Source organism: Streptomyces sp. NPDC005263, from assembly GCF_042872365.1.
Taxonomy (GTDB): Bacteria; Actinomycetota; Actinomycetes; order Streptomycetales; family Streptomycetaceae; genus Streptomyces.
This window is the reverse complement of record NZ_JBIAKJ010000006.1, coordinates 115,343-171,023: the sequence shown is the minus strand read 5'-3', so window position 1 is coordinate 171,023 and position 55,681 is coordinate 115,343. Positions and strand designations below refer to the sequence as shown.

Here is a 55,681-nt window from a genome sequence, read left to right as displayed (position 1 = left end):
CTTCTTGGGCCATTGGAGGTACAGCTCAAGGGCGCACCTCTCAGACTCGGAGGACCGCGGCAGCGCACCGTGCTGACGGTGCTTCTCCTGGCCGCCGGTCGTGTGGTCTCGGTCGACAGCCTCATCGACGCCGTGTGGCCGACGGGCGCTCCGACCACCGCGCGCAACCAGATCGCCATCTGTGTGGCCGCGTTGCGCAAGGTTTTCAAGGAAGCAGCCGACGTCAACGACCTGATCGTGACCTCGCACCCCGGATACATGGTCAACCCTCACGAACACCGCATCGACGTCGTGGACTTCGAGGAGCAGGTGAGCCGCGCCCGCGAGATCGCCCGCAGCGGCCAGACCGTCGAGGCCTGTGACGTCTTCGAGGAGGCCCTCTCCCTCTGGCGTGGCCGGGCCCTGGACGGCGTGATCGGTAACCGGGTCGAGCAGGAAGCCACCAGGCTTGAGGAGCTGCGGCTGGACGTGGTCGAGGAATACGCCGGACTGCGGCTGCAACTCGGCCGCCACCACGCCCTGCTTCCCGAACTGTCCGGCCTGGTCACGGAACATCCACTGCGTGAACAGGCCAGGGCCCATCTGATTCTGGCCCAGTACCGGTCGGGACGGCGGGCCGAGGCCCTGGCCGTCTTCCGGGAAGGCCGGCGCCTGCTCGTGGAGGAACTGGGCATCGAGCCCGGGCCGGTCCTGCAGGGGCTGCACGACCTCGTGCTCCAGGACTCGCCCGAACTCACCCAGCCGCCCGCCGACCCGACGCCCGCTCCCGCCTCCAACGTGCCGGCCCAACTGCCCGTCGAGTCAGCCTCGTTCACCGGCCGCGGCAAGGAACTGAGCGCGCTGGACCGGATGCTGGACGAGCGGCTCGGTCAGTCGCCCCTGACCATGGCGGCCATCAGCGGCATCGGCGGCGTCGGCAAGACCGCGCTCGCCGTCCACTGGGCGAACCAGATCGCCGCCCGCTTCCCCGACGGGCAGCTCTTCACGGATCTGCGCGGCTACGACGAGAAGGACGAGCCGGTCTCCCCCGCCACCACGCTCGACCGCTTCCTGCGCGCTCTCGGGGTGCCCGCGCCGCAGATCCCCGCCGACCCCGGCGAACGCGCCGCGCTCTACCGCAGTGTGCTGGGCGGCAAGCGGGTGCTGATAGTCCTCGACAACGCCCGCTCGCTCAGGCAGATCCGGCCGCTGCTGCCCGGCAACGGCCGCTGCTGTGTGCTGATCACCGGACGCGACCTCATGGACGACCTGCTCGGCGACTACGCCGTCCTGCAGATCGGGCTCAACGCGATGGCCGCGGGGGAGGCGACCGCCCTGCTCGCCGGGATCGCCGGGGAGAACCGGATCAGCGCCAACCCGGCCGCCACCGCGCGGCTGGGTGTGCTCTGCGACCGGCTGCCACTGGCCCTGCGGATCGCCGGCGCCCGGCTGGCCGCCAAACCGCATTGGTCGGTACGGAGTCTGGTCGCCCGGCTCGAGGACCAACGGCGGCGGCTGGACGAGCTGAGCCCGGGCGAGGGCGGCGTGCGCGCCGGCTTCCAGCTGAGCTACCGGGATCTGCCGCCCGCCGCCCAGTTGCTGTACCGGCGGCTCGGGCTGCTGACCGTGCCCGACTTCGCCGCCTGGGTCGGTGCGGCCCTGCTCGACACGGACACGGTGGAGGCCGAGAACCTCATCGAGCAGTTCGTGGACGCCCAGCTCCTCGAGGTCGTGTCCACCCCCGGATCCGCCATCCGGTACCGCTTCCAGGATCTGCTGCGGCTGTTCGCCTGGGAGCGCGCGCAGGCGGAGGAGAGCGCGGAGGAGCGCGGAGCGGCTTTGGAACGGGCGTACGGCGGCTGGCTGACGCTGGCGGACGCGGCGCGCCAACGGGCATACGGCGGCAACCACTCGGTGGTGTACGGACCGGTGCAGCGGTTCGCGCTGCCGCCTGAGCTGGTGGACGAGCTGCTGGACGACCCGATGGCGTGGTTCGAGTCGGAGCGGACCGCGCTCGCCGATGTCATCGGCCAGGCGTCCGGAACCGATCGTTCGGCGTACGCCTGGGGCCTGACCGTCAACAGCACCACCCTCTTCGAGGCGCACAACTACCTGGAGGACTGGCGGACCTGCGCCCAGAACGCGTTGGCCGCGGCGGAGCGCACCGGGGACCGGCTCGGCGAGGCGACGATGCTGCGCTCGCTGGGAACGCTGGCGATCTACCAGCGCCAGTACGAGGAGGCGAAGGCATGGCTGCTGCGCTCACTGACGCTGTTCGACGCGTGCGGAGAGGTGCACGGCCGGGCTGTGACGCTGCGCAACCTGGCCCTGTGTGCCCGCTTCTCCGGCGATCTGGACGAGGCCGCGCTCGGCGCCCAGGAATCTCTGGAGGGTTTCCGTCAGACCGGTGACATCGCGGGCGAGTCCCATGTCCTGGGGCTGCTGGCACAACTCGCGTTGGAGCGAGGAAACGTGCCTGTGGGCATCGCCCTGTGCTCGGAGGCGATAGCCAAGAGCCGGGAGGCCGGGTCCGTACGGGGCGAGACCCAGAACACCTACCGGCTCGCGGAGGCCTTGCTGCGGCAGGGCGATCCCGCCGGGGCACAGGAAGCCTGCTACAAGGTGCTGACCCTCACCCGCGAGGAGGGCGACCGGCTCGGCGAGGCGCACGCCCTGCGCGGGATCGGCGAGGCCCGGTGGCGGCAGGGCCGCTCGGAGGACGCGCAGACCGTGCTGCAACAAGCTCTGGAGGTGGCGAAGGAGGTCGAGGACCGCTTCCTCCAGGCGAGGATCGAGGCGGACGTCGGCTGCGCCCTGGCCGTCCACGGCACCCCCGACGCGGCACACCGGCTGCTCGCCGCACGTGAGGTGTTCGACGCGCTGGGCGCGCACATCTGGCGGGACCGGATGGACCGCGCGGTGGCCGTGGTGGGCGCGCCGGGTGCCCGGCCGATCGCGGCCGAGGAGCTGGCGCTGATACTCGAGGGCTGACCCGGCACGCGCGCGGTGCCCGAGTCCGCCGTGAACGGCGGCCTCGGGCACCGGAAGTCTGCGGGGAGGATCAGGTCCACGGGACCTCTCCGTCCGTGATACCGCCGATGGCCCCGAGGGCCAGGTCGAGCAGACCGGGCACGGTACGGGTCCACGGGACCTCGCTCTCGGTCGTGTCCCGCACGGCGACGGTGGTGTGCTCGCTTGCCGCTGCCTGGCCGGCCGTTCCCAGCGTCAGGCCGAGGCCCGCGACCATGGTGACGAGAACGGCTGCAAGACCAGTACGGGTGCTGCGCATCGATTTATCCTCCGGTGTTTTGAATCCGTGCGGCGCCGCTGCGGTGCGACAGGAAGAACGCTAAGGACGGGCCTTATTGCGGCGATGTTGCTTCGATTTCGGCCCCGCCCCGCCGTCCGTCGAACGCGGCCCACCGGCCCGGCACCGGCTGTCTCCAGGACGGCCCGCACCACCGCGTACACGCGCGGGGCAGCACGTACAGCTGCGCCTATAGCTGCGTCATAGAAGCGGCACCGAGCCTGGGGAATCGAGCTGACACCCCGCCCGGAAGAGGGACCTCACATGACCGGCGCCGCCGCACGCGTCCAGAAAGTCGTCGTCCTCGGTGGCGAGACGGCCGGCTGGATGACCGCCGCCTACCTCGGCAAGGCCCTGCAGGGCACGGTGGACGTCACGGTCCTGGAGGCCCCGGCGCCGCCACGGGTCAGCGTGGGCGAGGCCACCGTCCCGAACCTGCAGCGCGCCTTCTTCGACTTCCTCGGCGTCAACGAGGACGAGTGGATGCGCGCGTGCGACGCGAGCTTCACGATGGGGACGCGGTTCGTCAACTGGCGTACGGACGGCGCGGGCGCGGCGGGCGCCCGCGAACTCCCGGCCGGCGGCGCCGACCACTTCTACCACCCCTTCGGCCTGCTGCCCGACTACGACCGGACGCCGCTGTCGCAGTACTGGTTCAAGCGGCATCATGACGGCGCCACGACGGAGCCCTTCGACTACGCCTGCTTCCGCGAGCCGCCCCTCATGGACGCCATGAAGTCCCCGCGCTGGCTCGACGGCCGCCCCGCCACTCGCTACGCCTGGCACTTCGACGCCCACCTCTTCGCGGACTTCCTGCGCCGCTTCGCGACCGAGAAGCTGGCGGTGCGGCGCGTCGAGGACGAGATGACCGGCGTCGCCAGGGACAGCCGCGGCCATGTGTCAGCCCTGCACACCACGTCGGGCCGGGTGCTGGACGCCGACCTCTTCGTGGACTGCTCCGGCTTTGGCGGTCTGCTGATAAACCAGGCCCTGGGAGAGCCGTTCATCGACATGAGCGACCGCCTGCTGTGCGACAGTGCGATCGCCACGGCCGTGCCGCACGACGACGCGGCCCACGGCGTCGAGCCGTACACCTCGGCCATCGCGATGCCCTCGGGCTGGGCCTGGAAGATCCCGATGCTCGGCCGCTTCGGCACCGGCTACGCCTACTCCAGCAGGTTCGCCACCCCACAGGAGGCCACCGGTGAGCTCTGTGAGCTGTGGGACCTCGACCCCTCGACGACGGAGTTCGAGCACGTCCGGTACCGGATCGGCCGCAACGAGCGCGCCTGGGTGAAGAACGTCGTCAGCATCGGCCCGTCCGCCGGCTTCCTGGAGCCCCTGGAGTCGACCGGCATCCACTTCATCACCGCCGCGCTCCACCTGCTCGCCAAGCACTTCCCGGACCGCGCCTTCAACCCGGCGCTCACCGACCGCTTCAACCACGAGGTCGCGGTGATGTTCGACGACACCCGCGACTTCATCCAGGCGCACTTCCACGGCGCGCCGCGCGACGACACCCCCTTCTGGCAGGCCCACAAGGAGCTGACGCTCCCGGAAACCCTCACGGAGAAGGTCGCCGCCTACCGGGCGGGCCTGCCGGTCCGCTCCCCCCACTCCGACGAGTCCACGTACTACGGCGAACTCGATGCGGACGCACGGCACTTCAGCACCAACGGCGGCTACTACTGCGTCCTCACCGGCCTGGGCCTGCTTCCGGACGCGCCGCTGCCGGCTCTGGCCCACAGACCCGAGTCGGTGGCCGGGGCTCAACCGCTCTTCGAGACCGTCAAGCGCCAGCAGCGCAATCTCCTGGAGACGCTCCCCAGCGCATACGACTACCTGCACCGGCTGCACGGCCTCTGAGCCGGCGTCCAGTGTCGTCTCCGCATACGTCGACGGCTACGCGGGATCCAGTACGGGCCGCGCGGGAAGCCCGCCGTTCTTCTCGCAGCGCAGTTCCTTGGCCATGGCCAGCGAGAAGGAGTGGGCCACGGTCGCGTAGGCGTCCTTCAACGCCTTGGTGTCGTCCTCGGGTTCCTTCGGCATGCCCCAGCGCTCCACGCCGATTACGACGTGGGCCGAACGCGACGAGTCGGACAACCTGGCGCTTGGTGAACACCTCATCACCCCCGAGCAGGACGCGCGTGCTGGATGTGCGGCCCTCACCTGGCCACCACAGCTCGATCGCGGTGATGTGGATCCCTCCCTCGACCAAGGCCTGCACGACAACGTGGTCGAGGGTCCAGGACGCCTTCGCCGAGTTCCGGCTCGGGCGCCGCACCACACGGGGCTCGCCCCAGTCGGGCAACGCGGCGAGCGCGTCGTCAAGCGTCGTGCCCAGGAGGATCGGCGCGACTCCGCGCGGCGGGTCGAGCACCAGATCCATTGCCAACCCTCACTCCTTCACATTGGTGCGCCAGTTTGGTGATGACTGTCGTCAATTTTGCGAAAGTGCACCGAGTGAATCCGCGGCCTTTCGCATGACGGTTGCACGGGATTCGAGCATCCAGGAATCGATGTGCGCGAATCCCGTGGAAGGCGCCGGGCGCTCTCCCTCCACTCCGGCCAACCCGGCAATGTGGGATGCGATCATCGACAGGACCTCCACATTCTCAAAATAGGAAGTATGCACCAGCGGCTGGACATTTGCCAGCTTTGCGCCATTCCCCGTGTCGCGCGAAAATCCATCCAGCGTCTCTTGTACCGCCACCTCACGCAAGAGTGAACCCGCACGTCCCAAGGAATTGCTGGCTTTCTGCTCCAACCGGTTCGAGAGGTACTCCGGCAGGCCGGACGGAGGATCCGCGACGGGTATCGGCCACGGTGATGCGTAGGCGAGAGAAAGGCCTGGTATGTCATTCCCCTGCACGGAATTCAGAAGAGTTCGATTTAGCACCTCGGACAATCGGGGCGCGATTAGTTTATTGAATGCGGAATAGATAACCTTCTTGACTGTATGGAAATCCAGTCTCGGCTTGTACGGCAGGCGAGGTATGAAGCCAATGACGAGATTCGACGGCCGGAGCTTCATCCGTGGCACGCGAAAAGGAGGGACGCGATTACCGAAGGTTTGGGGGTCTCGGTTTTTGACAGGCAGGCAAAGCCACCGATAGTCATAGTCGGGGCCGGTAATAGTATTTCGCAGCAGAAGTACAGCCTCGTCTGTTTCTGCCCACAGCCCCAGCCATCTGTCGTGGAACCGGGAAAAGCATCTGAGGCCCGCATCTTCTCGCAGTAAAACGGTGCTGGACAACTCCACCTGTGCATCCATGACTCCGGTAATGATCCTCAAGGTGAAGACAATGACTGCTATCGCCACGAGCAGGGCGCCATCTGGTCTATAAAGCTCATCGATGAACAGGCCAAGGACAACGTAAACAGGAATAATGTAAGTGGAGATTCCGAACAGTGCGGAGATGTTGTCGACCCAGTTCCAATAGCGCCTGCTGGAAGGCTTGACCGACAGGGTAAATTTCGCGCTTGACCACCCGCGAGAAAAAAATCTACTACTCGGCAGGAAGCGAAGAAAAGGGGTCCCCACCGTCGTCCAACTGGCAAGGCTTACTAGTTCAGCGAGTCCCCTTACATCCCTTCTTACGGATTCTCTTTGTTTCCAATATGCGCGACCAGGGGGCTCATAGACTGTCACCATCCCGTCCGATGGAACAACCTCATTCGACTCCAAGAGATTCCACAGGTCGCGAGAAATCTCATGCTCTGTTGGCTGGTCCACTATGACTTGGGCTGAAACCAGCGATTCCCAGATTATGGACCCGCCGTGACTGTGACCGACCAGATGATATCTTCTGCCGTCTTTTTCGAGCCTCATGAGCAGAGCGAGGAGTCTCACACTGGCGGCCAGGCGTTCTGACTGAGCGTTAGAGCCGCTCCAGTGGAAAAGGCGCACGTCGGCTTCTGGCAGGCTGACCGAGGGAGGCAGGTTCTCTTCCAGCCAGATCCAAGTACGACTCCCTCGCTGCCACCAGCGCTCACCAACGTCTTGTGCTGATTTATCACCGGCGAAAGTTCCGTGCACCAAAATGACTAGCTCGGTGGAGGCGGCGGACGAATTCCCAACCTCTTCGTGCGTCAGGTCCATGCACACAGTGTGGCCTGTACGCCCCAGGCAGGATGCGTGTTTTGAAGAATATGGACGATGCCCCGTAAACCTTGAACAGGCATGCGCCAAACTTGGTGTGCGCGCCGTGGTGACGGCAGCGGCGAGCCGCAAGGGCTGGGCAGTTCCCGGGGCTGAGCGAGCGTCAGTCGACAGCGGAGCGCCATGTCAGTGCGGCAGGTCCAGTTCGGCGCGTACGCCGTATTACCGACCGGCACCCGGTCCAGGACCTCCCACCGGTCGGCCAACGCGTCGACGAGGACGAGCCCCGCCCTCCGACGGCGGAGGTGTCCGGGACGGCGATCTCCCCGGCCCGGGGCGGGCGGCACTCGCCACGGGTGTCGGAGACTTCGATACGTAGGACGGGCGCGGGTCGGGGTGTGGGCTGGTCGTCGATGTCCGCGCGGGCGCCTGGTCCGGGGCTCAGGCGTGACGCCTCTTCCCCTCCGCGCAGCGTGAGCTGGAGCTCGAAGTCGCGCCCCGGTACGCGGCCGTGCGTGACGGCGTTCGCGGCCAATCGGCGACGATCAGGGCGGCGTTGTCGGAGACCGCCGATCCGTACGGGAAGCCCCAGCCGTGCAGCCGGTACAAGCGAGGTGCCGGGCGAGACGGGCGCCCAGCGGTGTGGAGCTGAACCGCTGGGTGAACATACGTACGGCAACTGGGGCTCGGTGGGGGACGGTTGACGGCATCCTGCCCGGCCCTGGAGCCGGCCGCCATCCGGGTCGGCTCCCTGGGCATCAGGGAACTGAACGACCGTCTCAACCACCGCTTCAAGGTGCTCAACAGCGGCTACCGGGACTCCCCTTCGCGGCACCGGACGCTTCAGGCCACGCTCGACTGGAGATGGAGCCTGCTCGGCCCCCGGGAACAGACGGTGCTGCGGCGATCATCGGCCTTCAGTGAGGGGTGCGGCCTGGAGGCCGCCGAGGACGTGTGCTCCGGCGGCGGTATGCCCCGTGCCGACGTCCTCGACGCGCCGCGCCTGCTCGTGCAATCCTTCGCCGTGCGGACCGAGGGCCCGAGCGGGCCCCGTTACCAGCTGCTGGAATCCGTCGCGGCCTGCGCGCGTGTGGCGGAGTGCCCCGGCGTACACCCTCAGCAGTACATCAGCCGTCCCTGACGCCGCCTGACGGAACCCACGGGACGCCAGAAGCCCTTTGCCGCAGGCTCCCGCACCGCCCAGCACTCCACATGACACGTCATCGGAAGGGCGTCACGAGAGGCGAACACACCAAGCATCAGTCGTCGGCGGTGTCCTGGAGCACCTCGCAGGTGTTCTGGAATTCCTCCATCAAGCGGGTGGCCTCGACGACCAGGACACCGTACGGGCGGGAGACGTCCGCGAGGGGCAGCCCGTACTCCTCCGCGGCGTCCAGAACCTTCTGCAGCGCCTTCTGCGCGAGAGTGGCCAGTTCACACAGCTCCTCGGCCTGGTCGGCGAGGGTGTCGCTGTCGATTTCCGCGATGACATGAGCGATGTCGCGCAGGTGCAGGGCGAAGTCGGCATATGCCTCAAGGACGGGGGTGTAGGTGTAGGTGCTCTCCGTCTCGCGCCATCTGCCGAGGCTGCGGGTGAGGGACCCCAACTGGTAGACGGCACGCTCCATGGCGTCCAGGGTCCGACGGTAGCGGCCGAAGGCCAGATGGCCGCGGTTGGCGGGCAGCAAGCGCCGGGGGTTGAACGGCAGGCTGTTCTCCGCCGCGTTCATCCCGGCACGCGCCTGCCCGACCGCGCGCTGCCCGCGCTCCCCCGCCGCACGCCAGTGCTCAGCACGCTCGACATCGATTTCGCCGCTGCCCAGGCCGTCCGCCATGTCGTCCAGCAGCGATTCCATCGCAGCGGCCAGGGTGCGCAGGCCCTGCTCGGCACTGTGATGGCGCAGCGGCGGTGCGATGCACAGGTTCACCATCAGGCCGAGGCCGCAGCCGACGAGCACGAGAAGAATGATCTGCCCGAGTTGGAGGGCCCTGTCGGCATTCGTGGTGGCTGCCGCGTAGGTGGAGAAGGCGAAGAACGCAGCCGTCGCGACCTGGGAACCCTGCTCTCCCAGAGCCGGCCACTGCGCCAGCGTCAACGCGATGAGAGCGACGACGACGAAGGCGAACAGGTCGGGGCCGGCTGTGAAGCCGATCGCCGCCTGGACGGCCACTCCGATGATGACCGCGGCGACGTAACGCAGGCTCTGCCACACGGACTTGTAGATCGTCACGTTCATGACCAGCACCGAGGAGAAGGGGGCGAACGCCGGCGACTGCGCGTTCAGCAGATCGTGCGCGATCCACCACGCCAGCGTCGCCGCCAGCGCGCTCTTTCCGACCAGCAGGGCTGTGCTGCGCTCATGCCCGGGCGAACTCCACGCGCGCTCCGCCCATACCCAACCGCTCCGCACCCGCCATACCCAACCGCTCCGCACCCGATCCACCACGCGCTCTTGCTGCCCTCTCTGTCGCCGGTCCCGCGAGTCAAGGACTGGAACAGGACGCATACCCCAACAGGTTCTGTCAAACAGGGGTGAACCTCACGCCGTCCTCACGGCATTGTGAAGGGGGTGGGCCCGGCCGTCCCAGGCCGGGCCCACCCCCCTCGGACACACGCGCCACTGCGCCTGGTGCGGCGCCGCTCCCTGTCGTCCTCAGTCGACGGTGCGGGTCACCACCGGTACCACCGACCCTTACGTCCGCCGCTCGCGGCGGGCCGGACCACAAATCCCAGCAGCCACACCACCAGCACGATGACGGCGATCCACCAGAGAGCCTTCAGCGCGAAGCCCGCACCGAAGAGGATCAGAGCCAGAAGAAGAACGAGAAGCAGGGGAACCATTGTCATCAACCTCCTGGCCGACGGATGCTCTTAACTCGCACTCACAAACACATAAAAGTCGCGTTTCTTTCACGGCTTGGGGGGCATGGCGCCGCACTGTGGAATGCCCCCTCCCACGTCGGCCATGCAGCCTGGGAGGGACCGGACGAAGAAACGTGATGTCGATGACACGGGAGCGTGAGCGGACCATGACCGCCAACGGTCCTCCGCGCCATCGGACCCGGGCGGTGCCGCACCGCATGGCACGGTGGTGGTTCGAGGATGGAGGGTGAGAGCATCCCCGTCATGGACGATGCAGACGGTCACACGGTTCGATGGTGGGCGGCGTTGCGCCGGACGCCGGTGACTGTCTGGGACGACGACATCACGGACTGGGCCGCCGCGCTGACCTACTACGCGGTCCTGGCCCTGTTCCCGTTACTGCTGGTGCTCCTCTCGATCCTGGGTCTGACCATGCCCACGGCCAAGCCGGATGTCATCGACCGCATGACGCAGGCCGCCCCGGCCGCGTCCCGCGCTCTGCTGCTCAGCACCCTGCGGCAGATGTCCGCACAGGCGTCAGCGGCATGGACGCTGATCTTCGTCGGAGGGGCTGGAGCCCTGTGGTCGGGATGCAGCTATCTGAGCGTCTTCCGCCGGGCGTTGTACGCCATGCACCAGACCAGCGCGAACCGGCCGGTCTGGCGTACCGCTCCCCGCATCGTCGCCACGGCCCTGGCCCTGATCTCCCTGCTCCTCACGTCGACGCTCTCGTTGGTGCTCACCGGCAGTCTGGCCGGACGTCTGGGCCAGGCTCTCAATCTGGGTACCGGACCGCGGGTCACCTGGGACACGCTGCGATGGCCGGTCGTGGCCGCGGTCGCCGTGGCCCTGGTGCTCGTCCTGTACAGGTCAGGGCCGCCATCCTCCCGCCCTGTCAGGAGGATGGCGCCCGGCGGCGCGTTGGCGGTGGTGCTCCTGATGACCGTCTCACTCGGATTCGCCGTCTACACCTCCCATGTCAGCACGTATGACCGTCTGTACGGTTCGCTGGCGGGCGTCGTGGTCCTCCTGGTCTGGCTGTGGCTGTCCAACCTGTCCCTCCTGGTCGGCGCTCAGTTCAACGCAGAGCTGGCGAAACCTGTGCACGGCGAATGTGTCGGTCTTCCCGCACCTGCGGGCGGCCGCCCGTAGTCGTCGGCCGGTTCGCTGGCGCTCACGCCGTTGAACCGCAGGAAGACACGCATGGCGAGCCAGGCGGTGCGCTCGTTGCGGTCGATCAGCACGTGATTGCGGGCGACGGAGTGCAGCAGTGCCGCAGCCTTCTCATGCAGCGCGGGATACAACTCGTCTCCGAACACGTTCGTCCGGGGGCGCTCGATCGCCGACACCAGAAGGCCCATGTCACGCACGCTGTGCTCGGTACCGTTGACCGTGCGGGCGATTGCCAGGATCTCGTCGATCTGGATGTGGCGCACGTCCGTCACTTCAGGTGGCCCAGGATCTCCGCATCGCTGTCCATGAGCTCGGCCAGAACGTCATCGACCTTCAGCTCGGCCCGGTTCTGGGCGTCACGGATGGCCTCAATGGCAAGTTCCTGTTTGCTGCGGCCCTCCCGACGAGCCCGCTCGGTGAGCTTCGCGTCAAGGTCGTCGGGGAGTCGGAGTGTCATCGCCACGCCGTCTTGATACCGGACTGGTATCAAGACCGCAGGGTGACAGCAGCCCCTCGGCTTCAGACCACGTCGGCGAGAGCGTGAGGCCGAGATGGCAACTCGCACCGCTGCTGGGGAGGCGAAGCGGGACGCACGTACCGGAGTCCCTGCCCGAGCCGACAGAACCGGTCCGCGCGGCCCGGGCCCGCCTACCGGTGGCTCGCCGGCTCCGACGGCCGGTGGATCGGGCCGGTGATCTGGGTCAGTGGCCGACCCGTGCCGTGGTGGGCCTGGGCGATGATCTCCGCGGTGATGGAGACGGCCGTCTCCTCGGGTGTGGAGGCTCCGAGATCGAGGCCGATGGGGGAACGCAGCCGGGCCAACTGCTTCTCCGTGACGCCCTGCTCGCGCAGGCGGCGCATGCGCGCGTCGTGGGTGCGCCGGGAGCCCATGGCCCCGACGTAGGCGACGGGCAGGTCGAGTGCCAGGCGCAGCAGGGGGATGTCGAACTTGGCGTCGTGGGTGAGGACGCATAGGGCGGTGCGTTCGTCCACCTCGGTGCGTTCCAGGTAGCGGTGGGGCCAGTCGACCACCACGTCGTCGGCGTGCGGGAAGCGGGCGGGAGTGGCGAAGACGGGGCGGGCGTCGCAGACGGTGACGTGGTAGCCCAGGAAGCGGCCGGCCTGGCTGAGGGCCGCGGCGAAGTCGACGGCACCGAAGACCAGCAGGCGCGGCGGGGACGCATGGACATGAACGAGGACGGACAGCCGTTCGGGGCATTCGTCTGCCTGCCCGCCGATGTCGATGCGGACGGTGCGGCCCGCCCGCAGCAGGGCCCTGGCCCGGTCGGCCACGGCCCGGTCCGCCGGGCCGCCGTCCACGCGCCCGTGGGCGACACGGCCGCCGCCGAGCACGCTCAGCGTGGAGCCGAGGAGGCGCTCCGGGCCGTCCACGACCTGTGCCACGGCGGCCGGTCGCCCTTGAGCGATCGCGGCGAGGGCCGTGAACAGGTGCGGCTGGGCTGCGGGATCGACGCGCTGGACGAGGACGTCGAGTTCGCCGCCGCAGGTCAGACCGACGGCGAAGGCGTCGTCGTCGGAGTAGCCGAACCAGGCCCGCCGCGGGGTGCCCCGGTCACGGAGCACCTGCCGGCACACCTCGTAGACCGCTCCCTCGACGCAGCCTCCGGAGATGCTGCCGACGGCGTTGCCGTCCTCGTCCACCGCGACCGACGTACCGACCGGCAGAGGGGCGCTGCCGTGCACGCCGACGACGGTGGCCAGGGCGAAGGGGCGTGCCTCGCGGCACCAGCGGTGCAGCGTGTCCGCGATGTTCAGCATGGCGGTTCTCCATGTCTCCATGGCAGGGCCAGGGTCGGAAGGTGAGCGGGCCGCCGCCACGACGCGGGGAAACGTCACGCGGCGGCGGCCCCGGGAGGTCCGGCAGCCGGACGGGGGGCAGGCTGCCGGACGAGCGGTGTGCGCACCGTCGGCCCGATGGCATGGATCAGAGCAACGCCTCCGCGGTGATGGGCAGTTCGCGGACGCGGCGGCCGGTGGCGTTGAAGACCGCGTTGGCGATGGCGGGCGCCACCCCGATCATCACGAGCTCGCCGAGACCCTTGACTCCGAGCGGGTCGGCCTCACGGTCCTCGCCGTCCAGGTAGATCGCCTCGAGGTCGGGGATGTCGGCGTTGACGGGGACGAGGTAGTCGGCGAGGTTGGCGTTGACGATGCGTCCGTCGCGGTGGTCGGTGGCGGTGTGCTCCAGCAGGGCTGTGCCGATGCCGCCGACCATGCCGCCGAGGGCCTGGCTGTCGGCGAGCTTGGGGCTGATGATGCGGCCCGCGTCGTACACGCCGAGTACGCGCCGGACCCGCACCAGGCCCAGGGTCGCGTCGACGGCCACTTCGGCGAAGGTCGCGTTGTAGCCGTAGAAGGAGTGCCGCTCCGGGCCCGACGGCGGGGCGAAGGAGCCGTCCGCTTCCAGGTGGGTGCGGTCGTTGCGGGCCATCAGCCGCCGGTACGTCTCCCCGCGCGCGGGATCGTTCTTCATGTGCAGTCGGCCGTTGCGTACCACGACGTCCTCGGCCGGCACGCGGTACAGCGGCGACTCGCGGTCCCCTACGGCCAGTTCGATCGCCTGACGGCGGACCTTGTCGCAGGCGTCGAGGGTGGCGGAGCCGACGCTGGCCATGGTCATCGACCCGCCGTGCGGTGGGGTCGGCGGGTAAAGAGAGTCCCCCAGCCGGAAGGTCACCGTGCGCACGGTCAACCCGAGTGCGTCGGCGGCGACCTGAGTCTGCGAGGTGTACGTGCCCGGGCCCATGTCGGTGGCGGCCGCCTCGACCAGCGCGGTGCCGTCGGCGTCCAGACGAGCCCGGGCCCGGGCGGGCATGCGGGCGGTGTCGTAGACGCCGGCGGCCATGCCCCTTCCGATCAGCCAGTCCCCCTCACGCGTCGCGCGGGGCCTGGGGTCGCGGCGATTCCAGCCGAACTCGCGTGCGCCGACCGCATAGCACTCGCGCAGCCGGCGGGTGGAGAACGGCAGCCCGGACGACTCGTCCTCGTTCGGCTCGTTGCGCCGGCGCAGTTCGATCGGGTCGACGCCGAGCTTGTGGGCGAGTTCGTCCATGGCCGACTCGATGACGAAGGAGGCGGTCTGGAAGCCGGGGCCTCGCATGTACAGCGGCGTGGGCAGGTCCAGCGGCACCGTCCGGTACCTCTGGGTCACGTTGGGCATGCTGTAGAGCATCTGCCCGGCCGCCAGGACGGACTCGGTGAACGTCTCGTACGACGAGGTCTCGGCGTCCAGCTCGTGCACCGCGGCGGCCAGCCGGCCGCGCCGGTCACTGCCGAGGCGCAGGTGGTACGCGTACGAGGGCCGGAAACCGGTCCCGAGGTACATCTGCTTGCGGCTCAGGACCAGCTTGACGGGACGCTTCGCCTCACGGGCGGCCAGCGCGGCGACGACCACGTGCGGCCAGCAGCGCAGCGCGGTGCCGAAACCGCCGCCGACGAACGGTGAGATGACCCGCACCGCGTCCGTCTCCAGGCCGAACACCGCGGCGAGTTCGGTCTGTGTGCCCACCACCCACTGGGTCTTGTCCCACACGGTGAGCTGGTCGCCGTTCCAGCGGGCGATGGTGGCGTGCGGCTCCATCGGGTTGTGGTGGTTGCGCGCCGTGCGATACGTCAGGTCCAGTCGTACGGCCGCCGCGCGCAGGGCGGCTTCGGCGTCGCCGCGCGCGTAACGGGTCGGCTCGTCCGGCTCGGCCTCGGTGAGGTCGGTCGAGGACCGTTCGGCGTCGTAGCCGACCTTGACCAGGCTCGCACCGTGCTGTGCGGCCTCCAGGGTGGTGGCGACCACGACGGCGACCGGCTGGCCGTGGAAGCGGACGCGGTCGTCCTGGAAGACGCGGAGTCGCCGGCCGGGCGGGTTGTTCGACCCGGAGTTGTCGCGGTACGGCAGCTTCGGCGCGTTGCGGTGGTGGATCACCTTCAGTACGCCCGGAAGGGCTTGGGCGGCGGCGCTGTCGATCGACGTGATGCGACCGCGGCCGATGCTCGCGTCGACGATGACGGCGTGAACGGAGCCCTCGACCTCGTGCTCGGCGGCGTACAGCGCCTGTCCGGTGACCTTGAGCCGGCCGTCCACCCGGGACAGTGGCGCACCCACGGCTGCCTGCGGCTGGGGGCTCACTTGGTACCTCCTACGACGCGCAGCTGGCGTTCGACCGTGCGCTTGAGCAGCTCGACCTTGAAGCGGTTGTGCTGAAGAGGACGGGCGCCGTCCGCCGCCTTCGCGGCAGCGGCCGACCAGAGAGCCCCCGAGGGGCGTTCACCGACAAGGTGCTGTTCGACGGCGGGCAGCTTCCAGGGCACCGTGCCCACGCCCCCGGCGGCGACTCTGGCCTCGCGGATCACCCCACCGCGTACGTGCAGCGCGACGGCCGCCGACGTCAGGGCGAACTCGTAGGACTGCCGGTCACGCACCTTCAGATAGCCGGACCTGAGCGGGCGCGGGAGGGCGGGTATCTCCACTGCGGTGATCAACTCACCGGTACGCAGCGCCTGTTCGCGATGTGGGGTGCTACCCGGCCGCAACAGGAAGTCCACGAAGGGGACTTGGCGTGTTCCGTCCGGGCCCAGCAGGTGCACCCGTGCCTCCAGGGCGGCGAAGGCCACGGCGGCGTCGGAGGGGTGCGTGGCCACGCAGGCGTCGGAGGTCCCGAGGATGGCGTGGGTGCGGTTGACGCCGTGCAGGGCGGCGCAACCGGAGCCGGGCTCGCGCTTGTTGCAGTCGGCTGTCACGTCCCGGAAGTACGTGCACCGGGTGCGCTGCATGATGTTGCCGCCGATGGTCGCCATGTTCCGCAGCTGGGCCGACGCGCTCAGCTCCAGCGCCTCGGAGACGACGGGGTACAGCGTGCGCACCTTGGCGTGGGCGGCGGCCTCGGACATGGTCACCAGGGCGCCGACGCGCAGGCCCCCGCGCTCGGTGACGGTGATCTCGCCCAGTGGCAGGCCGGTGATGTCGACCAGGGTCCCGGGGCGTTCGACGGTCTCCCGCATGAGGTCGACCAGGGTGGTGCCCCCGGCGATGTAACGCCCGCCACCGCGACCGGCGTTGAGGGCTTCACGGGTGTCGGAGACACGGGTGTAGGAGAAGGGATGCATGGCGGCCGATCCTCACTTCCGGCCCGCGGTCTGCTCCACCGCGCGCACGATCTTGACGTAGCAGCCGCAGCGGCAGATGTTTCCGCTCATCCACTCCCGGATCTCCTCCGGCGAACCGGCGTGACCCTCTTGGACGCAACCCACCCCGGAGACGATCTGCCCCGGTGTGCAGTAGCCGCACTGGAAGGCGTCCTCGTCGATGAACGCCTGCTGCAACGGGTGGAGTTGATCGCCCTCGGCCAGGCCCTCGATCGTGGTGACCTCGGCTCCCTCCAGACGCACCGCGAGCGTCAGGCAGGCGTTGACCCGGTGGCCGTCGACCAGCACCGTGCACGCACCGCAGGCCCCGGCGTTGCAGCCCTTCTTCGAGCCCGTCAGCCCGAGATGCTCGCGCAGCAGGTCCAGCAGCGAGGTGCGGTTGTCGACCGTCACGCTTCGGCGGGTGCCGTTGACTGTCAGGGAGACAGGGCTGGACGGCGGCCTCTCGGCGGCTGCCGTCTCTTCCGCGCCGATGAGGGAGGTCCCTGCGACGACGCTCCCCGCGACGACCGCGCCGCCGACCGCGGTACTCGTGGCGATGAAGGTGCGCCGAGTGGGCGCCGGGGAGGACTCGCCTGCTCCGGTGGGGGGTGGAGCGGTGGGCTCGGGGAGTTCAGTTGACATACGTACGCCTTCGTATCGCTGACGGATCGGCCGTACACATCAGCGGGACGCGAGAGTGGATCGTCGTCACCGCGGGGAAGCCGGCACCGCGCGCTCTGGCAGCGGCTACCGGTCACCTGGGGAGTCTTGCACCACCGGCAACGCTCGTGGCAGGGAGACTTTCCTCCCCCCTTGAAGCTCCGTCAGAAGTGACTGACCGGCGTCATCGAGGGCACGTGCGCGCGCTGCGAGGCAGGCGGCAGTCCCCGGGACGCCGTGACGTCCTGAGCGAGCCCCGGATGCGCGTGGGAGGGGCCGGGGCTACTGGGCGCGGGTGCGGCGGCCGTTGTACTGCTGGTCGGTGACCGGCTCCGCCCACGTGGTCTCGGGGGTGCCGTCGCCCGTGCCCTCCCACAGGGCGATGTGCTCCATGAACCGGTCGGGGACGGCGCCGTGCCAGTGTTCCTCGTCCGGCGGACACGCGACGGTGTCGCCGGGGTGGGCCTCGAAGACGGTGCCGTCCCGGGTGCCGATCAGCGCGATGCCGGAAACGACGTGCAGGGTCTGGCCCACGGCGTGGGAGTGCCAGTTGGTGCGGGCGCCCGGCGAGAAGCGGACCAGGTTGGCGCGCATCCTGGACGGGGCCTGGCCGGCCACGATGACGTCAAACCACACGTCGCCGGTGAACCAGTCCGCCGGGGCCTTGCTGCTGGGCTGCGGCTCGATGAATTCCATGGTGTCTCCACTCTCCTTGCTGCGTGGGCTGTCGTCAGCGGGCGACGTAGCCGCCGTCGACGGGGAGGGCGACGCCGATGACGAAGCCGGCTCCGGGGCTGCACAGCCACAGGACGGCCTGGGCGATTTCCTCGGCGGTGCCGAGCCGGTTGACGGGCTGGTTGGCTTCGGCCTCGGCGCGGTCGAGTTCCCCCTTGGCGATCATGTCGCTGACCATGGGGGTGTCGATGGTGCCGGGGCAGACGGCGTTGACGCGGATGCCGCGCGGGGCGTATTCGAGGGCGGCACTCGTGGTCAGGCCGATGACTCCGTGCTTGGAGGCGTGGTACGAGGCGCGGCCTGGGAGGCCGACGAGGCCGCCGAGGGAGGAGCAGTTGACGATGGCGCCGCTGCCCTGTGCACGCATGTGCCGCAGCTCGTGCTTCATGCAGGCCCAGACGCCGCGCAGGTTGATGGCGTTGACGCGGTCGAACCTCTCGGCGGGTTCGTCGGCGGCGTCGCTGGGCGGGATCTGGATGCCGGCGTTGTTGTAGGCCATGTCGAGGCGGCCGAAGGTCTCGACCGTGCGGTCGACGGCGGCGGCGACCTGGTCCTCGTCACTGACGTCGCAGGTGAGGGCGAGGGCTTGGTGGCCGGCGTCGGTGAGTTCCTTCGCGGCAGCGTTCAGGGCCGCTTCGTCGATGTCGGTGAGGGCGACGGCGGCTCCGGACTGGGCGAACGCGCGGGCGGTCGCCAGCCCCATACCGGCGCCGGCCCCGGTGACGAGGGCGACCTGGCCGGTGAAGTCGTAGCTGGGATTCACGGGGTGTTGCCCTTTCAGGTGAGGAGATGGGGCGGCACGACTGATGTCAGGGGTGCCGGGATGAACTGCGGTGGCACGACGCCTTGCCGCGACGCCGTCGGACGGTCCGGCCGCCGTCGACGACCACGCTTGCTGGTACGTCGTCGGCCGTACGCGGATCCAGGCTTGAGTCAGCGCTGCGACGACACCTGCGCGGGTTCGTCGCGTCGCCGCTGCGCGGGAGCGCCGCTCCGGGCCACGATCCGGCCCTGGTGGGACGGGCCGTGGACGGCGAGGGCGATCAGGGGCAGCAGCGTGAGGGCGGCGATGACGGTGCCGACCAGGGGCGGGCCGGTCAGGCCGAGGGAGGACTCCAGGGCCGTACCCGCGATCGCCGAGCCGGCGGCGATGCCCGTGTTGAAGGCGGAGGTGGTCAGCGCCGAGGTGAGCGTGGGGGCGTCGCCCGCGAAGCGCATGGCGAGGGCGGTGACCACCGGGTTGACCGTGAAGCCGGTCAGGCCCATGAGGAAGACCAGGAGGGTCGCTGTCACCGGGTTGCCGGAGAGCGGGATCATCAAGAGCAGGACCAGAGCCGTGGCCGCGGCGGCCGTGATGGTGGTGACCGTAGGACGCCGGTCACCCAGGCGGCCTCCCGTGGTGGTACCACCCAGGGCGCCCACTCCGAACGCGATGAGAACGAGCGGTACGGCGCCCGCGGGGATGCCCGCGCGGTCGGTCAGCAGCGGCGTGACATAGGTGTACGTCGCCAGCACACCGCCCATGATCAGCATCGCGGCGGCGAGCGCCAGCCACAGCCGGCCCTGACGCAGAGCCCGGACCTCGGCCCGGATGGACACCTCGGCCCGCTGCCGGGCCGGGATGAAGCGGCCGATGAACACGGCGGCGAGCCCGGAGAGGACGGCCAGGGCCCAGAAAGGTCCGCGCCAGCCGGTGAGCTGGCCGGCGAAGGAGCCGACCGGCACGCCGACGACGTTGGCCAGGGTCAGCCCGCCGATCATGACGCCCGTCGCGCGGGTGGCGTTGTGCGGGCCCGCGGCGGTGGTGGCGACGACGAATCCGACGGACCAGAACGCTCCGGTGGCCAGCGCGGTGACGACCCGGGCGGCCAGGACGATCGTGAAGGACGTGCTGAGGGCGGCGACCAGATGTCCGAGGCAGAACACGGACAGGGCCAGGATCAGCGTCCGGCGCTGCGGAAGGCGCAGGGTCGCCATGGCCATGGTCGGCGCTCCGACGATCATGCCGATGGCGAAGGCGGTGATCAGCAGACCGGCGTGGGAGACGCTGACGCCGAGGTCACCGGCCAGCTCCGGCAGCAGCCCGGCGACGACGAACTCGGTGGTCCCCATCAGGAACGTGCCGGCGGCGAGCACCCAGACGACGAGGGGGAGCTTGCCGGGGGTGGTCCCGGACGCGGAAGGCATACCTGTGGTCACTCCTTGAGTGGAAATCGGTGGATCATGGTGACTGCGGAAGCCGTCACGGCGGACAGTGCACGGCGCGGCCACGTCTTCGAAGGTCCCATGCAGCGAACCGGACGAAAAGGGGAGAATCTCCTCCCCCCTTCCTGCACGAGCGAACGGTGGGGCGGGTCAGGGCGCTGCTTCCATGGTGATCTCGTCGGCGGTGGCGAGCCGCTCGGCGCCGCCGTCGGATGTGCCCGAGGATGACCAGGCCGGTCGCGTACGGGGCGTCGCGGTAATAGGTGGCGAGCTGGTTCCAGGGTGCGTAGTACGCCAGGTCACCGACCTCGGGATCGGCGCCTTCCGGGGCGCCGGAGGTGGACAGCTCCCGGGGCAGATCGGCGATCTTCTCGGCCTGGTTGAGGTCGCGCAGGGAGAGGGTCAGGGGGAGCTGTGCGGCGAGGTCGCGGGCGGTGGGGCTGTCGTTCAGGGTGGCGGCGACGGGGTGGCCGTCGAGGGTGAGCCGGATGTTCATCGCGGTGGTCCTGCCGGTCGGTGCGGTGGCTGCCGGGGCCGTCGAAGCCTGCGGGGTCGCGGACTCGGAGGCGGAGGAGGGCGGGGAATCGTCGGTGCAGGCGGTCATGACCAGGAGCAGGACGGCGGCCGGGCCCACGCGGGCGAGAGCCCGGAGAGGGGCGGGGTTCACAAGGTCGTCCAGTGGCTAGTCGGGCAGGGGCTCGGCGTAGTGGCGGAAGCCGTCCCGCCTGACGTGCATGTCGTACAGGCGCTCGGCCAGCACGTCGGGGCTGCTGTGCTCGGCGTCGGGCCGGATGGCTCCGGGGATGATCAGCTGGGCGGCGTGGATGTTCTCCGGGGCGAGCGCGTCGTGGAGCATGCGGGCGTAGGCGCTCTCGGCGGCGAAGGCGATCGAGGTGCCGGCGACCTTCGGGTTGGGACGTACGGCGCTGGAGCCGTTGACGAACAGCAGGGTGCCGCGGCCGAGTTCGCGCATGCCGGGCAGGACGGCGTTCACCGCGGTGACGGGGCCCTTGACGGAGAAGGCGAGCGGGGCGTCGAGGTCGTCGGCGCCGGTGTCGAGGACCGGCTTCATGAAGGGGGCCTGGGGCACGGGGCTGTACTGGAGGATCTCGATGGGCGCCAGGTCGGCCGCGGCTGCGTACAGGGCCGCGGTCAGGGACTCGATGTCGAGGACGTCGGCCGGGTAGCCGCGCGCCTGGATGCCGTCACGGGCGAGGTCGGCCGTCAGGCCGTCCAGCTTCTCCGCGTCGCGGGCGATGAGGGCGACGGTGTGGCCGGCGGCTCCGAAGCGGCGGGCGGTGGCCAGCCCGAGACCGGGGCCGGCGCCGACGAGGGCGAAGGTCGTCATGGGCAGTCCTTGCGTGAGCGGGGGTGGTTGCCGGTCCTGTGGCCGCACCTCCTCGGTGTGGCCCCGGGTGTGGACGCGTCCGCGCTCAGGGCTTGAGCAGGGCTTTGACGGCGCGGCGCTCGTCCATCGCCCGGTAACCCTCGGCGACCTGGTCCAGGGACAGAGTGAGGTCGAAGACCTTGCCCGGGTTGATGCGGCCGGTCAGCACGCGGTCGATCAGGTCGGGCAGGTAGCGGCGCACGGGGGCGGGACCGCCGCGCAGACCGACGTGGGAGAAGAACAGCTCCTGGCCGTCGACGGCCACCTCGTGCGGGACGCCGACGAAGCCGACGTTGCCGCCGGGGCGGGTGGAGTGCAGGGCCTGCCGCATCGAATCCGCGGTGCCGACGCACTCCAGCACGCTGTCGGCGCCGATGCCGCCGGTGAGGTCCTTGACGCGGGCGATGCCTTCGTCGCCGCGTTCGGCCACGATGTCGGTGGCGCCGAACTCCAGGGCGAGCTTCTGGCGGGACGCGTGACGGGACATGGCGATGATCCGCTCCGCACCCAGTTCCTTCGCGGCGATGACACCGCACAGGCCGACCGCTCCGTCGCCGACCACTACCGCCGTCGAGCCGGGTTTCACCTCGGCGGCGAGGGCGGCGTACCAGCCGGTGCCCATCACGTCGGACACGGCGAGCAGGCTGGGCACCATCTCGGCGTCCGGGTGCTCGTCCGTGGCGACCAGGGTGCCGTGGGCGTTGGGGACGCGCACGTAGTCGGCCTGGCAGGTGCTCATGAACTCGCGGTTCAGACAGGAGGACTGCCAGCCGTTCACGCAGTTCACGCAGGTGTTGTCCGAGGTGGCGAAGGAACCGACCACGAACTGGCCCGGCGCGACGTTGGTGACCTCGCTGCCGACCTCCTCGACGATGCCGACGTACTCGTGCCCCATGGGGTGCGGGTCGCCGACTGGCTCGAGGCCGCGATACGGCCACAGGTCCGAGCCGCACACACAGGTGGCGACCGTACGGATCACCGCGTCGGTCGACTCCATGACCTTCGGGTCGTCGAGGTTCTCGAAGCGCACGTCGCCGGGGGCGTGGATGACTGCTCCGCGCATGGGGATGCTTCCTTCGGTGCGGGGATCGGTGAGCCGCAGCCGTCGTGAGGAACGACTGCTCACGGTCGAGCCTCACACGCGAGGGCGGGCGCAAAAAGGGGAGAGAAACATCCCAGGAGGGAAACTTCCGGGGAGGAAATTCTCCCCCCTTACGCAGGTGCGATCGATGTCATCCTGGGAAGCATGACCGCCAAGGTTCCCCTCAATGAGCTGGGAGAATTCCTCAAGAAGCGCCGTTCCGAGCTGAGCCCGCGCACGGTCGGACTGCCCGAGACCGACAGGCCCCGCCGGGTGCAGGGGCTGCGCCGCGAGGAGGTCGCCCAGCTCGCCAGCATCAGTACCGACTACTACACCCGCCTCGAACAGGGCCGTATGCAGGCGTCGGCGCCCGTGCTGGACGTCCTCGCCCGGGTCCTCCACCTGGACGACGACGAGCGCGGCTACCTTTTCCAGCTCGCGGGCAAGACCACCACCCGCACCCGGCGCCGCGGCCGGCAGAAGGTCCAGCCACAGTTGCAGCGGGTCCTGGACGACCTCACCGCCACTCCGGCCATCGTGCAGGGCCGGCGCGGGGACATTCTGGCCTGGAACGCGCTGGCCGCCGCCCTGGTCACCGACTTCTCCCGCCTCGCGGAAAGGCACCGCAACTACCCGCGGATCATCTTCACCGACCCCGCCATGCGCACCCTGTACGCCGACTGGGAGGGCTCCGCGCACATCGCCGTCGCCCAACTGCGCATGGAGGCCGCGAAGTATCCGGAAGACCCGCGCCTGATCGAGCTGGTCGGCGAACTGTCCCTGCGGGACAAGCAGTTCGCCCGCTGGTGGGGCGAACACCACGTCGCCGCCCGCACCGTGGGCACGAAGACCCTCAACCATCCGGTCGTCGGCGAACTCGTCCTGGACTGGGACACCCTCACCGCCAACACCGATCCCGACCAGCATCTGACCGTCTGGACCGCCGAGCCCGGCTCCCCCACCCACGAACGACTGCGCATCCTGGCCTCCTGGGCCTCCGACCAGGACCTACCGGCCTCCTCCCCCGTCCACTGACCGCGACCGTCCGCCGCCATCAAGGCGGCTGGAAGAGCTGCTCCGAACGGTGACGCTCGGCCACTGATTTCACCGTACGCGTCGGCGTCCGACCCGGATGCCTGTCGGACTGTGGCTCAGGCGTCAATGATGACGGGGATGATGAGGGGCTTGCGGCGGTGAGTGCGGAACGCCCAGTTCGCCACGGCGCGGGCGATGAGCTGTTCGAGTTGACGCGCGTCCCCGACGCCTTCCTCGGCTGCGGTGGCCAGGGTCTTCTCGATGACGGGAACGACCGGTTCGAAGGTGGCGTCGTCGTGGACGAAGCCGCGGGCCAGGAAGTCAGGGGCCTCGGCGAGCGCGCCGGTGTCGGCGTCGACGATCGCCACCACCGTGACCACGCCTTCGGCGGCGAGGGTGAGGCGATCCTTGAGGGACGCTTCGGTGGCGCCGCCGACTTCCATGCCGTCCACGTAGACGTTACCGGCGGGGACCTTGCCGGTGATGGACGCGCGTCCGTCGACGAGGTCGACGACGACGCCGTCCTCGGCGATGACGACCCGGTCGGGGTCGACTCCGGTACGGATGGCGAGGTCGCCGTTGGCCCGCAGGTGGCGCCACTCACCATGCACGGGCATGACGTTGCGGGGCTTTACGACGTTGTAGCAGTAGACGAGTTCGCCCGCGCTGGCGTGCCCGGAGACGTGCACCTTGGCGTTGCCCTTGTGGACCACGTGGGCGCCCCACCGGGTGAGTCCGTTGATCACCCGGTAGATGGCGTTCTCGTTGCCGGGGATGAGGGAGCTGGCGAGCAGGACGGTGTCGCCCTTGCCGATGCGGATCACGTGGTCGCGGTTGGCCATCCGCGACAGCGCGGCCATCGGTTCGCCCTGGGAGCCGGTGCACACCAGAGTGATTTTGTGGTCCGGGAGCTTCTCCAGCTCCTTCGTGCTCACGACCAGACCGGACGGCACCTTCAGATAGCCCAGGTCACGGGCGATGCCCATGTTCCGAACCATCGACCGGCCCACGAACGCGACCTTGCGGCCGTGCTGGTGCGCGGCGTCCAGGACCTGCTGGATGCGGTGCACATGGCTGGCGAAGCTGGAGACGATGACCCGCCGCGGCGCAGTGCGCATCACCTGCTCGATCGCCGGATTCAGCTCACGCTCGGACGTGGTGAAACCGGGGACCTCGGCGTTGGTGGAGTCGGTGAGGAACAGGTCCACGCCCTCCTCACCGAGACGGGCGAAGGCGCGCAGATCCGTGATGCGGTCGTCGAGCGGGAACTGGTCCATCTTGAAGTCACCGGTGTGCAGCACCATCCCCGCGCCGGTGCGGATCGCGACCGCGAGGCTGTCCGGGATGGAGTGGTTGACCGCGACGAACTCGCAGTCGAAGGGCCCGAAGCCGCGCCGGTCGCCCTCGCGCACGCGCACCGTGCGCGGACGGATGCCGTGTTCCTTGAGCTTGGCCTCCAGGAACGCCAGCGTCAGCTTGGAGCCGATGACGGGAATGTCGGAGCGCTCGCGCAGCAGGTACGGCACGCCGCCGATATGGTCCTCGTGCCCGTGGGTCAGCACCACGGCCACGATGTCGTCGAGCCGGTCCCGGATCGAGGTGAAGTCCGGCAGGATCACGTCCACGCCGGGCTGGGTCTCCTCGGGGAACAGCACGCCGCAGTCGACGATGAGCAGTTTGCCGGCGTGCTCGAAGACGGTCATGTTGCGGCCGATCTCACCGAGGCCGCCCAGGGCGATGACCCGCAGCCCTCCCTCGGGAAGGGGCGGGGCGGCTTTCAGCTCGGGATGCGGATGACTCATACCTCGACGCTACCCGAGGGTGGGGCGTGGTGATCCATTAGGTGTGCGATCTCTTCCTCTCGACAGCCGACGGATGCCCTGGATCGATCGGATTACGCCGCTCGTGCCCCTTGTCGTGTTGGCCGGCCTCCGCGCTCTCCTGGCGCGCTCGGCGCTGGGTCCGGGTGCCGTCGGCGCCGTGCGGGCGGCCCGCCGATACCGGCGGGCACACTCACCTCAGGCCGCGGCCGATGGACTGGACGATCTGCCGGCGCGGTGGTGTTCGGCGTTGATGCGCTGGGCTTCTTCGAGCTGGTCTTCGAGGATGATGATCCGGCATGTGGCCTCGATCGGGATGCCCTGGTCGACGAGTTCACGCGCGCGGGCAGCGATGCGCAGTTGGTAGCGGGAGTAGCGGCGGTGTCCGCTCTCGGAGCGCAGTGGTGTGATCAGTCGCGCTTCGCCGATGGCGCGGAGAAAGCCGGGGGTGGTACCGAGCAACTCGGCGGCCCGGCCCATCGTGTAGGCGGGGTAGTCGTCGTCGTCGAGACGGCTCAGCGACTCGTCTGCTGTCATCTCACCTCTCTGTGGAACACGTCGAGGGGCCTTGGTGCCGTACGGCACCAAGGCCCCGAAGGAACTGCAAACACCATCTGCCGGCCTTAGTGCTGCGCCGGCCTTCTGTTTCCGCCCAGCCGCCTGATACTCCGACGGGGGTGCGGGGATCGCGGATGCGTGACCGGAGACCACCTACCTATCGATGTCCTGCGGTGCCCGGGCTCGCGTCTTCCGCCCAGGCGATCCTGATGGTGCTCGAACCCTCCGTTCTTCCCTCTGAACCAATCACTTGCACACGGGACCGCGTACTGCTGTACCGCTGATACCGCGAACTGCCGGTGGCCTCACACAGCGCCACTCCCCGGCACGCGCGTCCGCAGCCCGACGCCTTCACCGAGGGCACCGCTCGATACAGCACTGCTGGTACTGCGACCGCGTCAACCGCGGTCCTGCTCATGGCGGCCCCTTATGACTGCGGGCCACCCGGTCCGGTCGTCAGCCCCGTCGCCGTCCTGCAACAACCTGGCTTCGGCACTCCACCACCGGACCGTCATGCGGGTACTGCGGCCCGGCAGTTCGTGTCTGCCGGGCCTTGCTCGATCTCGACTACGAGAGAAACCATAAACGCACGATCAGCGAATGTCTACTCCAGCGGGCATAGATTTACGCACTCGGCGATGAGGTATCCCCTGGGCCGGTCTGCGAAGGCTTGCGGCACCGGTGGAGCCGTGTGCGCCCGTCTTGCCCGGTAGTGCCACCACCCGGGCCGCCCGGACGGGACGGTGCATAGAATCCGGTCCCATGCCGAAGCCTGACGAGCTGATCGTTGACATCGCCGCCCGTGTGGAGTCCGGGCAGAGCAATCAGATGTCCCTGACCGTGGTCACCGGTGGTGCTGTCATCACCGGTCGGCTGGCTCCAGAAGCCATGTGGCGGAAGAGGGTGTCGGAGGTGCTGACGGACTCCACCCACCTGGGCGAGTTCTCCGCCGTCTTCGACACCCCCGCGAAGAAGGACGGGCCGCCCACGCATCTGCACTTCCATGTCGCGCGGATCCTTCAGGGCACGGTCGGGATCCCGGAGACGGGCGGGATGTACCGCGTCGCGATCGAGGACGTCTGTGCCTGGACCGTGGGCGACTTCAGCTACTCCGACCACTGACCCACCGCCGCGCCGAGAGCCGAACAGAGCAGTGAGGGGCCCTACCGGCGCGCGCCGGTAGGGCCCCTCACTGCTCTGTTCGGCTCTCGCCCGTCCCGTCGGTCAGACGGACAGGGGGGTGCCGAGCATTGCGGAAGCCCGCTGCAACGGGCTTTCGATGCGCGCGGGTGCGGCCTCGGGAAGGGTGCGACAGGTGAAGCCGAGTCGGGACATGGCCCGGACGACTTCCCCGGCACTGAAATCGCGGCGGTCCTGGCGGGTGATGACCTGGCCCACCTGTTTGACGGGGTAGTGGCGTCGTCCGATGATCACGGACTCGCCGGTGACCGGTTCGGGTTTGACGCCCTTCATCGATTCCAGCACGCCGCTCTTGGTCAGGTCGAACGGGAAGCGGGCGATGACACAGCGCATGATGCCTCACAGGGAGAAGGAGAGACGGGGCCGACCACCGTGAAGCGGTTCAGCGGGAGAGGGCGAGGACGCCCGGAGCGCTGCCGTGTTCGTCGACCCCGGGCAGGGCCCCGAGCCGGCGGCAGCGCATCGCTCGTTCGGCTTCGGCCCTCGGGGTCAGCGGCGAGGCGAAGGGCCCGATGACGTCGGCGATGTCACGCAGGCGGATCCTGTCCGTGTATCCGGAGCCGTCACGAACGGCCGTGAGTCCGGCCCGGGTGACCAGGCCGGTGCCCGCACCGTCCTCGTCGCAGACGACCAGCTGCCGCGTACGGGCGGCGGCCATCACGGACAGCGCCACCTCCACGGTCATGTCCTCCCAGACCTGCGGTCCGGCCGCGTCCATGGTGTCGGCCACCGTGCCGTGCACGGGGTCGGCGCTCGCCGGGCAACTCTGCGTCTGGACCAGCGTCAAAGGGTGCCTCCTGCGGAGTTGGGGCTGCTTCCTGATCACGAAGGTTCTATGCCGCCGCACCGGCGGTGGACTGTAGTACGGGCACGCGGCGGGCCGTCGAAGCGGGGCGGCGTCGGCCGCGTGAGGTGGCGCCGCGCTTTTTGGGGCGTTCGACCACCGGTGCGGTGATGACGACCGGGATGCCGGAGGGGGCCTGGGCGCCGGTGATGCGGTGCAGGGCCTCTTCGCCGACGCGGACCTGGGTGGTCTGCGGGACGATGCCGGCCGCTGCCATGAGGCGGGTCATGCCGCGGCGCTGGTTCGGGGTGACCAGGGTGACGACGCTGCCGGATTCGCCGGCGCGGGCGGTCCTGCCGCCGCGGTGGAGGTAGTCCTTGTGGTCGGTCGGCGGGTCGACGTTGACGACGAGGTCGAGGTTGTCGACGTGAATGCCGCGCGCCGCGACGTTGGTCGCGACCAGCACGTTGACGTGCCCCGTCTTGAACTGCGTCAGCGTGCGGGTGCGCTGTGGCTGCGACTTCCCGCCGTGCAGGGCGGCGGCCCGCACCCCGCTGTTCAGGAGGTGCTCGGTGAGGCGGTCGACGGCGTGCTTGGTGTCGAGGAACATGATCACGCGGCCGTCGCGTGCGGCGATCTCGGTGGTGGCCGTGTGCTTGTCGGCACCGCGAACGTGGAGCACGTGGTGCTCCATCGTCGTGACGGCGCCGACCGAGGGGTCGACGGAGTGCACTACGGGGTCACTGAGGTAGCGGCGCACGAGCAGATCGACGTTGCGGTCGAGAGTGGCGGAGAACAGCATGCGCTGACCCTCGGGGCGGACCTGGTCGAGAAGGGCGGTGACCTGCGGCATGAAGCCCATGTCGGCCATCTGGTCGGCCTCGTCGAGGACGGTGATGGAAACCTGGTCCAGCCGGCAGTCGCCGCGGTCGATGAGGTCCTTGAGGCGTCCCGGCGTGGCGACGACGACCTCGGCGCCACCGCGCAGCGCGCTCGCCTGCCTGCCGATCGGCATCCCGCCCACCACCGTGGCCAGCCGCAGCTTCACGGAGCGCGCGTAGGGGGCGAGCGCGTCGGTGACCTGCTGCGCCAGCTCACGCGTGGGTACCAGGATCAGCCCCAGCGGCTGCCTGGCCTCGGCGCGCTGCCCGGCCGTACGGGCCAGCAGCGCCAGCCCGAAGGCGAGGGTCTTGCCGGAGCCGGTGCGGCCACGGCCGAGGACGTCCCGGCCGGCGAGGGAGTTCGGCAGGGTCGCGGCCTGGATCGGGAACGGCACGGTCACGCCCTGCGAACCGAGCGTGGCCAGCAGTGCCCCGGGCATGTCGAGATCGGCGAAGTTCTCCACGGCGGGAAGCGCGGGGGTGATCGTTTTGGGTAGCGCGAACTCCCCCTGGACGGCGGCGGGCCGACGGCTGTGACCACCGGAACGGCTCGGCCCGCCGGAGCGGCTCGTGGCCGACGAACCGAATCGGCTGCCGCCCCTGCCGGAGTCGGTACTGCCATTACGGGTGCGGGCGAAGCGGTCGTTCGTGCGTGTGCGGTTCATGCGGAACCTTCCTTGAGGCGGCACATATCAAGGAATTCCCGCAGCGATGAACAGCACGGAGAATCGCAAGAATTGGCCGGTGTAGCGCGAGAGCGAAGCTGGCCGACGTAAAATCCGTGCGGGCGCAGGCGCTAAAAGGGTGACGCAAAGTGGACGCAATTTCCGGGCGTCCACCGCGATGAAGCTATGAATGGTTGCGCGCATCCCTGAAAGATGCTTCGTATGCGGTGAGCATACGGGTTTCCTGGTTGGCGCCCGCAGGTACAAACACTGCGGGAAACGCGAGCAGCTGGGGCCCGCACCCCGAAGGATGCGGGCCCCAGCTACAAAGTGCGCGTGAGCGTCAGGCGAGAACGATGTTCTCGGCCGTCGGGCCCTTCTGACCCTGCGCGATGTCGAAGGTCACCTTCTGGCCCTCGAGCAGCTCGCGGAAGCCCTGGGCGGCAATGTTCGAGTAGTGGGCGAACACGTCAGCGCCGCCACCGTCCTGCTCGATGAAGCCGAAGCCCTTTTCCGCGTTGAACCACTTTACGGTACCAGCAGCCATGTCATTTCTCCTTTTGGGCAGTGCCTCGGCGTCCGCACTGCACGGACCCCGTGTCGCCGCGATGATCAGCCCGCCGGGAAAAAGACCGGTTATACAAAAGCGCTTCCAGTGGCACACGAGCCGACCGGAGGCACTTCAAGTTTTCGGGAACCACAACTGCAACTGAGATCGACAGTAGCACGCCACGGCGGCCTGTGTGCGGCGCAAAATTCCAGTTCCCTTATTGCGGCAGAGAATCTGTCAGCGTGTTCCGTTGAAATCTCAGCCCGCGGGCACAGCTATTGATCCAGCCGGAGCGCAACGTTCGGGAAGAACAGGGCGCCCCAAACGGCAGGTCAGGACCTTCCTGCCGACAAGCGGTGCACTCCACGTCGTGAACCTACGGAGACATGTCGGCACGACCCGCCAGCAGCCTGGGAAATCAGAAGCACAGCAGGTCAGAGTAGTTCGAGGTGCCGATGACCACCGTCTCGTCCCCGGTCCGGGACGTCAGGGGGTGAGCTCTTGGTGTCCGATGACGGAGAGCAGTTCGAGTTTGCTGTGGCTCTCGGTGCCGGGGCGGGTGGTCAGCACCACCAGGGTCTGGGCGCGGTTCTCGGTGTAAAGGAGCTGGGCGTCGACGTCGATGCGGCCGAGTTCGGGATGCAGGATGGTCTTGCAGTCGCCGTAGCGGGCGACCTCCTGCAGGTCCCACATGCGGACGAACTCGGGGCTGTGTTGCTGGAGTTCGGCGAGGATCCGGGCGGCTCGGGGGGTGTCGCTGCCGGCTGTCAGCGTGGCCCGCAGGCGCGCTGCCTGGGCACGGCCGTGGCGTTCGTGGGTCTCCTCGGGGTACACCAGACGTTCGGCCGGGTCCATGAACCAGCGGTAGTAGCCGCTACTGGCAAGACCGGTGTGGCGGGTCTGGTCGCCGAGCAGTGCGACGGCCAAGGGGTTCATGGCGAGGGTGTCGACCAGGTCGGTCGTTACCAGGGCCGGGGTGTCGTCCAGGCGGTCCAGGACCCGCATCAGCGTCGGGCTGACATATTCCGAGCGGTGGAAGCGGGCCGGGGCGTTGTGGCCGATGAGGACGAAGAGATGGTCGCGTTCGTCCAGGGTCAGCCGCAGCGCCCGGGCGAGCGCCGCGGTGATCTGGACGGAGGGCTGCGGAGCACGCTGCTGCTCCAGCCGGGCGTAGTAGTCGGTGGACATGCCGACGAGCTGCGCGACCTCCTCGCGGCGCAGCCCCTGCGTCCGCCTGCGCGGCCCCTCGACCAACCCGACGTCGCGGGGCCGCAACATCTCACGCCGACGGCGCAGGAATTCCGCCAGTTCCTTCTTGTCCATGACGCCATCCTCACCGCATCCCGCCCGGCTATCCAGAGACCACCGATCCATGGCTGAGCACTCCTCTCCCGCTCACGCGAAGCCGCTCGTACGGCCGACGCCGAGGGCCCGTGCAGCCAGAAGACCTGCGCCGCAGGCCGTCGATCTGGAAGACCGCCCGCCGCGACATTCCCCGTCGAGGACACCCAACGCTTTGACCGGCCCCGGGCCTCGTCGCCCGGCCGAAACGACTATGTTCGCCGTGGCAGACGGCCGCTCGTGCCCCTCGGCGCTCAGGAAAGAGCCGGTCGCCTCCAGTGCGACGACCGGGGCGCAGCCGAAGGCGCTTCCTGACCGTTCCGTGTCTTCGGTGAGGACCATCCGAGACGGGTCCAGCTCGCGTTCGCCCATGATGTGGCCCCAAGGGCCCGCCCGCGTGCTGTTGTTCCGCCTCGGTCAATACAGGTCGGTCAGCTGCCGCTGAGCATGGCGAGGACGTCGTCGTAGGAGCCGTTGGCCACCGCGTCCCGGAGGAACCTGGCGCGCTCGACGACGAGCTCCTTCGCATCGGGCTTCTCGCGCAGCAGGCCGAGGGCCTCGGTGAGGAAGTCGTCCAACGGCATGGACTGGTCGTTGTCCTGCTGGCCCATCAGGGTCGTGCGCACAGCAGGCGGGACCACCTCGATCACCTGGACGCCGGCGTCAGCGCCGGCGAGCTGGATGCGCAGGCTCTCGGAGAAGGAGTGCAGCGCGGCCTTGGTCGCGCTGTAGGTCGGGGTGACCGGGAGCGGGACGAACGCCAGCGCGGAGGTGACGTTCATGACGACCGCGTCGTCCTTGCCCGCGAGCAGGGGCAGGAAGGCGTACGTCATCCGGATCGTGCCGAGCAGATTGGTCGTGACGTGATCCTCGGCGACCTGGAGTCCGGCCGGGTCGAGGACGCTCTCCAGCAGCTGAATGCCGGCGTTGTTGACCAGAACGTTCAGATCCGGGTGGCTCGCCGCCACGGTCTCACGGGCCCGGGCGATCGAGTCGGGGTCCGCGACATCGAGGACGAGCCCGTCGATGCCCGGGTGCTCGGCCGCGATCTCGTCGAGGAGTTCCTTGCGCCGGCCGGCGACGACCACCTTGTTGCCGGCCTCGTGCAGCCGCAGGACCAGACCGAGACCGATGCCCGAGGTGCCGCCCGTGATCAGGATCGTGTTGCCGGTCATCTTCATGGGGGTCTTGCTCCTTCGGTACGGCGGGCCGGTGAGCGCCCGCAGCCCCGACCGTAAGAGCGCCAGCGCAAGGGCGGGAGAGGAAGAGTTGTCCATGGATCGGCGGTCTCTGCCTCGTGAAGAGAACGCCGGCCGTCGGGCTGGGTCCTGCAGAAGCTGGACGGGGGCCGCTGACCGAGCAGTCGCGCAGGCACATCGCGTCGGCAAAACGCTCGCCGACGAGGGCGTCGTGCAGGAGCTCATCGCGCGCTCACGCAGCGACTTCGCGCAGGCGAGCCTGCTCGTCCTCGAGACCGCCTGGTTGATCGACCGGCACGGCGCCAAGAGCGCGTGCTGAGATAGCAGCCGTAAAAGTCGCGGCGCCCGCCGTCGCCACCGCTGTCATCGACGGCACGCGTTGCGCTGAGGGCCTGCACGTCACTCACCATCGCGCCGCGCCCCGCCGAGCGGGAAGCCGATCATGGCGCCGAGGTAGCGGACGCGTTGGTTCAGGTCGACGACCTCGTCCACGAAGCGGCGCCGTTCCAGGGCGGCCTGGCGGGAGGGGGCGATGGTGGGCATGAAGCCGGCGAGCATCTTCACCTCGTCCGGGTCGCGTCCGGCGCGCTTGGCGGCGTCCCGCAGGACCTGGCGCTGGGTCCGGGAGTCCTCGATGGTGTACGGGTTGGCGTAGACGCCGCTGGCGTAACGTCCCGCGAGTTCCAGGCCGTAACCGCCGCCGCCCGCCTGGAAGATGACCGGCTGGCCCTGCTCTGACGGAGGGATGGGCAGCGGGCCGCGGGAGGCGGCGTGCTTGCCCTGCAGGTTGACCGGCTGGATCTTGTCCATGTCGGCGAACCGCTTGCCGTCGACGTCGAGCAGCCAGGCATCCTTCTCCCAGCTGCCCCACAGTGCCTGCACGATCTGGATGACCTCGTGGGCACGCTCGTACTTCTCCGCGCGCGGCGGGATCGTCGCGCCGAAGTTCGCTGCGGCGGCGGGGTCGGAGGTGGTCACCGCGTTCCAGCCGGCCCGGCCGTGGCTGATCACATCCAGGGCCTTGAACTGGCGAGCGAGATTGTAGGACTCGGTGAACGTGGTCGAGGCGGTGGTGACCAGGCCGATCCGCTCGGTCTCGCGCGCGAGGACGGTCAGGATCAGCAGCGGGTCGATCATGTGGTGCGGGGCATGGTGGTCGAGGTCGACGTCCAGGACCGGGGTGTCGGCGATGAACAGCGGTTGGACCTTGCCGCGCTCGGCATCCTCCGAGCGGTCAAAGCCGTGCGGGCACCTGGTCCCGGGCCAGCCGAGTGGCGGCCCGTGACCAGGTGCCGGATCGTTCCTGCGGGTGAAGGAACTACGGCCTGTCGAGGACTCCCGGGGTGTCATGCAGGACCACGCTCCGCTGAAGCGGAACCCGCTCCGTGCGGAGCCTGTTCACCGGTGCCTCCGGGTCAGCCGTGCCGAAGGAGATGCCGAACAGCAGTTTGAGCTCCGCGGGGACACCCAGGAACTCGCGGACGGTGTCGGCGTAGACGCCGAGCACGGTCTGCGGGATGCCGGCCAGCCCCCGGGCCGACAGTGAGAGCAGGAAGTTCTGCGCGTACATGCCGATGTCGCCGGCCGTCCGTACCCCGTCGCCGAGTGCCGGCATGAACAGGAAAGCGGCATGGGGGGCGCCGTAGAACTCCAGGTTCTCGCGGACCGCCGCCCTCCTGCCGTGCCGGTCCGAGCGCTCGACGCCCAGGGACCGGTAGACACTCGCGCCCAGGGCTTTCGACCGCTCCAGGTAGATGCCTTCGCCGTAGCCGTCGGTGAAATCCGGGGATGTCCGTCCCTCCTCCTCTGCCCGGAGCAGCTCTTTGCCCAGGGCGTCCCGCGCCGCGCCCGAGACGACGTGCACGGTCCACGGCTGGGTGTTGCTGTTCGAGGGGGCCGTCTGTGCGTCTTCCAGCACTCCGCGGATGTCCGAAGGGGACAGGGCGGTGGGCAGGAACCGCCGGGGGGAGCGCCGGGAGCGTGCGATGTCGGTGAAGGGTGATGCGGTGCCGGGCAAGGCGGTTCCTCTCCATGGCGCGCAGTCCCCGCTTCGGCCACCGCGGCGCGGCGCAGTACGGCAGGCCACGCAAGGAGGCAGCCGGCGTAAGGGCCGGGTGCGGACGCACCCTTGCGGGTACCGGCAGGCTTGCGGATGCTTTAGGCAGCGGTGCGCCGGGACCGCAGGCAGCAGCGCGGGGGAGCGTGCGCTCTTCGTGTTCGTCTTGTTTGTTCGTGGCGTACCGGCGCTGCCGCCCTCGTGCCGTTGCGTGCACGAGAGCCCCGTCGGGTGACTCAGCGGTGGGCGGCGCGGTTCATCTCGACGATGTCGTCAAGGGTGGCCGTGGCCGGGCGGGTGGCGAGGCGTTCCGGCAAGCTGTCGCGGACGCGGACGTCCTTGACGCGGTCGGCCGCGGCCAGGGCCGCCGGCAGCTCGTCGAGGGTCAGCTCGGTGCAGTAGGCGGGGCTGTTCGGCTGCTGGCGCCAGGAGTCGGCCAGCGTGCCGGCGTCGTAGGGGTCGAAACCGGTGTCGTCCACAAGCTGCATCGCCACCCGCCGCGCCTCCTCGGAGTCGCCGGCGACCGGAATGGCGAGGCGGCCGGGCGTTCCGGCAGGCACGCCCCGGGTCCGCTGGGTTTCGGCCAGGGCGGCGTTCCACGCCTTGACGACGGGGCGCCCCAGCTGCTTCGCGTTCCACACGCTCTCGACCTCGCCGTTGTCCACGGCCTCGATCTGCCCGCTCAGGAACGGATAGTAGTTCGAGGTGTCGATGACGACCGTCTCGTCAGGGACCGAGGCGAACAGGCCGGCCAGCTCCCCCGCCACCCCGAAGGGGATGGCCAGGACGATGACGTCCCGGCCCTGAACGGCGTCGGCGAGGTCCGTCGCGCGGGCCCCGGACTCCAGCACCTCCGCCCGGACGGCCTCGGGGCCGCGGACGCCGGCCACCTGGACGTCGTGACCGGCCGTGCTGAGCTTGGCAGCGAGGTTCCCGCCGATGGCGCCAGCGCCTATGACGGCAATTTTCATGATTTGTCCTTTGGGAGGTTGCACTGCCCCTGAGGGCAGCGCGACGTGATGGCTGGGTGGTGGTGCCACCTTGTGTTTGTGGGGGTCGGGTCGGGGCGCCTGACGCCTAAGCCCGGGTGTCCTGCTGGCGGTAGCCGCTCGCGATGAGCGTGCGGAGTCGGTCGAGGGATTCTTCCTCGGTGCCGGTGCCCTTGATCCAGGCAATGGAGCAGGCCGCGAGGAACAGGTCGTTGCCCCGCACCGACGCGCGCACATGCCCCGCGAGCTGTGCGGCTCGCACGTACTGATCGGTGGCGGCGATGAGGATGTCGCAGGGAATCGTCAGCGGATTGTCCGGCTCCTGCGCCCGGGCCGCGGCCATGAGCGGGTCCGGCAGCCCGCTGAAGGCGCTGAAGTACTCCTCCATCGCCCGCAGCCACTGCTCCAGCGCCTCGGCCGGGTCGCCGAGCCGCTCGATGTCCGCCTGACGGGCCACCAGCTCCTCGGAGCGCGTCTGCAACACGGCCGCCAGCAGCGCCTCCCGGGTCGGGAAGTGCCGGTACAGGGTGCCGGGCCCGACGCCCGCCTCCTTGGCCACCGCCTCGAGGGAGGTGCCGACCCCGTGCTGCAGGAAGTGACGCTGCGCGGTCTCCAGAAGAGCAGCGCGGTTGCGCTGGACGTCCGCGCGGGGCTTACGCCCCCGCTGCTCACCGGCGCTCATGCGCCCTCCTGTCCGCCGTGATCCCGCGGCCGCATCAAAACGGATGCAGCCTCCGTATGTATTCGAGACTAAAACGGAGGCGGCATCCGGTCAAATCGGCGGCCCGACCACGGAGCGCGGACAGCACAGGGGCCGCCCTGTCTGGCCGCAGTGCGCGGAGCAAGAGCCGTGCGGAGCCGGGTGGGCGCGGTGCCGCACTTCCGGTCCCGACGACTTTCGGCGTCCTGGACCGTGACCTGCTTGTTCCGCCACTCCTGCGCCGAGCCCCGACCCGTCTCCCGGCCCAGGATGTCAAGAGGTGAGCTGCTGGTGCCCTACGACGGAGAGCAGTTCGAGCTTGCTGTGGCTCTCCGTGCCGGGGCGGGTGGTCAGCACCACCAGGCTCTGGGCACGGTTCTCGGTGAACAGGACCTGAGCGTCGACGTCGATGCGGCCGACTTCGGGATGGAGGATGGTCTTGCAGTCGTCGTAGCTCTGTGCGACCTCCTGAAGTTCCCACATGCGGACGAACTCGGGGCTGTGTTCCTGGAGGTCGGCGACGATCCGGGCGGCTCGGGGGGTGTCGCTGCCGGCTGTCAGCGCGGCCCGCAGGCGCGCTGCCTGGGCACGGCCATGGCGTTCGTGGGTCTCCTCGGGAACCATCAAACGTTCGGCCGGGTCCATGAACCAGCGGTAGTAGCCACTGCGGGCCAGACCGGTGTGGCGGGTCTGGTCGCCAAGCAGCGCCAAGGCCAAGGGGTTCATCGCGAGAGTGTCGAACAGATCGGTCTGCACCATGGCCGGGGAGTCGTCCAGACGGTCGAGGACCCGCATCAGCGTCGGGCTGACATGCTCCGAGCGCTGGAAGCGGGCCGGAGCGTTGTGGCCGATGAGGACGAAGAGATGATCGCGCTCGTCCAGGGACAGCCGCAGCGCCCGGGCCAGCGCCGCGGTGATCTGGACGGAAGGCTGCGGAGCACGCTGCTGCTCCAGCCGGGCGTAGTAGTCGGTGGACATGCCGACGAGCTGCGCGACCTCCTCGCGGCGCAGCCCCTGCGTCCGCCTGCGCGGTCCCTCGACCAACCCGACGTCGCGGGGCCGCAACATCTCCCGGCGGTGGCGCAGAAATTCCGCCAGTTCCTTCTTGTCCATGCCCCCATCCTCACCGCATCCCGGCCGCCTATCCAGAGACCGCCAATCCATGGCTGAGCACTCCTCTCCCACCCGCGCCAAGCCGCCCATGAGTGAGGCCGATGCCGAGGCCGCTCGCGGCAGGAAGACCCGATAAGCCCTTGACCTGCATGACCCGCTGGGAAATGCGCTGGCCGTCGGCGGCACGCCGCAGGCCACCGGTATGGAAGGCGGCCTGCGGCGACGGTCCCCCGTCGACGGCGCCCGACGCTTTGGGAACGGCCCCGGGCCTCGCGGCCGGGCCGGCGGACGACGATGTGCGCCATGTCGGCCAGACGCTCGCCTTCCCGACGGCGCTCAGGACGGAGCCGGGGCGTCTCCCGTGCGACGAGCGTGGCGACTCCGAAGACGCTTCCTCACCCTTCCGCGCCTCCGGTGAGTCCCTCCCCCGAGGCGTTCCAGCTCGCGTTCGTCCATGATGTGGCCCAACAGGACCTGCCCGCTCGCTGTTGTTCCGCGTACGCCACTACAGGTCGGTCAGCTGCTGGCGATCAGGGCGAGGACATCGTCGTAGGAGCCGTTGGCCACCGCGTCGCGGATGAACCTGGCGCGCTCGACAACAATCTCCTTCGCGTCGGGCTTCTCGCGCAGCAGGTCGAGCGCCTGGGTGAGGAAGTCGTCCAACGGCATGGCGTGGTCGTTGTCCTGCTGGCCCATCAGGGTCGTGCGCACCCCCGGCGGGACCATCTCGATCACCTGGATGTCGGCGTCAGCGCCGGCGAGCTGGATGCGCAGGCTCTCGGAGAAGGAGTGCAGCGCGGCCTTGGTCGCGCTGTAGTCGGGGTGCTCGCATACGGTACGAACGCCAGCGCGGAGGTGACGTTCATGACGACCGCGTCGTCCTTCCCCGCGAGCAGGGGCAGGAAGGCGTACGTCATCCGGATCGTGCCGAGCAGATTGGTCGCGACGTGGTCCTCGGCGACCGTGAGTTCGGCCGGGTCGAGGATGTTCTCGCGCAGCATGATGCCCGCGTTGTTGACCAGGACGTTCAGATCCGGGTGGCTCGCCGCCACGGTCTCACGGGCCCGGGCGATCGAGTCGGGGTCCGCGACATCGAGGACGAGCCCGTGGATGCCCGGGTGCTCGGCCGTGATCTCGTCGAGGAGTTCCTTGCGCCGGCCGGCGACGACCACCTTGTTGCCGGCCTCGTGCAGGCGCAGGGCCAGGCCGAGCCCGATGCCCGAGGTTCCACCGGTGATCAGGATCGTGTTGCCGGTCATCTTCATGGGGATCTTGCTCCTTCGGTACGGCGGGCCGGTGAGCGCCCGCAGCCCCGACCGTAGGGGCGCCCGCGCAGGGGCGGGAGAGGAAGGTTTATCCCTGGAGCGGCGGTCTCTGCCTGGTGGAGTGATCTCACCAGCGGGTCCGGTGCCGCTTCGGCGTCGCGGCATCCGAGGCCGGCCCTGGACGCGCCCGCACTGGCTTCCCCTCTGACACAGGGACCAGAACGGTCCAACCGCCCCCGGGCCAAGCCCCTCAGACACCCCGGACAGGCGCACATCTGCCAACAGCGCTGGAATGCCCGGCGACCCCGGCGTCCCCGCAGGCCCGGCGGTCGGCGCGGCTTGTTGACAAGGCAACGACAGCGCACGTGACTGCAGTCGAGGGGCACGGCTACGTGTCGGCGCCGACCTTGGCGGTGTCCAAGTCGGCCTGCGGCGGCGTGGTGGGGCGGGAGTGCAGGACCTTGCGGGCCTGTTCGGTGTCGAAGTCGTTCTCCCACTTGCCGATCACGATGGTGGCGACGGCGTTGCCGAGGACGTTGATGAAGACGCGGCCCTCGTTGAGGATGCGGTCGATGCCCACGATGAGGGAGAGGGCGGCGAGCGGGATGTGGCCGACCGCGGTGACGGTGCTGGCGAGGACGATGAACGCGCCGCCCGCGATCCCGGCGGTGCCCTTGCTCGTGAGCATCATGACGCCCACCATGATCAGCTGCTGCTGCCAGGACAGGTCGATGCCCATGGCCTGGGCCAGGAAGAGCGAGGCCATCGTGAGGTAGACCGCGGAGCCGTCCAGGTTGAAGGAGAACCCGGAGGGGATGACGATGCCGACCACGGGCCGGCCGATGCCGAGGATCTCCAGTTTGCGTACCAGCTGGGGCAGGACGGCCTCGCTGGAACAGGTGCTGAGGGCGACGAGCAGTTCGGCCTTGAGGAAGCGCATGAGGCCGAACAGGCTCAGGCGGCAGGCCCGCATGATGGCGCCGAGGACGACCAGGACGTAGATGATGCAGGTCGCGGTGAACAGGATGATGAGGTAGCCGAGCTGTTTGAGGCTCTCGGCGCCGTAGGTGGCGACCACGGTGGCCAGGGCTCCGAAGGTTCCCAAGGGCGCGAGCCGCATCACCCAGCCCACGATGCGGAAGACGACGTCCGACAGCGCCTTGATGCCGCGGGTCAGCGGTGCCCCTTCCTCGCCGGCCATGTTCAGGGCCACACCGAAGACGATCGAGACCATCAGCGCGGACAGGATCGCGTCCCCGGTGATCGCGCCCAGCAGGGAGGCGGGGATGAGGGAGGAGACGAAGCCGGTGAAGGTGGCGTGCTCGGTGGCGGTCTTGGGCACGTCGTCGGTGTTCAGTGACGAGGGGTCGACGTGCAGGCCGGAGCCGGGCTGGAAGATGTTGGCGACGACCAGCCCGATCAGCATGGACACCAGGGACAGCACCAGGAAGTAGCCGATCGCCTTCACACCGATCCGGCCCGCCTTGCGCAGGTTGTCCATGGAGGCGATGCCGGTGGTGACCACGCAGAAGACGACCGGGATCACGATCATCTTGACCAGCGCGATGAACCAGTCGTTGAGCGGCTTCAGGTCCTCACCAACTCCGGGCGCCAGGATGCCGACGGCGATGCCGAGGACGGCGGCCAGTACGACCTGGAACCACAGCTCCCGTATGAGACGGCTCAGCCGTGACCGCTGCGGGCGGCCGGCGGTGGTGGTGCTTGCCATTGTTGGTGCTCCCTTGCACGACGATCGTGTGTAGCCCTGTCCCGTGGGGGGTCGCGAGGGACGCGACGCGGCTCGCGCGCCCCCGATCTCGTGTGTGGCGCCCCTATCCGGCCCTGTCCGGCGGCGCCGGCCGACGGCGCCCGTCCGGTGGCGGGCGCGTCCGCGGTGGGGTGGCGGTCAGCTGTGCAGGGCGCGCAGCACCTTGTGGAAGGCGGCCTTGCTCTCGAAGCCGATGCCGGGGGTCTCGGTCAGGCCGACGCGGCTCTTCTCGACGACGGCGTCGTCGGCGAAGCCTCCGGTGGGCTGGAACTCGCCCGGGTAGGACTCGTTGCCGCCGAGCTTGAGGGCGGCTGCGATGTGCAGGGAGAACTGGTGCCCGCCGTGCGGGATGCAGCGCCTGGATGACCAGCCGTGCTGGCGGAGCATGTCCTGGATGCGCAGGTACTCCACCAGGCCGTAGGAGAGCGCGGGGTCGACCTGGATGGTGTCGCGGTCGGGGCGCAGGCCGCCGTAGCGGATCAGGTTGCGGGCGTCCTGGAGGGAGAAGAGGTTCTCGCCTGTCGCGATGGAGCCGGTGTAGTACTCGGCGACGGTGGCGTTGAGGTGGTAGTCGAGCGGGTCGCCGATCTCCTCGTACCAGAACAGCCCATAGGGCTCGATGGCCCGCCCGTACTCCAGGGCCGTGTTCAGGTCGAAGCGGCCGTTGACGTCGACAGCCAGCCGGGAGCCGTCGCCGTCCAGGACGTCGATGACGCCCTCGATACGGCGCAGGTCCTCCACCAGGTCCGCGCCGCCGATCTTCATCTTGACGACGTCGTATCCCAGGTCGAGGAAGCCGCGCATCTCGTCCTGAAGGTCCGTGAGGGTCTTGCCCGGGGCGTAGTAACCGCCGGCGGCGTAGACGAAGACGGAGTCGTCGGGCTGCCCGTCGCCGTAGCGCTCGGACAGATACCGGTACAGCGGCTTGCCCTCGATCTTGGAAGCCAGGTCGAACAAGGCCATGGGAAGCTCCGGAAAGGAACGGTCAGGGGGCCATGGCAGGACAGAACCTGTTCTTCAGCAAGAGCGACCTCGCCTACGCGGAACTCCGCGATCGGATCCTCTTCGGGACTCTTCCTGCCGGGTCACGGCTCGCCCAGTACGACCTCGCCGAGTCCCTCAACATGAGCATCACGCCGCTGCGCGAGGCCATCCGCCGCCTCAGCAGCGAGGGGCTCGTCACCGTCGAGACCCACCGCGACGTCCGGGTCTCTGTCATGAACTCGAACGAGGCCCGCCAGCTTTTCGAAGTCCGTCTGTCCCTGGACCCGACCGCCGCCGAACTCGCCGCCCAGCGACGCACCGACGACGACATCGCCACCATGCAGGCCGCCGTCGACAAGCTCCTCCCCGTCACCCGCCAATGGGGGGAAGAGGCACTCACGGCCCACCGTGCCTTCCACCAGGCGCTGTACCGGGCCTCGCACAACGACGTCCTCATCCGTCTCCTGGACGACCTGTGGGACAAGTCCGACCGCTACCGGCGCCTCGGCCTCGAACTCCCGCCCGGTGACGAACCCCGCACCCGGGACCTACAGGAACACCACCAACTTGTCTCCCTCATCGTGGACGGCCGTGCCGCCGAAGCCGCCCAGCTGATGCGAGGCCACATCACCCACAGCCTCACCGCCACTGCCATCAGCTCCCTCGAAGACCGCGAGGGCATGCGCGTGACGTGACGCGCGGCGCGCCCGGCGACCGGCGTCGTCGTGATCATGGCTGTCGCACCCATCGCCGACCACGGACCGGATCGGCCGGCATCAACGGCTCGATCCGGTCCCCAGGTCGAGCACCCCCGGCAATGCCTGGAGAACCCCAGAAAACCGCAGGTCAGAGCGCTTTTGCAGCAGGCTCAAGAACCGCCACGCACTCCACATGATGCGTCATCGGAAACAGATCGAACGCCCGCAGCGACCGCACCTTGTACCCGCCGTCCCGGAAGTACCCGATGTCCCGCGCCAGCGCCGCCGGATCGCAGGCGACGTACGCGATCCGGCGCGCTCCGAGCGACGCCAGGTGTTCGACCGTCTTCTTGCCGGCGCCCGCGCGCGGCGGGTCCAGGACGATGAGGTCGACCTCGGTGATGCCGGTGCGCGGGAGGACCGACTCGACCTTGCCCTGTTCGATGCGTACCCGGTCGAAGGCGGCGAGGTTGTGCCGGGCGTCCTCGACGGCGCGTTTGCCGGACTCGATGCCGAGGACCGCGCCCTTCTCGCCGAGGCGGTCGGCGAGGGCGCCGGCGAAGAGGCCGACGCCGCAGTACAGGTCCAGTGCCATGTCGCCCTTGCGCGGCAACAGGCCCTGCATGACCGCCTTGACGAGGGTGTCGGCGGCCTGCGGGTGAACCTGCCAGAAGCCGCCGCTGCCGACGCGGTAGGTCCGGCCGTCGGCGCGCTCGCGGACGAACGCGCGGCCGTGGACGCGGTGGATGCCGCCGTCGTGCTCCTCGACGCGCATGACGGAGGCGGGTCGTTCGAGCTCGACCAGGGGCAGGCGGGCGCCGGGCCGGGGTTCGAGGATCACCATGCGGTCCTGGGAGCCGGTCGCGGCGATCGCGTCGACGGACGCCATCCCGGACCAGTCGCGTTCCTCGATGCCCAGTTCGCTGACGCCCGGCGCCGCGATCATGCAGTGCTCGACGGGCTCGACCTCGTGCGAGCGGTGGCGCCGCAGCCCGGCATTGCCGTCGGCGTCCACCGCGTACTGCACGCGGGTCCGCCACTGCGGCACCTGGCCCGCCGGGAGCTTGTCGCCCTCGGCCGGCATCACGGTGCCGTCCCAGCCGGCCTCCTCCGGCGTGAGACCGGCGAGGCGCTGCAACTGCTCGGCGACGACCTCGCCCTTGAGCCGGCGCTGGGCGCCCGGCTTGGCGTGCTGCCAGTCGCAGCCGCCGCAGCGGCCGGGGCCGGCGTACGGGCAGGGCGCCTCGATCCGGTCCTTGGAGGCCGTGACCACCGACACCGCGTCCGCACGCAGGAACCGCGCGCCCTCCTCGCCCTCGGTCACCCGGGCGACGACCCGCTCACCGGGGAGCGTGTGCCGGACGAACAGCACCTGCCCTTCGTCGGTGCGGGCGATGCAGTGGCCCCCGTGGGCGACGGGGCCGACCTCGACCTCGTACTCCTCCCCCACCAGCGACACCGCCGACTTTCCCGCCTGCGGTTGGTTCGGTTCTGCCTGCATGGCGGGGTGACTCCACAACGTCAAGAGAGATACAGCCGGACAACAGCCGACCAGTCTACGTGCTGAGCGGACAGGTCATTTCTTCGCGCTCGGCTCCTTCGGCCGCTCGTGCGCCGGCCCACGTCGCACCGCACCCGGCGCGCTCCACTCCTGCCGCCTGCGTGCCCGCTTCCGCGCGGCCTCCGACGACTCCAGCTGGTAGGGCACCGACGTCACCATGATCCCCGGCGTGAACAGCAGCCGGCCCTTGAGCCTGAGAGCGCTCTGGTTGTGCAGCAGATGCTCGTACCAGTGCCCGACCACGTACTCCGGGATGATCACGGACACCGCGTCCCGCGGCGACTCCTTGCGCAGGCTCTTCACGTACTCGATGATCGGCCGCGTGATCTCGCGGTACGGCGAGTCGAGCACCTTCAGCGGTACGTCGATCCCGCGCCGCTCCCACTCCTCGCGCAGCGCCTTGGTCTCCGCCGGGTCGACGTTGACGCTGAGCGCCTCCAGGGTGTCCGAGCGCAGCAGCTTGGCGTACGCCAGCGCCCGCAGCGTCGGCCGGTGGATCCTGGAGATCAGGACCACCGAGTGGACCCGGGACGGCCGGACCAGGTCGTCGCTCGGGCCCTCGGGAGCGGCGATCTCCTCGGCCACCCGGTCGTAGTGCTTACGGATGGCCGTCATCGTCGCGTAGAAGATCACCATGCCGAGCAGCGCGACCCACGCGCCGTGGGTGAACTTGGTGACGAGGACGACGACCAGCACCAGGCCGGTGAAGAAGGCGCCGAAGGCGTTGATCGCCCGGGAGCGGACCATGTGACGGCGTACCATCGGGTCCTTCTCGGTGGCCAGATGACGGTTCCAGTGGCGGACCATGCCGGTCTGGCTGAGCGTGAACGACACGAACACGCCGACGATGTAGAGCTGGATCAGCCGGGTCGAGTCGGCGCCGTAGATCACGACGAGGAGCATGGCCGTGCCCGCCAGCAGCACGATGCCGTTGGAGAAGGCCAGGCGGTCACCGCGGGTGTGCAACTGGCGGGGCAGGTAGCGGTCCTGGGCGAGGATCGAGCCGAGCAGCGGGAAGCCGTTGTACGCGGTGTTCGCGGCCAGGAACAGCACCAGCGCGGTGGCGGCGGCCAGGACGATGAACAGGAAACTGCCCTTGCCGAAGACCGCCTCGGCGACCTGGGAGATCACCGGGTTCTGCACATAGCCGGCGCCGATCGGGCTGCCGTTGTGGATGAGGTCGGTGGCCGGGTTCTCGGCCATGCGGACCTTGGTGGCCGCGGCCAGCGCGATGATGCCGCAGAACATGGTGACGGCGAGCAGGCCCATCATCGCGAGGGTGGTCGCCGCGTTCTTCGACTTGGGCTTGCGGAACGCCGGGACGCCGTTGGAGATCGCCTCGACGCCGGTGAGCGCGGCACAGCCGGAGGAGAAGGCCCGCAGCAGCAGGAAGACCAGGGCGAAGCCCGCCAGGCCCTGGTGTTCGGGCTTGATCTGGTAGTCGGCGGTCGGTGCCCGCATGGTGTCGTCGAGCACCAGCCCGCGGAAGGCACCCCACGCGATCATGAGGAAGACGCCGGTGACGAAGACGTACGTGGGAATCGCGAACAGCGTGCCCGACTCCCGGACCCCGCGCAGGTTCATCAGGGTCAGCAGCACGATCACCCCGACCGCGCAGAGCACCTTGTTCTCGACCACGAAGGGCACGGCGGAGCCGAGGTTCTCGATGCCGGAGGCGATGGACACGGCCACGGTCAGGACGTAGTCGACGAGCAGCGCGCTCGCGACCGTGAGCCCGGCCTTGGGCCCGAGGTTGGTGGTGGCCACCTCGTAGTCACCGCCACCGCTCGGGTAGGCGTGCACGTTCTGCCGGTAGGAGGCGACCACGGTGAACATCAGCACCACGACCGCCACGGCGATCCAGGGGCTGAAGTGGTACGCCGACACGCCCGCGATGGACAGGACCAGCAGCACCTCTCCCGGCGCGTACGCCACGGAGGACAGCGGGTCGGAGGCGAAGACGGGGAGGGCGATGCGCTTCGGCAGGAGCGTTTCCCCCAGCCGATCACTGCGCAGTGCGCGCCCGATCAGGATCCGCTTGGGCACGTCGGTCAGTTTGGACACAACAGAGGATCGTAGGCCGTCGAACACGAGGTCGCCCACCCGCCCACCCCTCTTCTGCCTCCTGGGTGAATTGGAGGCGGGCGCACGCTGCGGATTCCCCACCCACGACGATCTCCATGTCTATATGACAAACCCCGCCTGCCACCCCACCCTCGGAGGTTCCATGCACGCGACCGCGGAGCTGATCGGCGCCGCAGCCACGCTCATCGGCGTCGGTATCCTGACGCTGGCGAGCGTCCGCAGCATCAGCCGCCGCTGAACCGCCCCGGAAGGGGAAGGTGGGACAGCGGGCAACCGCGCAGGGGGGTGCCGCCGTCCTACCGCGCGTGTGTAGCTTTGGCCTCTGTCTGAGACCCTGATGTGGCTGAGCAGTAACTCTTGACACCGGAAGGACGGTCGTGCACATCGTCATCATGGGCTGCGGGAGAGTGGGTTCCGCTCTCGCCCAGACCCTGGAGCAACAGGGGCACACGGTCGCCGTGATCGACCATGACCCCACCGCCTTCCGACGACTGGGCTCCGGGTTCGGGGGCCGCCGCGTCACCGGCGTCGGCTTCGACCAGGACACCCTGCGCGAGGCGGGCATCGAGGAGGCCGGGGCGTTCGCCGCGGTGTCCAGCGGCGACAACTCGAACATCATCGCCGCGCGAGTGGCCCGCGAGATGTTCGGGATCGAGAACGTCGCGGCCCGGATCTACGACCCCCGGCGCGCCGAGGTCTACCAGCGCCTCGGCATCCCGACCGTGGCCACGGTCCGCTGGACGGCCGACCAGATGCTGCGCAGGCTGCTGCCCTCGGGCGCGGAGCCGCTGTGGCGTGACCCCACCGGTGGTGTGCAGCTGGCCGAGGTGCACGCCTCCGCGTCCTGGGTGGGCCAGCGGATCAGCCGGCTCCAGGAGGAGACCGGGGTACGGGTGGCGTTCCTGACCCGGCTCGGTGAGGCGATGCTGCCCTCCTCGCAGACGGTGCTGCAGGAGGGGGACCTGGTGCACGTGATGATGCGCACCGACGAGGTCGACAAGGTCGAGGCGGCGTTCGCCAAGGGTCCCGAAGAGGAGGGCGGTCACTGATGAGGGTCGCCATTGCCGGTGCCGGCGCGGTCGGGCGTTCGATCGCGGGCGAACTGCTGGAGAACGGCCACGAGGTCCTTCTCATCGACAAGGCGCCGACCGCCATCTCCGTCGAGCGCGTCCCGCAGGCGGAGTGGCTGCTCGCCGACGCCTGCGAGATCACGTCCCTGGACGAGGCCGCGCTGCAGCGCTGCAACGTCGTGATCGCCGCGACCGGCGACGACAAGGTCAACCTGGTCGTCTCACTGCTGGCGAAGACGGAGTACGGCGTCCCGCGCGTCGTCGCCCGGGTGAACAACCCGAAGAACGAGTGGCTGTTCAACGAGTCCTGGGGCGTGGATGTCGCCGTGTCGACTCCCCGCCTGATGTCGGCCCTGGTGGAGGAGGCGGTCAGCGTCGGCGACCTGGTCCGTCTGCTCCGCTTCAGCCACGGCGACGCGAACCTCGTCGAACTGACCCTGCCCGAGGAGTCGGCCCTGGCCGGCACGCAGGTGGGCGACGTGGAGTGGCCGGAGGACACCTCCCTGGTCACCATCATCCGCGGCACCCGGGTCCTCACCCCGACCCAGGAGGACTCCCTGGAGGCGGGCGACGAACTCCTCTTCGTGGCCGCGCAGGCCCGCGAGGAGCAGCTGGAGGACCTGCTGTCGGTCCGCCGGGAGGAAGCGCCGAGCTGATCCCTTCGTCTGTGACGACGAGAAGGGGCGCCCTGGGAATCCAGGGCGCCCCTTTTTTGCTCACCTTTTTTACTCATCGCTGCTCTGAGCCGGGAACTCCCTGCTCTGCGGCGGGAGCTATGCCTCCCGGCGGTGCCGTCCCGCGTTCGGCTCGCTCCCCGCGGCGGCGGTCCTCTCCTGGGCGGTCCTCTCCTGGGCGGCCCTCTCCTCCGCGGCCTTCTCCTCCGCCTCCATCTCCGCGAACACGTCGATGGGGGCGGGGGCCTTCGCCAGGAAGACCCAGGTCAGCCAGACGGCCAGCAGGAAGGGCGGGATCTTCAGCGCGATCAGCACCCAGCCCAGCTGCGTCGTGTCGGCCCACCAGTACAGCGGGAAGAGAACCGCGCACTTGGCCAGCAGGATCAGCCCCCAGGCCCAACTGGCCTTCGCATAGGCCTTCTTGCGTCCCGGGTTGCGGGTGCGCCAGGAGAGGTTCTCCTTGAAGACGGGCCCGAGGATGAGCCCGATCAGCGGGACGCCGCACAGCGTGGTGATGATGTACGCCAGCCCGAGGCCCAGCGTGTAGAGCATGCCGGGCAGGTAGAAGTCCTTGGCGTTGCCGGTCATCATCGCGAAGACGACGCCGAAGGCCACGCCGAAGACACCGCTGAAGGCGTGCTTGACGGTGTCCCGCATCACCAGGCGGACCACGACCAGCAGCAAGGACACAGCGAGCGCGGCGATCGCCGACAGGTGCAGGTCCTTGTTGATCGTGTAGATGGTGACGAACAGCAGGCCGGGCAGCACCGTCTCGACCATGCCCCGCACGCCGCCGAACGCCTCGAACAGCGCGGCCTCCGTCACCGCCCGTGCGTCCTGCTCCGTGTCTTGGGTCGGCTTGTCGAGCGACGTCACCGGCTACTCCCTACCGAGGGGTCTCAGTTCGTACTTCGGATTGAACAGCACTCGGCGGCCACGGCTCATCGAGATCCGCCCGGAGGCGATCAGCTTGCGGCCCGGCTCTATGCCCACTATGGAGCGTCTGCCGAGCCACACCACGTCCAGGGCGGCGGTGCCGTCGAACAGCTCGGCCTCCAGAGCGGGAACTCCCGCGCGCGGCCGCAGAGTGACCGTGCGCAAGGTACCAGTAACCGTGACGACCTGGCGGTCGTGACAGTCACCGATCCGGGTGCATCCGGCGGTCGCGGCATCCTCCCGCAGCTCCTCGGACTCGAGGTCCTCCTGCGACGAGGAAAGCCGGTCGAGCATGCGCCGGAACCGGCCCGCCGGCTTCTCGGAACGAGGAACAGGACTCATATCTGAAGCGTACCGGGGCCCACCGACAGCTACGTACCCGCGACCCCGGGCCTCGAACCGGTGTGCCCCGCCCCCCGGACCCCCGGCCCCCTCTCCGCTCACTGCTCGAACCGATACCCCATCCCCGGCTCCGTGATGAAGTGCTTCGGATGCGACGGGTCCGCTTCCAGCTTTCTGCGCAGTTGCGCCATGTACACCCGCAGATAGTTCGTCTCCGTCCCGTACGACGGTCCCCACACCTCCTGCAGCAGCTGCTTCTGGCTGACCAACCGGCCGTCGTTGCGCACCAGCACCTCCAGCAGATGCCACTCCGTGGGCGTCAGCCGGACGTCCCTGCCGTGCCGCTGGACCTTCTTCGCGGCCAGGTCGACGGTGAACTCGTCGGTCTCCACCAGTGCCTCGTCCTCGCCGCCCCCGTTGGGCTCGGCGCGCCGGACGGCGGCCCGCAGCCTGGCCAGCAGCTCGTCCATGCCGAAGGGCTTGGTGACGTAGTCGTCGGCGCCCGCGTCCAGTGCCTCGACCTTCTCGTCGGAGGAGTGCCGCGCGGACAGCACCAGGATCGGCACCCGGGTCCAGCCGCGCAGCCCCTTGATCACCTCGACGCCGTCCATGTCGGGCAGGCCCAGGTCGAGCACCACCACGTCCGGGTGGCGGGCGGCGGCGACCTGGAGGGCGGTGGCTCCGTCGTGCGCCGAGTCGACCTCGTACCGACGTGCCTTGAGGTTGATCACGAGGGCGCGCACGATCTGCGGCTCGTCGTCGATGACCAGCACCCGCGTGGGGGGCTGGGGAGTCCCCCCGCTGAGGCTCACCATGTGACCCGCCTTTCTGGTTCCGCCGGCTGGAGAAGCTCCGGGGCCGATCCGGCCGCCGGGAGCGTGAGCACCATGGTGAGGCCACCCCCGGGCGTGTCCTCGGCGTCCAGCGTGCCGCCCATGGCCTCCGCGAACCCGCGTGCCACGGCGAGCCCCAGTCCCACTCCGGCCCCGCGCGGTGCGTCACCGTAGCGCTGGAAGGGCTCGAATATACGTTCCTTGGCCGCGTCCGGGACTCCCGGCCCGCGGTCGACCACCCGGACCTCGACGCGGTCGGCGATGGCGCTGGCGGACACCAGGACGGGCCGGCCGGCCGGGCTGTACTTGACGCCGTTCTCCACCAGGTTGGCCACCGACCGCTCCAGCAGCCCGGGATCCACCGCGACCATGGGCAGCGTCTCCGGAATGTCCAGGTCGGCGCTGCCCTCGGGCACTCCGCCGAGCGCCATCGGCACCACCTCGTCGAGGTCGATCTCCCGGATCAGCGGGGCGACCGTGCCGGTCTGCAGGCGGGACATGTCCAGCAGATTGCCCACCAGGTGGTCGAGCCGGTCGGCACCGTCCTCGATGCCCTCCAGCAGCTCGGCCCGGTCCTCCTCGGACCACTCCACGTCCTCGGACCGCAGCGACGAGACCGCGGCCTTGATCCCGGCCAGCGGTGTCCGCAGGTCATGGCTGACGGCGGCCAGCAGCGCGGTGCGGATCCGGTTGCCCTCGGCGAGCGCCCGCGCCCGGTCGGCCTCCTCCTGGAGCCTGCTGCGGTCGAGCACGACGGCCGCCTGGGCGGCGAAAGCTGCCAGCACCCGGCGGTCCTCGGCGGGCAGCACCCGGCCGGTCAGCGCGAGCGCCAGATGGTCCCCGACCGGAACGTCGACGTCCGCGTCCTCGGGCCGCTCCACGGGCCGCCCCAGCCCGGCCCGGCTGGCGCAGATCCACGGGTCGACGTCGTTCGCCCGTTCCAGGAGGGCCGCCGACTCCATGCCGAAGGTCTCCCGGACCCGCTCCAGGAGTTCCTCCAGCCCGGTCTCACCGCGCAGCACGTTGCCCGCGAGGAAGGACAGGATCTCCGACTCGGCCCGCAGTCTGGCCGCCTGGTGGGTGCGGCGGGCGGCGAGATCGACGACGGAGGCCACCGAGATGCCGACCCCGACGAAGATCACGATGGCGACGATGTTCTTCGGGTCGGCGATGGTCCAGCGGTGCAGGGGCGGTGTGTAGAAGTAGTTGAGCAGCAGGGATCCGACTGCGGCCGAGGCCAGCGCCGGAAGGAGCCCGCCGAGCAGGGCCGCCGCCACCGTCACCGCGAGGAACAGCAGCATGTCGTTGGCGAGGCCGAGGTCCACCACGTTGAGCAGGAAGGCCATGACCGCCGGGCCGCCCACGCCGATCAGCCAGCCCCACAGGATCCGGGCCCTGCCCAGTCGCGCGCCCCGGGTCACGGGCAGTCCGCGCCCCTTGGCGACCTCCTCGTGGGTGACGATGTGCACGTCGAGGTCGGGTCCCGACTCCCGGGCCACGGTGGCGCCGACGCCCGGTCCGAACACGTACTGCCAGGCCTTGCGGCGCGAGGAGCCGAGGATGATCTGGGTGGCGTTCACGCCACGCGCGAAGTCCAGCAGCGCGGCCGGAATGTCGTCGCCCACCACATGGTGGAAGGTGCCGCCCAGGTCCTCGACGAGGGTGCGCTGCACGGCGAGTTCCTTGGGCGAGGCCGAGGTCAGCCCGTCGCTGCGGGCTATGTAGACCGCCAGCACCTCGCCGCCGGCGCCCTTCTCCGCGAGCCGCGCGGCACGGCGGATCAGCGTCCGCCCTTCGGGGCCGCCGGTCAGGCCGACCACGATCCGCTCGCGTGAGCCCCAGATCTTCGAGACCCGGTGCTCGCTGCGGTACTGCTTGAGGTACTCGTCGACCCGGTCGGCCACCCACAGCAGCGCCAGTTCCCGCAGCGCGGTGAGGTTCCCGGGCCGGAAGTAGTTCGACAGGGCCGCGTCGACCTTGTCCGGCTGGTAGATGTTGCCGTGCGCCATCCGTCGGCGCAGCGCCTGTGGCGACATGTCGACCAGCTCGATCTGGTCCGCCCGCCGCACCACCTCGTCCGGCACGGTCTCCTGCTGACGTACGCCCGTTATCGACTCGACGACGTCCCCCAGCGACTCCAGGTGCTGGATGTTGACGGTGCTGACCACGTCGATCCCGGCGGCCAGCAGCTCCGCCACGTCCTGCCAGCGCTTGGCGTTGCGGGAGCCGGGGATGTTGGTGTGGGCGAGTTCGTCCACGAGCGCGACCTCGGGCCGTCTGGCGATGACGGCGTCGACGTCCATCTCGGTGAACGTGCCACCCCGGTAATCCAGCTCCCTGCGGGGGATCTGCTCCAGGCCGTGCAGCATCACCTCGGTACGCTGCCGGTCATGGTGCTCCACGAAGGCGACCACGCAGTCGGTACCGCGTTCGACACGGCGGTGCGCCTCGGACAGCATCGCGTAGGTCTTGCCGACGCCCGGTGCCGCACCGAGGTAGATCCGAAGCTTGCCGCGTCCCATGGCCTCATTGTCTTCCGGGTCCCGCCTGACTGCGCAGCGTCGACCTTACGGCCAATAATCGCGACAAATGAGGCCGGGAGCGGCCCGGAGGCCGTCTTTGACGCAACCCTGACGCCGGGTCCTACGGGGAGGCGGTCATCCCTCGACGATCTTCCCTTGACGGCTCTCGGCAGCTCCAGTGACCGGTCTCGGCGCAGGGACGGCAGGAGCTCGACGCGTTCCTCCCCCGTGTCCCGGACGCCGGCTGTCTCAGGCGGCGTCCGGCAGGTCAACGCTTCGGGGCAGCTCGTGGTTCCCGCACGAAAAGGGCCGCATCCCCGGGGCGGGGATGCGGCCTCCTGACTTCACGACGGGCCCGGCGTCACGCCCCGCACGTGCCGTGGAACCTGCCTACGACGCTCAGCGCACCTCGGTGATCTCCGGGCCGCGCTGCAGCTGTCCCATGCCACCGGAGAAGCGGGAACCCTCCTCCTGCTGGACGCCCTCGGGAACCATCTGGGCGTCGTTCGGCAGCTTCAGGACGATCGGGTCGCGGGGCGCCATCGGGCCCTCGCCGCGGACCACGACCGTGTCCCGGAAGATCTGCTCCAGCAGACCGGCCGCCTGCGGCTGCACCGCGCCCTGACCCGAGATCACCCCGCGCAGGAACCAGCGGGCACCGTCCACACCGACGAACCGCACCACCTGGAAGCCGCCCGTGCCGTCCGGCAGCTGCACCGGCACCTGCGCGCGGAGCTCCCAGCCCAGCGGCCCCTCGACCTCGTCGACGATGCCGCCCTGCTGGGTGATGCCCGAACCGATCTCCTCGCGCACCTCGCCCCAGATTCCCTCACGCTTGGGAGCGGCGAAGGCCTGCAGCTGGATGGCGCTGTCGCGCAGCACGACGGTCGCCGCGACGATCGCGTCGCCCGCGACCTCGACCCGCAGTTCCATGCCTTCGACGCCCGGCACGAACAGACCGCCCAGGTCCACCCGGCCCTCGGCCGGGTCACGTACCTCGGTGCTGTCCCACGGCCCGTCCGGCCGCGGCTCCGGTTCGAGCCGCACGCGCTCACGCGTGCCCTCTGCCTCGTCCGCCTCAGCGTCGACGCTGTCGACGACCTGCTCGGCCTCGCCGGCCGCGTCCTCGGCGGCACCCTTCTTCTTGCGACGTCCGAACACGTCACTGTCCTTCCCGGTCGGATACGACCGAAGCGTATCGATTCCCACCCGTCGCGCCGCCCACGGCGACATGACCACTTGTGCCGCTCCCGTCGTCCACCGCGGCATGACCTCCGGTGGACCCGAAGCCCCCCTCGGCCCGTGCCGAGCCGGGAAGCTCCGCGACCTCCTGGAAGCGGACCTTCTCGACCTGCTGGACAACCAGTTGGGCAATCCGGTCGAAGCGCTCGAACCGCACGGACTCGCGCGGGTCGAGATTCACCACGATCACCTTGATCTCCCCACGGTACCCGGCATCAACCGTCCCCGGGGCATTCACCAGAGCGACACCGCAACGGGCGGCGAGACCGGAACGCGGGTGCACGAACGCCGCGTACCCCTCCGGGAGCGCCACAGACACTCCGGTGGGCAGTACGGCCCGCTCCCCCGGCTTCAGTTCACAGCTCTCGGTGGTGCGCAGATCGGCTCCCGCGTCACCGGGGTGCGCGTACCCCGGAAGCGGTACGTCCGGGTCGACGCGCCGGATCAGCACGGCGAGTTCTTGACGGGGCTCACGGCTCACGGGTTCACCTCGAAGGCGCGGGCACGCCGGGTCTGGTCCGGGTCGTTCATGGCGGCCCGGATCTCCTTCGGACGGCCGTGGTCGATGAAGTGGCCGACCTCCACCTCGATGAAAAGGGCGTCGGCACGGATGGCGAGGGGCCCGTCGGGGCCGCCGATCCGACCGGTGGCGGCGGAGAAGATCTTCCGTCCGGCCACGGCTGTCACCTCGGCCTCCAGGTACAGCACGGTGTCCACCGGGACCGGCCGCACGAAGTCGGTCTCCAGCCGCCCGGTCACGGCGATCGTCCGCAGCAGCCAGTTCAGCGATCCGAGGACCTCGTCCAGGGCGGTGGCGAGCACCCCGCCGTGCGCGAGGCCCGGAGCTCCCTGGTGCGCGGGGCGCACGGTGAACTCCGCGGTCACCGTCACCCCCTCGCCGGCCCGCGCCCGGAGGTGCAGTCCGTGGGACTGTTCGCCGCCGCAGCCGAAGCACTGGCCGTAGTGCTCGCCCAGCAGCTCACCGGGCGCGGGCGCGTCAGGATGACGCACCGGCCTCACGGCGTCGGCGGGTGGCTCAACAGCGGCGGAAATACGACTCACAGCCGCAGACCTTACCCGCGCGTCGGCGCCTTCCGGACACCGTGCCAAGCTTGGTTTCATGCAGCTCTCCGCGGCCCCGTACGAAGAACGCCTCACCACCCCGCGCACCTGGTGGTTGATCTCCTTCCTGGTGGGGGTCTCGATGGCCCTGATCCTGCTGCCCTTCGGCACCCTGCCGATGCTCGGCGGCCTGGTCGGCGGCACCGCCGTGGCGGCGGTCGTGGCCAGCGCGTACGGCTCGTTGCGCATCCGGGTCCAGGGCGGCTTCCTGATCGCGGGCGAGGCGAAGATCCCAGTGTCGGCGCTGGGCGAGGCGGAGGTGCTGGACGCGGCGGAGGCGAGCGCCTGGCGCACCTACAAGGCCGACACCAGGGCCTTCCTGCTGCTGCGTGCCTACATCCCCACCGCGCTGCGCGTGGAGGTCACGGACCCCGAGGACCCGACGCCGTACCTGTACCTGTCGACGCGTGAGCCGGAGCGGCTGGCGGAGGCGCTGAAGGCCGCGCGGGCGGCGGCCTAGCACACCCGGCCGAGGCGTCACCCGAGCTGTTTCGGTACGACCCCCATCGCCAGCGGATCCGGTGGCGTCTCCAGCGGCGGCAGTTCCGGCAGGGCGTCCCACGGCACCTGCCTTCTGCGCAGGTCGGCCCGGATGCGCTGGGCGAGTTTGCGGGTGTCCCGGTGATTCATGACCGCTCCGACGGCCGCGCCCACCATGAACGGCATCAGGTTCGGCAGATCACGCACCATCCGCTTCATGATCTGCTGCCGCAGTTGCTGCTTGAGCGGGCCGTTCACCGCCGTGCTGACGGACGACGGTTTGGTCACGTCGATTCCGCGCTCGCCCGACCAGGACTCGAGATACGCGGTGGACCGCTCTTTCAGACCGCCGGGCGGCCGAAGGCCGTAGACCTCGTGGAGTTCGGCGATCAGCTTCAGCTCGATCGCCGCCACGCCGGTGATCTCGGCGGCCAGTTCTGTGGGCATCGCGGGCGGCACCGGCAGCATCGCCGCCGCGCCGATCCCCGCTCCGACCGTCGCCGTCGCGGTCGAGGCGCCCGCCACGAGCCTGTCCGCGAGCTCCTCGGGCCCGAGCCCGGGGAACTGCGCGCGCAGC

Annotated in this window: 54 protein-coding genes and 2 pseudogenes (2 of these 56 cut by a window edge); 11 read left to right on the top strand and 45 right to left on the bottom strand. The window is 69.5% G+C overall.

All coding sequences use genetic code 11. The features are described from left to right. On the top strand, positions 1–2,970 hold the 3' portion of the coding sequence (locus tag ACFYRY_RS26870; protein WP_389150691.1) for a BTAD domain-containing putative transcriptional regulator. The gene continues 21 nt to the left of window position 1, outside the view; 2,970 of the gene's 2,991 nt are visible here — the last part of the coding sequence; its start codon lies beyond the left edge, outside the window; the stop codon is at positions 2,968–2,970. Positions 2,971–3,040: 70 nt separating this feature from the next. Here ACFYRY_RS26870 and ACFYRY_RS26865 read toward each other — a convergent pair whose 3' ends face one another. Continuing rightward, positions 3,041–3,268, bottom strand: coding sequence for a hypothetical protein (locus ACFYRY_RS26865; protein WP_389150688.1), 228 nt, complete (start codon positions 3,266–3,268; stop codon positions 3,041–3,043). Positions 3,269–3,550: 282 nt separating this feature from the next. On the opposite strand from ACFYRY_RS26865, the gene ACFYRY_RS26860 reads away from it, so the two are divergent. Further along, positions 3,551–5,152, top strand: a complete 1,602-nt coding sequence (locus ACFYRY_RS26860; RefSeq protein WP_389150685.1) for a tryptophan halogenase family protein — start codon at positions 3,551–3,553, stop codon at positions 5,150–5,152. A gap of 36 nt (positions 5,153–5,188) precedes the next feature. Here the strand turns inward: ACFYRY_RS26860 and ACFYRY_RS26855 are convergent. The 3 genes and pseudogenes from ACFYRY_RS26855 to ACFYRY_RS26845 all read right to left on the bottom strand — a co-directional run. Then, positions 5,189–5,374: pseudogene (locus ACFYRY_RS26855) on the bottom strand (hypothetical protein); the annotation flags it as partial. A 352-nt stretch (positions 5,375–5,726) separates the two neighbouring features. Then, a complete protein-coding gene (locus ACFYRY_RS26850; RefSeq protein ID WP_389150683.1) occupies positions 5,727–7,388 on the bottom strand; it encodes a hypothetical protein in 1,662 nt (553 codons plus the stop codon). A gap of 186 nt (positions 7,389–7,574) precedes the next feature. Further along, positions 7,575–8,056 (bottom strand): annotated as a pseudogene (locus ACFYRY_RS26845) (ATP-binding protein). Between the two features lie 32 nt (positions 8,057–8,088). Here ACFYRY_RS26845 and ACFYRY_RS26840 point away from each other — a divergent pair. Next, the gene (locus ACFYRY_RS26840; RefSeq protein ID WP_389150680.1) at positions 8,089–8,529 is read left to right on the top strand and encodes a hypothetical protein; all 441 of its coding nucleotides are present in this window, start codon (positions 8,089–8,091) and stop codon (positions 8,527–8,529) included. A gap of 118 nt (positions 8,530–8,647) precedes the next feature. On the opposite strand, the gene ACFYRY_RS26835 is transcribed toward ACFYRY_RS26840, so the two are convergent. Together ACFYRY_RS26835 and ACFYRY_RS26830 are read right to left on the bottom strand one after the other, a co-directional pair. Continuing rightward, the gene (locus tag ACFYRY_RS26835; RefSeq protein WP_389150677.1) at positions 8,648–9,799 is read right to left on the bottom strand and encodes an aromatic acid exporter family protein; all 1,152 of its coding nucleotides are present in this window, start codon (positions 9,797–9,799) and stop codon (positions 8,648–8,650) included. Between the two features lie 260 nt (positions 9,800–10,059). After that, entirely contained in the window at positions 10,060–10,230 is a 171-nt protein-coding gene (locus ACFYRY_RS26830; protein WP_389151634.1) for a hydrophobic protein, read from the bottom strand. Positions 10,231–10,515: 285 nt separating this feature from the next. Between ACFYRY_RS26830 and ACFYRY_RS26825 the strand changes: the two genes are divergently transcribed. Beyond that, entirely contained in the window at positions 10,516–11,403 is an 888-nt protein-coding gene (locus ACFYRY_RS26825; protein WP_389150674.1) for a YihY/virulence factor BrkB family protein, read from the top strand. On the opposite strand, the gene ACFYRY_RS26820 is transcribed toward ACFYRY_RS26825, so the two are convergent. From ACFYRY_RS26820 to ACFYRY_RS26765, 12 genes are all read right to left on the bottom strand, one after another. After that, positions 11,325–11,696: a type II toxin-antitoxin system death-on-curing family toxin gene (locus ACFYRY_RS26820; protein WP_389150671.1), complete on the bottom strand. Its 372-nt coding sequence runs from the start codon at positions 11,694–11,696 to the stop codon at positions 11,325–11,327. The genes ACFYRY_RS26825 and ACFYRY_RS26820 overlap by 79 nt on opposite strands. Continuing rightward, positions 11,693–11,887 carry a ribbon-helix-helix protein, CopG family gene (locus ACFYRY_RS26815; protein ID WP_389150669.1) on the bottom strand — a complete coding sequence of 65 codons (195 nt, stop codon included), beginning with the start codon at positions 11,885–11,887 and terminating at the stop codon, positions 11,693–11,695. Before ACFYRY_RS26815 ends, ACFYRY_RS26820 begins: the two co-directional genes overlap by 4 nt. A gap of 185 nt (positions 11,888–12,072) precedes the next feature. After that, a complete protein-coding gene (locus ACFYRY_RS26810; protein ID WP_389150666.1) occupies positions 12,073–13,203 on the bottom strand; it encodes an XdhC family protein in 1,131 nt (376 codons plus the stop codon). 166 nt (positions 13,204–13,369) lie between these two features. Beyond that, on the bottom strand, positions 13,370–15,565 hold the full coding sequence (locus ACFYRY_RS26805) for a xanthine dehydrogenase family protein molybdopterin-binding subunit (RefSeq protein WP_389150663.1): 2,196 nt from the start codon (positions 15,563–15,565) through the stop codon (positions 13,370–13,372). Beyond that, positions 15,562–16,542, bottom strand: coding sequence for an FAD binding domain-containing protein (locus ACFYRY_RS26800; protein ID WP_389150660.1), 981 nt, complete (start codon positions 16,540–16,542; stop codon positions 15,562–15,564). Before ACFYRY_RS26800 ends, ACFYRY_RS26805 begins: the two co-directional genes overlap by 4 nt. A gap of 12 nt (positions 16,543–16,554) precedes the next feature. Next, positions 16,555–17,205 (bottom strand): 2Fe-2S iron-sulfur cluster-binding protein, encoded by a 651-nt coding sequence (locus ACFYRY_RS26795; protein WP_389150657.1) that lies wholly within the window; start codon positions 17,203–17,205, stop codon positions 16,555–16,557. A 300-nt stretch (positions 17,206–17,505) separates the two neighbouring features. Further along, positions 17,506–17,919: a cupin domain-containing protein gene (locus ACFYRY_RS26790; protein ID WP_389150655.1), complete on the bottom strand. Its 414-nt coding sequence runs from the start codon at positions 17,917–17,919 to the stop codon at positions 17,506–17,508. Between the two features lie 34 nt (positions 17,920–17,953). After that, complete coding sequence (locus ACFYRY_RS26785; protein WP_389150652.1) at positions 17,954–18,721, bottom strand: SDR family NAD(P)-dependent oxidoreductase; 768 nt, start codon at positions 18,719–18,721, stop codon at positions 17,954–17,956. A gap of 170 nt (positions 18,722–18,891) precedes the next feature. Next, positions 18,892–20,145 carry an MFS transporter gene (locus ACFYRY_RS26780; protein ID WP_389150649.1) on the bottom strand — a complete coding sequence of 418 codons (1,254 nt, stop codon included), beginning with the start codon at positions 20,143–20,145 and terminating at the stop codon, positions 18,892–18,894. Between the two features lie 55 nt (positions 20,146–20,200). Next, a complete protein-coding gene (locus ACFYRY_RS26775; protein WP_389150647.1) occupies positions 20,201–20,830 on the bottom strand; it encodes a cyclophilin-like fold protein in 630 nt (209 codons plus the stop codon). A gap of 15 nt (positions 20,831–20,845) precedes the next feature. Next, the gene (locus ACFYRY_RS26770) at positions 20,846–21,511 is read right to left on the bottom strand and encodes an SDR family NAD(P)-dependent oxidoreductase (RefSeq protein ID WP_389150645.1); all 666 of its coding nucleotides are present in this window, start codon (positions 21,509–21,511) and stop codon (positions 20,846–20,848) included. Between the two features lie 85 nt (positions 21,512–21,596). Continuing rightward, entirely contained in the window at positions 21,597–22,613 is a 1,017-nt protein-coding gene (locus tag ACFYRY_RS26765; protein ID WP_389150642.1) for a zinc-dependent alcohol dehydrogenase family protein, read from the bottom strand. Positions 22,614–22,796: 183 nt separating this feature from the next. On the opposite strand from ACFYRY_RS26765, the gene ACFYRY_RS26760 reads away from it, so the two are divergent. Then, the gene (locus tag ACFYRY_RS26760; protein WP_389150639.1) at positions 22,797–23,666 is read left to right on the top strand and encodes a helix-turn-helix domain-containing protein; all 870 of its coding nucleotides are present in this window, start codon (positions 22,797–22,799) and stop codon (positions 23,664–23,666) included. A gap of 116 nt (positions 23,667–23,782) precedes the next feature. On the opposite strand, the gene ACFYRY_RS26755 is transcribed toward ACFYRY_RS26760, so the two are convergent. Then, positions 23,783–25,468, bottom strand: a complete 1,686-nt coding sequence (locus tag ACFYRY_RS26755) for a ribonuclease J (RefSeq protein WP_389150637.1) — start codon at positions 25,466–25,468, stop codon at positions 23,783–23,785. A 216-nt stretch (positions 25,469–25,684) separates the two neighbouring features. Then, complete coding sequence (locus ACFYRY_RS26750; RefSeq protein ID WP_389150634.1) at positions 25,685–26,023, bottom strand: MerR family transcriptional regulator; 339 nt, start codon at positions 26,021–26,023, stop codon at positions 25,685–25,687. A gap of 783 nt (positions 26,024–26,806) precedes the next feature. On the opposite strand from ACFYRY_RS26750, the gene ACFYRY_RS26745 reads away from it, so the two are divergent. Beyond that, entirely contained in the window at positions 26,807–27,166 is a 360-nt protein-coding gene (locus ACFYRY_RS26745; protein WP_389150631.1) for a hypothetical protein, read from the top strand. A 102-nt stretch (positions 27,167–27,268) separates the two neighbouring features. Here the strand turns inward: ACFYRY_RS26745 and ACFYRY_RS26740 are convergent, their stop codons facing one another. From ACFYRY_RS26740 to ACFYRY_RS26670, 15 genes are all read right to left on the bottom strand, one after another. Next, the gene (locus tag ACFYRY_RS26740) at positions 27,269–27,577 is read right to left on the bottom strand and encodes an SCO5918 family protein (RefSeq protein ID WP_389150628.1); all 309 of its coding nucleotides are present in this window, start codon (positions 27,575–27,577) and stop codon (positions 27,269–27,271) included. A 49-nt stretch (positions 27,578–27,626) separates the two neighbouring features. Beyond that, positions 27,627–28,031, bottom strand: coding sequence for a CBS domain-containing protein (locus ACFYRY_RS26735; RefSeq protein WP_389150626.1), 405 nt, complete (start codon positions 28,029–28,031; stop codon positions 27,627–27,629). A 46-nt stretch (positions 28,032–28,077) separates the two neighbouring features. After that, positions 28,078–29,574: a DEAD/DEAH box helicase gene (locus ACFYRY_RS26730; RefSeq protein ID WP_389150623.1), complete on the bottom strand. Its 1,497-nt coding sequence runs from the start codon at positions 29,572–29,574 to the stop codon at positions 28,078–28,080. A 343-nt stretch (positions 29,575–29,917) separates the two neighbouring features. Continuing rightward, positions 29,918–30,121, bottom strand: a complete 204-nt coding sequence (locus ACFYRY_RS26725) for a cold-shock protein (protein WP_014145516.1) — start codon at positions 30,119–30,121, stop codon at positions 29,918–29,920. A 489-nt stretch (positions 30,122–30,610) separates the two neighbouring features. Then, a complete protein-coding gene (locus tag ACFYRY_RS26720) occupies positions 30,611–31,447 on the bottom strand; it encodes a helix-turn-helix transcriptional regulator (RefSeq protein WP_389150620.1) in 837 nt (278 codons plus the stop codon). 449 nt (positions 31,448–31,896) lie between these two features. Continuing rightward, entirely contained in the window at positions 31,897–32,646 is a 750-nt protein-coding gene (locus ACFYRY_RS26715) for an SDR family oxidoreductase (protein ID WP_389150617.1), read from the bottom strand. Between the two features lie 417 nt (positions 32,647–33,063). Then, on the bottom strand, positions 33,064–34,014 hold the full coding sequence (locus ACFYRY_RS26710; protein ID WP_389150615.1) for an LLM class flavin-dependent oxidoreductase: 951 nt from the start codon (positions 34,012–34,014) through the stop codon (positions 33,064–33,066). Continuing rightward, positions 33,983–34,681 (bottom strand): nitroreductase, encoded by a 699-nt coding sequence (locus ACFYRY_RS26705; RefSeq protein WP_389150612.1) that lies wholly within the window; start codon positions 34,679–34,681, stop codon positions 33,983–33,985. Before ACFYRY_RS26705 ends, ACFYRY_RS26710 begins: the two co-directional genes overlap by 32 nt. Before the next feature lie 275 nt (positions 34,682–34,956). Then, positions 34,957–35,691, bottom strand: coding sequence for an NADPH-dependent F420 reductase (locus tag ACFYRY_RS26700; protein ID WP_389150609.1), 735 nt, complete (start codon positions 35,689–35,691; stop codon positions 34,957–34,959). Positions 35,692–35,797: 106 nt separating this feature from the next. Then, positions 35,798–36,391, bottom strand: coding sequence for a TetR/AcrR family transcriptional regulator (locus ACFYRY_RS26695; RefSeq protein ID WP_389150607.1), 594 nt, complete (start codon positions 36,389–36,391; stop codon positions 35,798–35,800). A gap of 291 nt (positions 36,392–36,682) precedes the next feature. Continuing rightward, positions 36,683–37,522: a helix-turn-helix transcriptional regulator gene (locus tag ACFYRY_RS26690; RefSeq protein WP_389150604.1), complete on the bottom strand. Its 840-nt coding sequence runs from the start codon at positions 37,520–37,522 to the stop codon at positions 36,683–36,685. A 516-nt stretch (positions 37,523–38,038) separates the two neighbouring features. Next, entirely contained in the window at positions 38,039–38,257 is a 219-nt protein-coding gene (locus ACFYRY_RS26685) for a hypothetical protein (RefSeq protein WP_389150602.1), read from the bottom strand. Continuing rightward, on the bottom strand, positions 38,254–38,787 hold the full coding sequence (locus tag ACFYRY_RS26680) for an SDR family oxidoreductase (protein ID WP_389150599.1): 534 nt from the start codon (positions 38,785–38,787) through the stop codon (positions 38,254–38,256). The genes ACFYRY_RS26685 and ACFYRY_RS26680 overlap by 4 nt, the downstream gene beginning before the upstream one ends. 388 nt (positions 38,788–39,175) lie before the next feature. Further along, a complete protein-coding gene (locus ACFYRY_RS26675; protein ID WP_389150596.1) occupies positions 39,176–40,516 on the bottom strand; it encodes a cation:dicarboxylate symporter family transporter in 1,341 nt (446 codons plus the stop codon). 177 nt (positions 40,517–40,693) lie between these two features. After that, a complete protein-coding gene (locus tag ACFYRY_RS26670; protein ID WP_389150593.1) occupies positions 40,694–41,518 on the bottom strand; it encodes an enolase C-terminal domain-like protein in 825 nt (274 codons plus the stop codon). Between the two features lie 32 nt (positions 41,519–41,550). Between ACFYRY_RS26670 and ACFYRY_RS26665 the strand changes: the two genes are divergently transcribed. After that, positions 41,551–42,234: a GntR family transcriptional regulator gene (locus ACFYRY_RS26665; protein ID WP_389150591.1), complete on the top strand. Its 684-nt coding sequence runs from the start codon at positions 41,551–41,553 to the stop codon at positions 42,232–42,234. 151 nt (positions 42,235–42,385) lie between these two features. Here the strand turns inward: ACFYRY_RS26665 and ACFYRY_RS26660 are convergent, their stop codons facing one another. After that, on the bottom strand, positions 42,386–43,738 hold the full coding sequence (locus tag ACFYRY_RS26660) for a class I SAM-dependent RNA methyltransferase (protein ID WP_389150589.1): 1,353 nt from the start codon (positions 43,736–43,738) through the stop codon (positions 42,386–42,388). A gap of 75 nt (positions 43,739–43,813) precedes the next feature. Continuing rightward, a complete protein-coding gene (locus ACFYRY_RS26655) occupies positions 43,814–45,862 on the bottom strand; it encodes an APC family permease (protein ID WP_389150586.1) in 2,049 nt (682 codons plus the stop codon). A gap of 124 nt (positions 45,863–45,986) precedes the next feature. Between ACFYRY_RS26655 and ACFYRY_RS26650 the strand changes: the two genes are divergently transcribed. From ACFYRY_RS26650 to ACFYRY_RS26640, 3 genes are all read left to right on the top strand, one after another. Next, complete coding sequence (locus ACFYRY_RS26650; protein ID WP_389151670.1) at positions 45,987–46,121, top strand: hypothetical protein; 135 nt, start codon at positions 45,987–45,989, stop codon at positions 46,119–46,121. 139 nt (positions 46,122–46,260) lie between these two features. Further along, positions 46,261–46,932 carry a TrkA family potassium uptake protein gene (locus ACFYRY_RS26645; protein WP_356762716.1) on the top strand — a complete coding sequence of 224 codons (672 nt, stop codon included), beginning with the start codon at positions 46,261–46,263 and terminating at the stop codon, positions 46,930–46,932. Further along, the gene (locus tag ACFYRY_RS26640) at positions 46,932–47,609 is read left to right on the top strand and encodes a TrkA family potassium uptake protein (RefSeq protein ID WP_356762714.1); all 678 of its coding nucleotides are present in this window, start codon (positions 46,932–46,934) and stop codon (positions 47,607–47,609) included. The genes ACFYRY_RS26645 and ACFYRY_RS26640 overlap by 1 nt, the downstream gene beginning before the upstream one ends. 117 nt (positions 47,610–47,726) lie before the next feature. Here the strand turns inward: ACFYRY_RS26640 and ACFYRY_RS26635 are convergent, their stop codons facing one another. The 7 genes from ACFYRY_RS26635 to ACFYRY_RS26605 form a co-directional block, all read right to left on the bottom strand. Then, on the bottom strand, positions 47,727–48,503 hold the full coding sequence (locus ACFYRY_RS26635) for a DUF3159 domain-containing protein (RefSeq protein WP_389150582.1): 777 nt from the start codon (positions 48,501–48,503) through the stop codon (positions 47,727–47,729). Positions 48,504–48,506: 3 nt separating this feature from the next. After that, positions 48,507–48,905, bottom strand: a complete 399-nt coding sequence (locus ACFYRY_RS26630; protein ID WP_356762710.1) for an OB-fold nucleic acid binding domain-containing protein — start codon at positions 48,903–48,905, stop codon at positions 48,507–48,509. A gap of 98 nt (positions 48,906–49,003) precedes the next feature. Beyond that, positions 49,004–49,720 (bottom strand): response regulator, encoded by a 717-nt coding sequence (locus ACFYRY_RS26625; RefSeq protein ID WP_389150578.1) that lies wholly within the window; start codon positions 49,718–49,720, stop codon positions 49,004–49,006. Next, positions 49,714–52,260 (bottom strand): ATP-binding protein, encoded by a 2,547-nt coding sequence (locus ACFYRY_RS26620; protein ID WP_389150575.1) that lies wholly within the window; start codon positions 52,258–52,260, stop codon positions 49,714–49,716. Before ACFYRY_RS26620 ends, ACFYRY_RS26625 begins: the two co-directional genes overlap by 7 nt. A gap of 399 nt (positions 52,261–52,659) precedes the next feature. After that, positions 52,660–53,421, bottom strand: a complete 762-nt coding sequence (locus ACFYRY_RS26615) for a DUF3710 domain-containing protein (RefSeq protein WP_389150573.1) — start codon at positions 53,419–53,421, stop codon at positions 52,660–52,662. A gap of 1 nt (position 53,422) precedes the next feature. Then, positions 53,423–53,983 carry a dUTP diphosphatase gene (dut, locus tag ACFYRY_RS26610; RefSeq protein ID WP_389150570.1) on the bottom strand — a complete coding sequence of 187 codons (561 nt, stop codon included), beginning with the start codon at positions 53,981–53,983 and terminating at the stop codon, positions 53,423–53,425. Beyond that, the gene (locus ACFYRY_RS26605; protein WP_389150567.1) at positions 53,980–54,564 is read right to left on the bottom strand and encodes a PaaI family thioesterase; all 585 of its coding nucleotides are present in this window, start codon (positions 54,562–54,564) and stop codon (positions 53,980–53,982) included. The genes dut and ACFYRY_RS26605 overlap by 4 nt, the downstream gene beginning before the upstream one ends. 58 nt (positions 54,565–54,622) lie before the next feature. On the opposite strand from ACFYRY_RS26605, the gene ACFYRY_RS26600 reads away from it, so the two are divergent. Further along, on the top strand, positions 54,623–55,084 hold the full coding sequence (locus tag ACFYRY_RS26600; RefSeq protein WP_389150564.1) for a DUF3093 domain-containing protein: 462 nt from the start codon (positions 54,623–54,625) through the stop codon (positions 55,082–55,084). Between the two features lie 17 nt (positions 55,085–55,101). Here ACFYRY_RS26600 and ACFYRY_RS26595 read toward each other — a convergent pair whose 3' ends face one another. Continuing rightward, positions 55,102–55,681, bottom strand: the 3' portion of a protein-coding gene (locus tag ACFYRY_RS26595) for a hypothetical protein (RefSeq protein ID WP_389150561.1). Its footprint extends 329 nt past the window's final position; 580 of the gene's 909 nt are visible here — the last part of the coding sequence; its start codon lies off the right edge, out of view — the gene reads right to left on this strand; the stop codon is at positions 55,102–55,104.

What these genes read in the sequence shown, in the direction of transcription:
- ACFYRY_RS26720 (WP_389150620.1), bottom strand. Translation starts at nt 31,447, where the DNA reads ATGGACAAGAAGGAACTGGCGGAATTCCTGCGCCGTCGGCGTGAGATG.
- ACFYRY_RS26660 (WP_389150589.1), bottom strand. Translation starts at nt 43,738, where the DNA reads ATGCAGGCAGAACCGAACCAACCGCAGGCGGGAAAGTCGGCGGTGTCG.
- ACFYRY_RS26850 (WP_389150683.1), bottom strand. Translation starts at nt 7,388, where the DNA reads ATGGACCTGACGCACGAAGAGGTTGGGAATTCGTCCGCCGCCTCCACC.
- ACFYRY_RS26825 (WP_389150674.1), top strand. Translation starts at nt 10,516, where the DNA reads ATGGACGATGCAGACGGTCACACGGTTCGATGGTGGGCGGCGTTGCGC.
- ACFYRY_RS26760 (WP_389150639.1), top strand. Translation starts at nt 22,797, where the DNA reads ATGACCGCCAAGGTTCCCCTCAATGAGCTGGGAGAATTCCTCAAGAAG.
- ACFYRY_RS26770 (WP_389150645.1), bottom strand. Translation starts at nt 21,511, where the DNA reads ATGACGACCTTCGCCCTCGTCGGCGCCGGCCCCGGTCTCGGGCTGGCC.
- ACFYRY_RS26780 (WP_389150649.1), bottom strand. Translation starts at nt 20,145, where the DNA reads ATGCCTTCCGCGTCCGGGACCACCCCCGGCAAGCTCCCCCTCGTCGTC.
- ACFYRY_RS26755 (WP_389150637.1), bottom strand. Translation starts at nt 25,468, where the DNA reads ATGAGTCATCCGCATCCCGAGCTGAAAGCCGCCCCGCCCCTTCCCGAG.
- ACFYRY_RS26630 (WP_356762710.1), bottom strand. Translation starts at nt 48,905, where the DNA reads ATGAGTCCTGTTCCTCGTTCCGAGAAGCCGGCGGGCCGGTTCCGGCGC.
- ACFYRY_RS26795 (WP_389150657.1), bottom strand. Translation starts at nt 17,205, where the DNA reads ATGTCAACTGAACTCCCCGAGCCCACCGCTCCACCCCCCACCGGAGCA.
- ACFYRY_RS26830 (WP_389151634.1), bottom strand. Translation starts at nt 10,230, where the DNA reads ATGGTTCCCCTGCTTCTCGTTCTTCTTCTGGCTCTGATCCTCTTCGGT.
- ACFYRY_RS26680 (WP_389150599.1), bottom strand. Translation starts at nt 38,787, where the DNA reads ATGAAGATGACCGGCAACACGATCCTGATCACCGGTGGAACCTCGGGC.
- ACFYRY_RS26600 (WP_389150564.1), top strand. Translation starts at nt 54,623, where the DNA reads ATGCAGCTCTCCGCGGCCCCGTACGAAGAACGCCTCACCACCCCGCGC.
- ACFYRY_RS26670 (WP_389150593.1), bottom strand. Translation starts at nt 41,518, where the DNA reads ATGGCCTTGTTCGACCTGGCTTCCAAGATCGAGGGCAAGCCGCTGTAC.
- ACFYRY_RS26700 (WP_389150609.1), bottom strand. Translation starts at nt 35,691, where the DNA reads ATGAAAATTGCCGTCATAGGCGCTGGCGCCATCGGCGGGAACCTCGCT.
- ACFYRY_RS26710 (WP_389150615.1), bottom strand. Translation starts at nt 34,014, where the DNA reads ATGACACCCCGGGAGTCCTCGACAGGCCGTAGTTCCTTCACCCGCAGG.
- ACFYRY_RS26650 (WP_389151670.1), top strand. Translation starts at nt 45,987, where the DNA reads ATGACAAACCCCGCCTGCCACCCCACCCTCGGAGGTTCCATGCACGCG.
- ACFYRY_RS26750 (WP_389150634.1), bottom strand. Translation starts at nt 26,023, where the DNA reads ATGACAGCAGACGAGTCGCTGAGCCGTCTCGACGACGACGACTACCCC.
- ACFYRY_RS26665 (WP_389150591.1), top strand. Translation starts at nt 41,551, where the DNA reads ATGGCAGGACAGAACCTGTTCTTCAGCAAGAGCGACCTCGCCTACGCG.
- ACFYRY_RS26725 (WP_014145516.1), bottom strand. Translation starts at nt 30,121, where the DNA reads ATGGCTGCTGGTACCGTAAAGTGGTTCAACGCGGAAAAGGGCTTCGGC.
- ACFYRY_RS26745 (WP_389150631.1), top strand. Translation starts at nt 26,807, where the DNA reads ATGCCGAAGCCTGACGAGCTGATCGTTGACATCGCCGCCCGTGTGGAG.
- ACFYRY_RS26800 (WP_389150660.1), bottom strand. Translation starts at nt 16,542, where the DNA reads ATGCATCCCTTCTCCTACACCCGTGTCTCCGACACCCGTGAAGCCCTC.
- ACFYRY_RS26675 (WP_389150596.1), bottom strand. Translation starts at nt 40,516, where the DNA reads ATGGCAAGCACCACCACCGCCGGCCGCCCGCAGCGGTCACGGCTGAGC.
- ACFYRY_RS26865 (WP_389150688.1), bottom strand. Translation starts at nt 3,268, where the DNA reads ATGCGCAGCACCCGTACTGGTCTTGCAGCCGTTCTCGTCACCATGGTC.
- ACFYRY_RS26640 (WP_356762714.1), top strand. Translation starts at nt 46,932, where the DNA reads ATGAGGGTCGCCATTGCCGGTGCCGGCGCGGTCGGGCGTTCGATCGCG.
- ACFYRY_RS26860 (WP_389150685.1), top strand. Translation starts at nt 3,551, where the DNA reads ATGACCGGCGCCGCCGCACGCGTCCAGAAAGTCGTCGTCCTCGGTGGC.
- ACFYRY_RS26620 (WP_389150575.1), bottom strand. Translation starts at nt 52,260, where the DNA reads ATGGGACGCGGCAAGCTTCGGATCTACCTCGGTGCGGCACCGGGCGTC.
- ACFYRY_RS26740 (WP_389150628.1), bottom strand. Translation starts at nt 27,577, where the DNA reads ATGCGCTGTGTCATCGCCCGCTTCCCGTTCGACCTGACCAAGAGCGGC.
- ACFYRY_RS26730 (WP_389150623.1), bottom strand. Translation starts at nt 29,574, where the DNA reads ATGAACCGCACACGCACGAACGACCGCTTCGCCCGCACCCGTAATGGC.
- ACFYRY_RS26625 (WP_389150578.1), bottom strand. Translation starts at nt 49,720, where the DNA reads ATGGTGAGCCTCAGCGGGGGGACTCCCCAGCCCCCCACGCGGGTGCTG.
- ACFYRY_RS26765 (WP_389150642.1), bottom strand. Translation starts at nt 22,613, where the DNA reads ATGCGCGGAGCAGTCATCCACGCCCCCGGCGACGTGCGCTTCGAGAAC.
- ACFYRY_RS26810 (WP_389150666.1), bottom strand. Translation starts at nt 13,203, where the DNA reads ATGCTGAACATCGCGGACACGCTGCACCGCTGGTGCCGCGAGGCACGC.
- ACFYRY_RS26715 (WP_389150617.1), bottom strand. Translation starts at nt 32,646, where the DNA reads ATGAAGATGACCGGCAACACGATCCTGATCACGGGCGGCACCTCGGGC.
- ACFYRY_RS26695 (WP_389150607.1), bottom strand. Translation starts at nt 36,391, where the DNA reads ATGAGCGCCGGTGAGCAGCGGGGGCGTAAGCCCCGCGCGGACGTCCAG.
- ACFYRY_RS26790 (WP_389150655.1), bottom strand. Translation starts at nt 17,919, where the DNA reads ATGGAATTCATCGAGCCGCAGCCCAGCAGCAAGGCCCCGGCGGACTGG.
- ACFYRY_RS26690 (WP_389150604.1), bottom strand. Translation starts at nt 37,522, where the DNA reads ATGGACAAGAAGGAACTGGCGGAATTTCTGCGCCACCGCCGGGAGATG.